Origin of the sequence: Fundidesulfovibrio magnetotacticus (assembly GCF_013019105.1) — a bacterium.
In the GTDB taxonomy this organism is placed as follows: domain Bacteria; phylum Desulfobacterota; class Desulfovibrionia; order Desulfovibrionales; family Desulfovibrionaceae; genus Fundidesulfovibrio; species Fundidesulfovibrio magnetotacticus.
On sequence record NZ_BLTE01000002.1, the window covers coordinates 170,343 to 225,959 of the forward strand.

The 55,617-nt window shown below is 70.7% G+C and carries 50 protein-coding genes (2 of these 50 running past the window's edge); 18 read left to right on the forward strand and 32 right to left on the reverse strand.

Going from position 1 to position 55,617, the window contains the following annotated elements:
* The 4 genes from NNJEOMEG_RS03775 to NNJEOMEG_RS03790 all read right to left on the reverse strand — a co-directional run.
* Positions 1-682, reverse strand: partial view of a metallophosphoesterase gene (locus tag NNJEOMEG_RS03775; RefSeq protein ID WP_173081468.1) — the beginning only. It extends 782 nt beyond the left edge of the window; only the first 682 of its 1,464 coding nucleotides appear in the window; it begins with the start codon at positions 680-682; the stop codon falls past the left edge of the window.
* 168 nt (positions 683-850) lie between these two features.
* Positions 851-1,243, reverse strand: a complete 393-nt coding sequence (locus NNJEOMEG_RS03780; protein ID WP_217270474.1) for an MbtF — start codon at positions 1,241-1,243, stop codon at positions 851-853.
* Between the two features lie 85 nt (positions 1,244-1,328).
* Positions 1,329-1,694, reverse strand: coding sequence for a hypothetical protein (locus NNJEOMEG_RS03785; RefSeq protein WP_173081470.1), 366 nt, complete (start codon positions 1,692-1,694; stop codon positions 1,329-1,331).
* A gap of 27 nt (positions 1,695-1,721) precedes the next feature.
* Entirely contained in the window at positions 1,722-2,342 is a 621-nt protein-coding gene (locus NNJEOMEG_RS03790) for an Lcl C-terminal domain-containing protein (protein WP_173081472.1), read from the reverse strand.
* A gap of 239 nt (positions 2,343-2,581) precedes the next feature.
* Here NNJEOMEG_RS03790 and NNJEOMEG_RS03795 point away from each other — a divergent pair, with 239 nt between their 5' ends.
* Positions 2,582-3,061, forward strand: coding sequence for a YbaK/EbsC family protein (locus NNJEOMEG_RS03795; protein WP_173081475.1), 480 nt, complete (start codon positions 2,582-2,584; stop codon positions 3,059-3,061).
* 57 nt (positions 3,062-3,118) lie between these two features.
* On the opposite strand, the gene cadR is transcribed toward NNJEOMEG_RS03795, so the two are convergent.
* On the reverse strand, positions 3,119-3,583 hold the full coding sequence (cadR, locus tag NNJEOMEG_RS03800) for a Cd(II)/Pb(II)-responsive transcriptional regulator (protein WP_173081477.1): 465 nt from the start codon (positions 3,581-3,583) through the stop codon (positions 3,119-3,121).
* Between the two features lie 88 nt (positions 3,584-3,671).
* Between cadR and NNJEOMEG_RS03805 the strand changes: the two genes are divergently transcribed.
* Complete coding sequence (locus tag NNJEOMEG_RS03805) at positions 3,672-5,999, forward strand: heavy metal translocating P-type ATPase (protein ID WP_235956822.1); 2,328 nt, start codon at positions 3,672-3,674, stop codon at positions 5,997-5,999.
* Between the two features lie 11 nt (positions 6,000-6,010).
* Here NNJEOMEG_RS03805 and NNJEOMEG_RS03810 read toward each other — a convergent pair whose 3' ends face one another.
* The 5 genes from NNJEOMEG_RS03810 to NNJEOMEG_RS03830 form a co-directional block, all read right to left on the reverse strand.
* Positions 6,011-6,406, reverse strand: coding sequence for a bacteriohemerythrin (locus tag NNJEOMEG_RS03810; protein ID WP_173081478.1), 396 nt, complete (start codon positions 6,404-6,406; stop codon positions 6,011-6,013).
* A gap of 16 nt (positions 6,407-6,422) precedes the next feature.
* Positions 6,423-6,812, reverse strand: coding sequence for a diacylglycerol kinase (locus tag NNJEOMEG_RS03815; RefSeq protein WP_173081479.1), 390 nt, complete (start codon positions 6,810-6,812; stop codon positions 6,423-6,425).
* Entirely contained in the window at positions 6,802-8,616 is a 1,815-nt protein-coding gene (locus NNJEOMEG_RS03820; protein ID WP_173081480.1) for a protein-disulfide reductase DsbD family protein, read from the reverse strand. Before NNJEOMEG_RS03820 ends, NNJEOMEG_RS03815 begins: the two co-directional genes overlap by 11 nt.
* A gap of 65 nt (positions 8,617-8,681) precedes the next feature.
* Positions 8,682-9,947 carry a putative Na+/H+ antiporter gene (locus NNJEOMEG_RS03825; protein ID WP_173081481.1) on the reverse strand — a complete coding sequence of 422 codons (1,266 nt, stop codon included), beginning with the start codon at positions 9,945-9,947 and terminating at the stop codon, positions 8,682-8,684.
* Positions 9,948-9,953: 6 nt separating this feature from the next.
* On the reverse strand, positions 9,954-10,421 hold the full coding sequence (locus NNJEOMEG_RS03830; protein WP_173081482.1) for a chemotaxis protein CheX: 468 nt from the start codon (positions 10,419-10,421) through the stop codon (positions 9,954-9,956).
* 297 nt (positions 10,422-10,718) lie between these two features.
* Here NNJEOMEG_RS03830 and NNJEOMEG_RS20475 point away from each other — a divergent pair, with 297 nt between their 5' ends.
* Positions 10,719-11,822: a J domain-containing protein gene (locus NNJEOMEG_RS20475; protein ID WP_173081483.1), complete on the forward strand. Its 1,104-nt coding sequence runs from the start codon at positions 10,719-10,721 to the stop codon at positions 11,820-11,822.
* 116 nt (positions 11,823-11,938) lie between these two features.
* On the opposite strand, the gene amrA is transcribed toward NNJEOMEG_RS20475, so the two are convergent.
* A complete protein-coding gene (amrA, locus tag NNJEOMEG_RS03840; protein WP_173081484.1) occupies positions 11,939-12,493 on the reverse strand; it encodes an AmmeMemoRadiSam system protein A in 555 nt (184 codons plus the stop codon).
* 79 nt (positions 12,494-12,572) lie between these two features.
* Here amrA and NNJEOMEG_RS03845 point away from each other — a divergent pair, with 79 nt between their 5' ends.
* From NNJEOMEG_RS03845 to NNJEOMEG_RS03865, 5 genes are all read left to right on the forward strand, one after another.
* On the forward strand, positions 12,573-13,592 hold the full coding sequence (locus tag NNJEOMEG_RS03845; protein ID WP_173081486.1) for a glycosyltransferase family protein: 1,020 nt from the start codon (positions 12,573-12,575) through the stop codon (positions 13,590-13,592).
* On the forward strand, positions 13,589-14,608 hold the full coding sequence (locus tag NNJEOMEG_RS03850; RefSeq protein WP_173081488.1) for a glycosyltransferase family protein: 1,020 nt from the start codon (positions 13,589-13,591) through the stop codon (positions 14,606-14,608). The genes NNJEOMEG_RS03845 and NNJEOMEG_RS03850 overlap by 4 nt, the downstream gene beginning before the upstream one ends.
* Complete coding sequence (locus tag NNJEOMEG_RS03855) at positions 14,595-16,199, forward strand: glycosyltransferase (protein ID WP_173081490.1); 1,605 nt, start codon at positions 14,595-14,597, stop codon at positions 16,197-16,199. The genes NNJEOMEG_RS03850 and NNJEOMEG_RS03855 overlap by 14 nt, the downstream gene beginning before the upstream one ends.
* An 89-nt stretch (positions 16,200-16,288) precedes the next feature.
* Positions 16,289-17,143, forward strand: coding sequence for a sensor domain-containing diguanylate cyclase (locus NNJEOMEG_RS20885; RefSeq protein ID WP_173081492.1), 855 nt, complete (start codon positions 16,289-16,291; stop codon positions 17,141-17,143).
* A 6-nt stretch (positions 17,144-17,149) separates the two neighbouring features.
* Positions 17,150-17,851 carry a protein phosphatase CheZ gene (locus NNJEOMEG_RS03865; protein WP_173081494.1) on the forward strand — a complete coding sequence of 234 codons (702 nt, stop codon included), beginning with the start codon at positions 17,150-17,152 and terminating at the stop codon, positions 17,849-17,851.
* Positions 17,852-17,961: 110 nt separating this feature from the next.
* Here NNJEOMEG_RS03865 and NNJEOMEG_RS03870 read toward each other — a convergent pair whose 3' ends face one another.
* From NNJEOMEG_RS03870 to NNJEOMEG_RS03885, 4 genes are all read right to left on the reverse strand, one after another.
* Entirely contained in the window at positions 17,962-21,801 is a 3,840-nt protein-coding gene (locus NNJEOMEG_RS03870) for an AsmA family protein (protein WP_173081496.1), read from the reverse strand.
* Positions 21,802-21,898: 97 nt separating this feature from the next.
* A complete protein-coding gene (locus tag NNJEOMEG_RS03875; protein ID WP_173081498.1) occupies positions 21,899-24,493 on the reverse strand; it encodes a cobyric acid synthase in 2,595 nt (864 codons plus the stop codon).
* Complete coding sequence (locus NNJEOMEG_RS03880) at positions 24,490-25,461, reverse strand: LysR family transcriptional regulator (protein WP_173081500.1); 972 nt, start codon at positions 25,459-25,461, stop codon at positions 24,490-24,492. Before NNJEOMEG_RS03880 ends, NNJEOMEG_RS03875 begins: the two co-directional genes overlap by 4 nt.
* Before the next feature lie 4 nt (positions 25,462-25,465).
* Positions 25,466-26,971, reverse strand: a complete 1,506-nt coding sequence (locus NNJEOMEG_RS03885; RefSeq protein ID WP_173081502.1) for an aminotransferase-like domain-containing protein — start codon at positions 26,969-26,971, stop codon at positions 25,466-25,468.
* A 91-nt stretch (positions 26,972-27,062) separates the two neighbouring features.
* On the opposite strand from NNJEOMEG_RS03885, the gene NNJEOMEG_RS03890 reads away from it, so the two are divergent.
* The 3 genes from NNJEOMEG_RS03890 (at position 27,063) to NNJEOMEG_RS03900 (ending at position 31,716) form a co-directional block, all read left to right on the forward strand.
* Positions 27,063-27,416, forward strand: coding sequence for a DUF2917 domain-containing protein (locus tag NNJEOMEG_RS03890; RefSeq protein WP_173081504.1), 354 nt, complete (start codon positions 27,063-27,065; stop codon positions 27,414-27,416).
* A 263-nt stretch (positions 27,417-27,679) separates the two neighbouring features.
* Complete coding sequence (locus tag NNJEOMEG_RS03895; protein ID WP_173081506.1) at positions 27,680-28,711, forward strand: GGDEF domain-containing protein; 1,032 nt, start codon at positions 27,680-27,682, stop codon at positions 28,709-28,711.
* A gap of 119 nt (positions 28,712-28,830) precedes the next feature.
* Positions 28,831-31,716, forward strand: a complete 2,886-nt coding sequence (locus NNJEOMEG_RS03900) for an FAD-dependent oxidoreductase (RefSeq protein WP_173081508.1) — start codon at positions 28,831-28,833, stop codon at positions 31,714-31,716.
* A gap of 86 nt (positions 31,717-31,802) precedes the next feature.
* Here the strand turns inward: NNJEOMEG_RS03900 and NNJEOMEG_RS03905 are convergent, their stop codons facing one another.
* The 16 genes from NNJEOMEG_RS03905 to NNJEOMEG_RS03980 form a co-directional block, all read right to left on the reverse strand.
* On the reverse strand, positions 31,803-32,411 hold the full coding sequence (locus NNJEOMEG_RS03905) for a class I SAM-dependent methyltransferase (RefSeq protein WP_173081510.1): 609 nt from the start codon (positions 32,409-32,411) through the stop codon (positions 31,803-31,805).
* A 10-nt stretch (positions 32,412-32,421) separates the two neighbouring features.
* Positions 32,422-33,468 carry a bifunctional glycosyltransferase family 2/GtrA family protein gene (locus tag NNJEOMEG_RS03910; RefSeq protein ID WP_173081513.1) on the reverse strand — a complete coding sequence of 349 codons (1,047 nt, stop codon included), beginning with the start codon at positions 33,466-33,468 and terminating at the stop codon, positions 32,422-32,424.
* A 28-nt stretch (positions 33,469-33,496) separates the two neighbouring features.
* Positions 33,497-35,080, reverse strand: coding sequence for a putative hexosyltransferase (locus tag NNJEOMEG_RS03915; RefSeq protein ID WP_173081515.1), 1,584 nt, complete (start codon positions 35,078-35,080; stop codon positions 33,497-33,499).
* A gap of 68 nt (positions 35,081-35,148) precedes the next feature.
* Positions 35,149-35,850 carry an ABC transporter ATP-binding protein gene (locus NNJEOMEG_RS03920; RefSeq protein ID WP_173081517.1) on the reverse strand — a complete coding sequence of 234 codons (702 nt, stop codon included), beginning with the start codon at positions 35,848-35,850 and terminating at the stop codon, positions 35,149-35,151.
* Complete coding sequence (locus NNJEOMEG_RS03925) at positions 35,843-36,616, reverse strand: ABC transporter ATP-binding protein (protein ID WP_173081519.1); 774 nt, start codon at positions 36,614-36,616, stop codon at positions 35,843-35,845. Before NNJEOMEG_RS03925 ends, NNJEOMEG_RS03920 begins: the two co-directional genes overlap by 8 nt.
* A complete protein-coding gene (locus NNJEOMEG_RS03930; protein WP_173081520.1) occupies positions 36,613-37,485 on the reverse strand; it encodes a branched-chain amino acid ABC transporter permease in 873 nt (290 codons plus the stop codon). Before NNJEOMEG_RS03930 ends, NNJEOMEG_RS03925 begins: the two co-directional genes overlap by 4 nt.
* Before the next feature lie 3 nt (positions 37,486-37,488).
* On the reverse strand, positions 37,489-38,439 hold the full coding sequence (locus NNJEOMEG_RS03935; RefSeq protein ID WP_173081521.1) for a branched-chain amino acid ABC transporter permease: 951 nt from the start codon (positions 38,437-38,439) through the stop codon (positions 37,489-37,491).
* Positions 38,440-38,527: 88 nt separating this feature from the next.
* Positions 38,528-39,700 carry an ABC transporter substrate-binding protein gene (locus tag NNJEOMEG_RS03940; RefSeq protein WP_173081522.1) on the reverse strand — a complete coding sequence of 391 codons (1,173 nt, stop codon included), beginning with the start codon at positions 39,698-39,700 and terminating at the stop codon, positions 38,528-38,530.
* 171 nt (positions 39,701-39,871) lie between these two features.
* Complete coding sequence (gene hmcD / locus NNJEOMEG_RS03945; protein ID WP_173081523.1) at positions 39,872-40,012, reverse strand: sulfate respiration complex protein HmcD; 141 nt, start codon at positions 40,010-40,012, stop codon at positions 39,872-39,874.
* 10 nt (positions 40,013-40,022) lie between these two features.
* Positions 40,023-41,189, reverse strand: a complete 1,167-nt coding sequence (gene hmcC / locus NNJEOMEG_RS03950; RefSeq protein ID WP_173081691.1) for a sulfate respiration complex protein HmcC — start codon at positions 41,187-41,189, stop codon at positions 40,023-40,025.
* 87 nt (positions 41,190-41,276) lie between these two features.
* Positions 41,277-42,242, reverse strand: a complete 966-nt coding sequence (hmcB, locus tag NNJEOMEG_RS03955; RefSeq protein ID WP_173081524.1) for a sulfate respiration complex iron-sulfur protein HmcB — start codon at positions 42,240-42,242, stop codon at positions 41,277-41,279.
* Between the two features lie 10 nt (positions 42,243-42,252).
* Positions 42,253-43,101 carry a cytochrome c3 family protein gene (locus NNJEOMEG_RS03960; RefSeq protein WP_173081525.1) on the reverse strand — a complete coding sequence of 283 codons (849 nt, stop codon included), beginning with the start codon at positions 43,099-43,101 and terminating at the stop codon, positions 42,253-42,255.
* Between the two features lie 841 nt (positions 43,102-43,942).
* Positions 43,943-44,350, reverse strand: coding sequence for a cytochrome c3 family protein (locus NNJEOMEG_RS03965; RefSeq protein ID WP_173081527.1), 408 nt, complete (start codon positions 44,348-44,350; stop codon positions 43,943-43,945).
* Positions 44,350-45,648 carry a (Fe-S)-binding protein gene (locus tag NNJEOMEG_RS03970; RefSeq protein ID WP_173081529.1) on the reverse strand — a complete coding sequence of 433 codons (1,299 nt, stop codon included), beginning with the start codon at positions 45,646-45,648 and terminating at the stop codon, positions 44,350-44,352. The genes NNJEOMEG_RS03965 and NNJEOMEG_RS03970 overlap by 1 nt, the downstream gene beginning before the upstream one ends.
* 10 nt (positions 45,649-45,658) lie before the next feature.
* A complete protein-coding gene (locus NNJEOMEG_RS03975) occupies positions 45,659-46,309 on the reverse strand; it encodes a hypothetical protein (RefSeq protein ID WP_173081531.1) in 651 nt (216 codons plus the stop codon).
* Positions 46,310-47,064: 755 nt separating this feature from the next.
* A complete protein-coding gene (locus NNJEOMEG_RS03980; RefSeq protein WP_173081533.1) occupies positions 47,065-47,499 on the reverse strand; it encodes an RrF2 family transcriptional regulator in 435 nt (144 codons plus the stop codon).
* A gap of 230 nt (positions 47,500-47,729) precedes the next feature.
* Here NNJEOMEG_RS03980 and mdcA point away from each other — a divergent pair, with 230 nt between their 5' ends.
* From mdcA to NNJEOMEG_RS04015, 7 genes are read left to right on the forward strand one after another with little or no spacing between them, the layout of a single operon-like run.
* Entirely contained in the window at positions 47,730-49,376 is a 1,647-nt protein-coding gene (mdcA, locus tag NNJEOMEG_RS03985; RefSeq protein WP_173081535.1) for a malonate decarboxylase subunit alpha, read from the forward strand.
* A gap of 11 nt (positions 49,377-49,387) precedes the next feature.
* Positions 49,388-49,696 (forward strand): malonate decarboxylase acyl carrier protein, encoded by a 309-nt coding sequence (mdcC, locus tag NNJEOMEG_RS03990; RefSeq protein ID WP_173081536.1) that lies wholly within the window; start codon positions 49,388-49,390, stop codon positions 49,694-49,696.
* Between the two features lie 12 nt (positions 49,697-49,708).
* Positions 49,709-50,605 carry a biotin-independent malonate decarboxylase subunit beta gene (locus NNJEOMEG_RS03995; RefSeq protein ID WP_173081537.1) on the forward strand — a complete coding sequence of 299 codons (897 nt, stop codon included), beginning with the start codon at positions 49,709-49,711 and terminating at the stop codon, positions 50,603-50,605.
* On the forward strand, positions 50,602-51,309 hold the full coding sequence (locus NNJEOMEG_RS04000) for a biotin-independent malonate decarboxylase subunit gamma (protein ID WP_173081538.1): 708 nt from the start codon (positions 50,602-50,604) through the stop codon (positions 51,307-51,309). The genes NNJEOMEG_RS03995 and NNJEOMEG_RS04000 overlap by 4 nt, the downstream gene beginning before the upstream one ends.
* Positions 51,310-51,312: 3 nt before the next feature.
* The gene (gene mdcG / locus NNJEOMEG_RS04005) at positions 51,313-51,975 is read left to right on the forward strand and encodes a malonate decarboxylase holo-[acyl-carrier-protein] synthase (protein WP_173081539.1); all 663 of its coding nucleotides are present in this window, start codon (positions 51,313-51,315) and stop codon (positions 51,973-51,975) included.
* The gene (locus NNJEOMEG_RS04010) at positions 51,920-52,924 is read left to right on the forward strand and encodes a triphosphoribosyl-dephospho-CoA synthase (RefSeq protein WP_173081540.1); all 1,005 of its coding nucleotides are present in this window, start codon (positions 51,920-51,922) and stop codon (positions 52,922-52,924) included. The genes mdcG and NNJEOMEG_RS04010 overlap by 56 nt, the downstream gene beginning before the upstream one ends.
* Entirely contained in the window at positions 52,870-53,808 is a 939-nt protein-coding gene (locus tag NNJEOMEG_RS04015; protein ID WP_173081541.1) for an ACP S-malonyltransferase, read from the forward strand. Before NNJEOMEG_RS04010 ends, NNJEOMEG_RS04015 begins: the two co-directional genes overlap by 55 nt.
* Before the next feature lie 63 nt (positions 53,809-53,871).
* Here the strand turns inward: NNJEOMEG_RS04015 and NNJEOMEG_RS04020 are convergent, their stop codons facing one another.
* Positions 53,872-55,617 carry the 3' portion of a DEAD/DEAH box helicase gene (locus tag NNJEOMEG_RS04020; RefSeq protein ID WP_235956824.1) on the reverse strand. 1,389 nt of this gene lie beyond the right edge of the window, so only the last 1,746 of its 3,135 coding nucleotides appear in the window; the start codon falls outside the window, past its right edge — the gene reads right to left on this strand; the stop codon is at positions 53,872-53,874.

Genomic DNA, 55,617 nt, shown 5'->3' on the forward strand with positions numbered 1-55,617 from the left:
CCCGGGAGGCGTCGTCCTTGAGGGCCAGGCGCGCGGCCAGGGGGGCCGTGGCCAAGAGGAAGGGGCTTTGCGGCGCGATGCCGTAATCGCCCTCGGCGCTGTCGTTGTTGCCCAGGGCCGGATAGAGCGACGCGCCGGGAAAGCGACGGGTCACCTCGGTCAGGAAGTATTCGGCGGTCTTGGCGATGAAGGCCAGCAGGCCCTGGGGCGAGGCGTCGCCGGAGAGGCGGGGATAGAGGGTCCAGAAATCGTGGCAGAGCATGTCGCCGGGGAAGAGCAGGAAGTCCGGGTCCGGGAGGCGGCGGGCCATGTCGTCCAGGAAGGACTGGAAGAGGGCGTCGCCGGTGTCCTTGCCGTAGGGGCCGAGGCCCTGTCCGGGCGCGGCCAGGATCTCCCGCCAGCTCCCCGCCGGGGCGGCGGCCAGGGCCTTCACGCGGGAGGGGTCGGCGAAGGGGTCGAAGTGCACATCGGAGAAGATCAGGAAGCGCCCCCGGCTCGCGGGATCGGAGGCCGTGAAGGAGGCCGGGTCGCCCTCGGTGCAGAGCACGGCCGGGTCGCCGGGTTTCGCGGCCAGGCCCAGGGGCGGGACGGCCAGGGCGGCGGCCCCGGCCCCAAGACCCGAGAGGAGCAGGCGCAGGAAGGTCCTGCGGTCCGGATGCGCGTCGTGCTTGAGGCGGATCATGTGCCCTCCGTGTGCTGGCGCGCGGGCCGGATGCCCTCCGGCCCGCGCGCGTCATCTTGTTCTAGTGTTGCGTCCTCAATATCCGCCCACAAGGACTGTCAAGACAACCAGCTAAAACCATTGGCTTTCATTTTGAAAAACATCTTCATGTTTTTCAAAATCGCGACACTAGAAGCTCTGTTTCGCCCGGCCGGTGGCCAGGACCGCGCCGCCCGCGTCCAGGGCCTGCACGGTGAACTCGTACACGTGGGAGCCCGAAGGCGGGCAGGGGCCGTTGTAGGAGGACAAAGCGCCCTCCCCGATCACGCCCGAACCGTCGTTGGGGACCTTGCCGCCGCCATGGTTCCAGGTGGGCACGTCACGGTCCTTGAGGCGGATGTCGAAGGACTTGGTTCCGGGCGGCACGTTGGCGATGCGCAACTCGGGCGAAACGCTCGCGCAACGGTGGCCCTTCTCGAACCTGAAGGACACGGAGAGCTCCGGTCCGCCGGGTTCCATGTTGGCCTGTTTGCAGGAAGCGGCCAGCAACAGCACGAATGCCACGAGCAAAACCTTTTTCAACCGCGTTACCCTCCTTTCACGTTACAACAACACGTCTACCGCGCACCAAAACGGAATTCCATGGCTGACAGTGGACACGTACGCCTCATGCTTGGCGCAAATTCCATTTCTTGGAAAAGAGAATGTATACATAATAGGGGCCTTCGCCGTAGTTTCCGCCCCCTCCACCCACTGCATTGGCTCCGTTGCAGGTGGCAGTGCAGCGAGTTCGCAGATGATCGACAAGCTGACTTTCCACCTGGCGTACGTAGCCCAGACTGGTGGTCTCATAGATCACCACCATCTTGCCCCAGGTCATGTCCGCCGCGTGCTGGCTGGCCCTTACCTCGGGATTGTTGGTGATGCCCACCTTGACGTGGTGATGCTCGTCCGCCCTCAGGTAGGCCCCGAGGCAGTGGGTCGGGTTCAGTTGGGAAGGATGTCCGGTCCAGTGATTGTATACAATCTCCATGAATCGGCTCTCCTGAAGTTTCCAGCCCTACCTCGCCCGCCGTACTGCGAAGGCCCGCGTGGTGTACTGCGTGTTGAACTTGTCGTAACGCACTTCCTTGCCCTGGTTGAAATTGACGGACCGGGCGGCGCTCCCGGACGCCTCCTCGCCGGACCAGACCCAGGAGCCCTCCCCGATGCCCGAAAACACCGGGTCCATGCGGGCGGGCCAGCGCTTGCCGTTGAGGAAAAAGCCTGTGCCGGCGGTTTTGCCGGACTCGTAAAGCGCCAGGAGCTGGCTCACGGAGGGCATGGACCACCCGCCCCCGCACGCCCCGAGCGAGCGGACCCAGGCCGCGGCCCGGTCCCAGGTCAGAGTCTCGTCGGGGCCCACGAACCATTCAAGCCCGGTGGCCGAGTCCACGATGGATCCGCAGGCGGTGAGCGCGTAGCGCCCGCCGCTCTGGGGCCGCTGCTGGGGGGCGGCCTGGGGCGCGGGAGCCGCCGCGTCGGAGCGCCCCCCCGACAGCGAAGCGCCTTGCGACATGCGCTCCCCGGGGGCATCCTGGGCCGGGGCCGATCGCGACAGGCCGATCAGGAGCGCCAGGCTCAGGAACGCCGTCCGGGCAAAGAACAGCGCCGAGGCGCGTGGAATGAGTGCTCGCTGCATGGAATGACTCCGCCGTATGAGCGTCAGCTCCCGCTCTCGGGCGCTGGCGCTGGCGCTGGCCGTGAAGGGTCGCGGACACATTTGCCAACATTTCCGGGGCGCTGACAAGGGAAATATCTCGATCGGGCATGGCTTCGGGGCGGCGCGTCACGGGATGCTTGCGCCCGGCGGCAGCTTGGTCCAATCTCCCGTGCCTGCCCGGGCGGGAGCACCCGCCGGGAACACCCGAGGAGGACATCATGGGAGTGGATGACGTGCTGGCCCAGCTTGAGGCCCACGGACTGGCCCATCGCTTCGTGCGCTGCGAGACCTCCAGCGCCACCGTGGCCCTGGCAGCCCAGGCCCTGGGCTGTGAAGAGGGGCGCATCGCCAAGACGCTGGCCTTCGCCACGGGGAGGGGGCCGGTGGTGGTGGTGGCCATGGGCCTCGCCCGTCTGAACAATGCGAAATTCAAGGCTTTTTTCGGTGAGAAGGCCCGCTTTCCCCAGGCCGGGGACCTCCCCGGGCTGGTGGGGCATCCCGCCGGCGGGGTGTGCCCCTTCGCCCTCAAGGAGGGCGTGCGCGTCTGCCTGGACGAGAGCCTCAAGGCCTACGACCCGGTCTATCCCGCCGCCGGAGCCCCGGACAACGCCGTGCGCCTCACCCTGGAGGAGCTGGAGCGCGTCACGGGCGGCGAGTGGGTGGACGTGTGCGTGGTCCCCGCGCCCGAGGCCTCCTGACGGTCCCGGTGCGCGCCGGGAAGCTCGGTGCGGCCCGCACGCCGTGCGGCCGGGCGCTCAGGGTTTGCGGCAGGCGGCGTGCGCGCCGCGCACGTGGCTGGCCGCGCCCGCCCCGGGCTCCCGCGCCTCCTGGACGGCGCTCAGCTCGCGCAGGATGGCGCAGTCGCCCAGCGGGGCCACCCGGTCGCACAGCCCGCGCAGGGCCGTGAGCTGGCCGCGCAGGGTCTCCAGACGCCCGATGCGCTCGGTCACGTGGGCGATGTGCGCATCCAGGAGCTGGTTCACCCCGCCGCAGTCCTTGCCCGGGTCGCGCCGCAGGTCCGCGAGCGCCCGGATCTCCTCCAGGCTCATCTCCAGCACCCGGCAGTTGCGCACGAAACGCAGGGACTCCAGATGGTCGCGACCGTAGAGCCGGTAGTTGTTCTCTCCGCGCTCGGGCGGGTCCAGGAGCCCCTCGCGTTCGTAGTAGCGCACGGTCTCCACCGTGCAGCCCGCCTGACGGGCCAGTTCCCCGATGCGCATGGATTCCTCCGAAACGTCTTGACCCTATAGTTACTTCAGGGTGTCTCCTCGCGCAAGCGCGAAGCCCCGGGCCGCGCGAAGGAGCCCCATGACCATCCCGACGTACCGCATCCCGGACATGGACTGCCCGGAAGAGGCAGCAAGCATAGCCCGCGCCCTGGAACCCCTCCTCGGCGGACCAGACCGCCTTTCCTTCGACACCCTGCGCCGCGAGGCGCGCGTGGACCTCACCGGACTGCCCGTCTCCCCCGACCAGGTGGCCCGGGCCATGGCAGGAACGGGCCTGCGGATCGTGCCCGTGGCGTCGGCCGGGTTCTGGGAACCGGACGCCGACACCGTGGACCTGACCGGATCTGCGCGACCGAGGCCCGCTCTCGTGAGCCTGACGACCAGCCGCCCGGAAACGGGATCCCGTGCCGACGGAGAGCAGGGAGGCCCGGCGCGGGGCCTGCCCTCCTGCGCCTGCTGCGGGGGGGCCTGCTCCACCGGCACGGGGTTCTGGGCGCGCCGGGGGCGCGAGGCGCTCTGCCTGGCCTCGGGAATCTTCTGGATCGCCGGGCTGACCCTGGCCACCCTGGCCCAGGGCGACCTCTGGGCCGTGTTCCGCGAGAGCGGGGACGCGCCCCTTTCGGCCAAGGCCCTGTGGCTCGCGGCCGTGGCCTGCGGGGTGTGGCACGTGCTGCCCCGGGCCTGGCGCTCGCTCGTGACGCTGCGCCCGGACATGAACCTGCTCATGACCGTGGCCGTGGCGGGGGCCGTGGCCGTGGGCGAACACTCCGAAGCGGCCTCGGTGGCCTTCCTCTTCGCCCTGGCCAACCAGCTTGAAGCCTGGAGCGTGGGCCGCGCCCGCGACGCCTTGCAGGCCCTCCTGGCCCTGGCCCCCGAGACTGCCCTGGTGATCGTTCCGCCCAACCCGCTGCCCGTGGAGACCCCCGTGGGTCAGGTGGCCCCGGGCAGCCGCGTGCTCGTGCGGCCGGGCGACCGCATCCCCCTGGACGGCGTGGTGCGCGCCGGGGCCTCGGCCGTGGACCAGTCGCCCGTCACGGGGGAGTCCATCCCCGTGGCCAAGGGACCCGGCGACCCCGTGTTCGCTGGCTCCGTGAACACCGAAGGCGCGCTGGAGGTGGAGACCACTCGCCCGGCCGCCCAGTCCACCCTGGCGCGCATCCTGCGCATGGTGGAGGAGGCCCGCTCCCGCCGCGCCCGCTCGGTGCAATGGGTGGAACGCTTCGCGGCGGTGTACACGCCGGTGATGATGGGCGTGGCGGCGCTCTTCGCCGTGGTCCCGCCGCTTTTCCTGGGCGGCGAATGGGGCCGCTGGTTCTACGAAGGGCTGGTGATCCTGGTGATCTCCTGCCCGTGCGCCCTGGTGATCTCCACGCCCGTGAGCATGGTGACGGCCCTGGCCTCGGCGGCGCGCAACGGGGTGCTGGTGAAGGGCGGGGCCTTCCTGGAGATTCCCGCCACACTGGACGCCGTGGCCCTGGACAAGACCGGCACGCTGACCCTGGGCCGCCCGGCCGTGACGGAAGCCCGGCCTTTCGAGGGCGTGTCGGAGCGGGAACTTCTGGCCGTGGCCGCCGGGTTGGAGGCCCGCAGCAGCCACCCGGTGGCCCGGGCCGTCCTGGAGCACGCGGCATCCCGGGGCGTAGCGCCCGTCGCGGCGCAGGACGTGCGGTCGCGTCCAGGCCTGGGGGTGCGCGGGGTCATCGACGCGACCCAATGGACCCTGGGCAACGCCCGCTTCCTGGCCGAGAGCGGCGACGCCCCGGAATCCCCTGAACTCGCCCGCGCCCTGGCCCAGGCCGAAGCCTCGGCCGGGACGGTGGTGTTCGCGTGGTCGCGGGAGAAGGTCCTGGGCTGTCTCTCGGTGGAGGACCAGGCGCGCCCCCAGGCGGCCGATGCGGTGCGCCGCCTCCTGGCGGAGGGCGTGGCCCAGGTGGTGATGCTCACGGGAGACAACCCCCGCGCGGCGGCCCGCATCGCGGCCCAGGCCGGGGTGACGGACTTCCGGGCGGAGCTTCTGCCCGAGGACAAGGCCCGCGCGGTGGCGGAGCTGGCGGCATCGGGCCGCAGGGTGGCCATGGTGGGCGACGGCGTGAACGACGCCCCGGCCCTGGCCGCCGCGCACCTGGGCGTGGCCATGGGCGCTGCCGGGAGCGACGCGGCCATCGAGACGGCGGACGTGGCCCTCATGTCCGACGACCTCTCCAAGCTGCCCTGGCTGGTGCGGCACTCGCGGCGCGCCCTGGGCACGGTGAAGGCCAACATCGCCGTGGCCCTGGGCGTGAAGGCGGTCTTCCTCGCCCTGGCGGGGCTCCAGATGGCCACGCTCTGGACGGCCATCCTGGCGGACCTGGGCACCTCGCTCTTCGTGATCTTCAACGGCCTGCGCCTGCTGCGCATCCGGCCCTGAGCGGGGCGGAGTTAGGCGCGCTGGAAGAAGGAGCGGTCCTCCACGTGGATGTGCTCCACCAGCCAACGCAGCAGGTAATCCAGCACCTCACGCGAGGCCGTGGCGCTGTCCTCCCTGACGCGGGATTCGTACCCCCCGGCGCGCCAAAGGAATTCGGCGTGGAGCCCCTCGTGGCGCGCCAGGCCTTCCCAGCCCGCGTCCTCCATGAGCACCTCCTCGTCCTCGAAGTGCGTCGCGGCGTAGGCCAGCATGCCCTGCAGGGCGTCCAGCACGGCCTGGCGGTGTTCGCCTCCGGCCATGCGGGCGTCGAGTTCGCGGATCATCTGGAAGAGCATCCGGTGTTGTTCGTCGATGTCCGGGTCGCCCATGGCCAGCCCGGGAGTCCAGTCGGGCGCGTCCTTTTCCATGCGTGTCGCTTCCTTGTTACGTCAGATGAATGCCGAAAATGTTCAGGGTCTCGAAGACCAGCACCAGGACCCAGGCCAGGATGCACACCCCGGTGGCCGCCGCGGCCATGTCCTTGATGGCCTTGATCTTGGCGTCCTCGGCGGTCTGGAGGTAGTCGCAGACGGCCTCCACGGCGCTGTTGAATATCTCCGAGGCCAGCATCACGGCCGTGGCCAGGAGCACCAGCAGCGCGTCCACCCAGGCCCGGTAGACGAAGCTCAAGACCAGCACAAGCGCCGAAAGCACCACCTTGTAGGCCACGGACCAGTCGCAGAGCACCGCGAAGCGCAGCCCAGAGACGATCACCTTGATCTTGCGCCAGGGGTTGAAGCCGGGCTCGCCGGTTCCCAGGAACTTATTGCGCATGGCCGAAGGCCTCCTTCGCCGCCTGCTCCAACTGGCCGGAGGTGAAGAGATCGCGCAGCACCACGGGGCTCTTGGCCCCCTCGCCCTTTGGGAAGAGCGCCGCCAGGGGGATGGAGGCCGAGCCCAGGGCGCGCAGGAGGGCCATGGCCTCGGGGCTCTCGCGGGTGAGGTCCACGCGCACGGCGCGCACGCCGTGGCGCTCGCGCAGCTCCTTGAGGGCCTTGGGGACCAGCACGGTCTTCTCCAGGGCCTTGCAGGTGGGGCACCAGTCGGCGGTGAAGTCCACCAGGAGGTTCTCCTTGCCGAGCATCCCGGCGAAGGCCCGGGGGGCGTAAGGCTCCCACCCGGCATCGTCCCTGGGCGTCGGGGCCAGGGCCCACAGGCACATCCACACCACCAGGGCCACGCCCGCCAGGCGCACGCCCCAGCGGGTGAGCAGGCCCTGGGAGGGGCTGGTCCAGGCCCCCCAGGCGTGGCAGGCCAGGCCCGCCGCCAGCAGCGTCGCCAGCGCGGGCAGAAGCAGCGCCTGGGGCAGGATGGAGAGGAAATAGAGGCAGGCCCCCATGAGCATGAACCCGGCCAGCTTCTCCAGCTGGACCATCCACGGGCCGGGCCGGGGCACGAAGCGGGTCAGCTCCGGGCGCAGGGCCAGGATCAGGTAGGGCAGGGCCATGCCCGCGCCGATGCCCGTGAACACGGTCACCACCACGGCCGGAGGCTGCAGCAGCGTCCAGGCCAGCACGCCGCCCAGGAACGGCCCGGAGCAGGGCGTGGCCAGGAGCGTGGCCAGCATGCCCGTGGTGAAGGCCTGGATGCGGGGGCTGCGCGCGTGGCCGTGGGCGATCTTCAAATCCACCACGGGCAGGTAAAACACCCCGAAGAGCGAAAGCCCCAGGGCGAAGAGCGCCACGGCCGCGCCCAGGATCAGGCCCGGGCTCTGGAAGAGCTGGCCCCAGGCCAGCTCGGCCGCGCCCAGAACCTGGGCCAGCACGCAGAAATAGACCAGCACACCGGCCGAGAACCAGAGGTTGTGCCGGCGGATGAGGGCGTAGCGGTCGCACCCGGGGCCGCTCGCGTGGCAGGAGGCCAGGAGCCCGGAGAGCTTCAGGCAGGCCACGGGGAGCACGCAGGGCATCAGGTTGAGCAGAAGACCGGCCAGGAGCGCCAGGGGCAGGGCCTTCAGGAGCCCGTCCACCTCCAGGTGGGGCGTCAGGGACCTGGGCGTGAAGCGAAGGTCCGAGGAGGCCTCGGGGGCCTTGTCCGGGACCGGCTTCGGGGCCGCTTCGGGGCCGCGCGCGGCCAGCTCGGCGTAGAGGCCCCACCAGGGCCTGTCCCTGGCGGCCGGGGGGGCGGGAAACTGGCGGGAGGAGAGTTCCGTCTCCAGGAGCACGGGCCAGCAGCTCACGTCGGTGCAGGCCAGGAGGCTCACGCGGACCTCGACGCCGAAGCCCTCGGGGAGCCCCGGGGGCAGCGTGATGAAGAGCGGCGTGGGTCCGTCGTAGATGCTGACGGTCTTGTCGGGCTCGTAGAGGTCCCGCGTGGATTTTCCGGGGGGATAGAGCACGTCCAGGGCCTGTCCCGTGGGCGTGAGGCGCGCCTCGGCCCGGGTGGGCATGCCGGCTTCGCCGGGGTCCGCGCCGTAGGTCTTGTAGCCCTGGGCGGGGGTGAGCCAGAGCACGGCCACGAGGCCCTTGCCGTCGGGGAGCGCGGCCAGTTCCCAGGAGGCGGCCACGGGGGATTCCTGCGCCGCCGAGGGCAGCGCCAGGGCCAAAAGCATGGCCAGGGCCTGAAGGAGTGCGCGCATGGGGGGCCTCGGTCTCTTCATGTGGTACGACGGTTCCGGCCGGATGATTACAGCAAAAAGCGCGCCTAGAAAACCAGGAACGCGACGGCGGCCATGACCGTGGGCGCGAGCGCCCCGGCAGCCAGCCCCAGGGGGGAAATGCTCTCGCCCGGGAAGCCCTGCTTGAGGATGGCGTAGCCCGCCGGATTGGGGGCGTTGGCGATGACGGTGAGCCCGCCGCCCGCCACGGCCCCGGCCAGCAGGGAGTATTTGCCCGCGTCCGAGAGGCCTTCCACGAGGGTGCCCAGGTAGGTGAGCGCGGCGTTGTCGGTGAGGGCGGTGAGCCCCATGGCCCCGAAGTAGAGGGTCAGGGAGTCCATGCGCGTGATGAGGGCCTGCACCCACCAGCGCTGGGGCGGGCCCAGGATCACCAGCCCGGCCAGGAACACGCCCACCATCAGGCTCGGGCGCAGCATGAGCTCCGTCTGGTGTTCGGGGTAGGCCGCGACGAAGCCCACGAACACCGCCAGCACGGCCAGGAAGGCGGCGGGGTGGTGCAGCAGGGCCACCATGGCCGCCAGGCAGGCTAGGTGCACGGCGTTCACCCAGGCGGGCGCGCCCTGGCGCAGGGACTCGGGCGCGCGCACCTCCAGCCGGGCCAGGGGCCGCCAGAACGCGGCCGTGAGCGCCAGGGCGTTCACCACCACGGCGATCACGGCCTTCCAGCCGAAATTGAGGAACATATGCCCCAGGCCCCAGCCCCAGGCCGGGGCGCACATGATCACGGGGGGCGCGGCGAAGTGGGTGAGCACGCCGCCGATGGAGATGTTCACGAAGAGCGTGCCCAGCATGGCGTACTTGCAGGCCCCGGACAGGGGGCGGCTGAAGAAGGCCATGTAGAGGATGAGCGCCGTGACGGTCATGGCGGCCGGTTCGGTGATGAGCGAGCCCATGAGCGGCCCCGCCACCAGGGCCGTGAGGCATGTGGCCGGCCCCATGGGCAGCGGCAGGCGCGCGGCCAGCCCCAGGATGGCCCGCGCGGCCAGGGCCACCACGGGACGCGTGGAGGCGGCCATCATGATGGCGAAGACGAAGGCCGGTTCGGTGAAGGAGATGCCCTCGAGGTAGTCCACGGCCCTGGAGGGGCCGGAGAACACGGCCAGGAGCAGCAGAAAGACGGCGGCCCAGAAGCCGAAGGCGATCTCCACCTCGCCCAGGAGGTGCCACAGGCCGTGGTGGGGGCCGCCCCTGCGGGAGCGTTCCAGGAAGCGTCCGGCCAGGAAGGTGTGGGCCACGGCCAGGGCGAAGGCCGCCGTGCCGAGGGTGGTTGCGGCGGCGTCCGGTGCGTTCATGGCCGCCTACTCGAAGCAGAACTCCACGGTGAAGTCCCCGTTGGGCGTGGTGAAGGGGATGGCCACCACGGACCCGCTGGTCACGTGGGAGATGGAGTGGTTGTCCCCGAAGATGATGGTGGGCGTTGAGGCCTGCATGGCCAGGCCCATCTGGGCCAGTCCGGCGCGGGCCTGCCCGGAGATCATGTTGGTGATCTCGCCCACGGCGTCCTTGGTGTCCTGGACGATGTCCTGGATGTCGTCGCCCAGCATGTTCTTGACGATGGCCACGGCGCATTTTTTGGTGAAGGAAATCGAAATGCTGCCGTTTTTGTCACCGGTGAGGCCCACCACGGCCGACACGTCGCCCGCCGCCGTGTTGTTCTTCTTGGCATAGGGCTTGCCCGGCGCGGGCTCGATCATGGCCATGGTGGTGAGCACGTGCTTGGTGGCCTGGACAAACGGCTTGGCGATTTCGGCGTCGGTGGCGTTCATGAAGGGTTCCTTGGGCGCATGGATCGTCTCCGGCGCGACTCGATTGCCGACGGCCAACGGGCGCGGACAGCCGAAGAGAATTAAGGTCTACCCTGTGCCGATGAGCCTTTCAAGACTTTTTCCCCTGCCGGGGGGCGCGCTCCCGGCGGCTTGCCATTTGCCGCCCCCTGATGTAGGCCCCCGTGCAGACGACGCGGGAGTCCTGCCGGAACGGCCCTCCACGGCGCGGAGGGCGCACGCCGCCACGGGCGGCGGCCCGGACCTCGGGACCGGCCAGATTCCCCCGGCGTACAACGCATGCACACCCGCCAAGCCACCGCCACCGACCATCGGAACCGGGCCACCGGCTATTCCGATTCCGACTGGGGAGCCCTGGAAAAGAGGCTCTCCGACACCCGCGACCTCCTGCGGGACATCCTCGTGCACCTGCGCCGCGTGCTGGACAACCTCAAGACCGCCGGAAACGCCTACCAGGGCGCCGGACGCGCCTGGCGCTCCTCGGGCAAACCCGCCGGCGCCCACGCCGGACAACAGGGACGCCCGCAGTACGGCTCCGCCGCCGGCGTCCACAAGGCCCAGGGAGCCGCCAACTCCCGCTTCCAGTCCGGCACGTCCAAGTCCGCATCCGGTCCCTTCCAGTCCACCGCCCAGAACGCCTCCGGCGCATCCGCCCGCGATGCGGGGACATCCTCCGCGCGCCAGGGCGCGGGCGCGCAGCAGGCGCGGCCCGGGGCCTCGGCGGGCGCGGGGCAGCAATTTTCCTGGAGCGCGCGCGGCGCTGGCGCCCAGCCCGGACAGGGCGCGTGGCGCTCGCAGGGCGCATCCCAGGCGGGCGCTTCGGGCGCGGGCGACGCCTCCGCCTCCTCCCGGGCTACCGGCGCGGGGGCTGCGGGCGCGCGGCCCGGCTCGGCCTACGGCGGCGCTACGGCGGGCGGCAGGGCTTCCTCCGGTGGGGCCTACGGCGCGGGCAAGGCGAACCCCGGCGCTTCGGGAGCGGGAGCATCCGGCACCGGAGCCTCCGGTTCGGGCGCGTGGCGCGCCAGGACCGGGACCGCCGGGGGCCAGGAACAGGCCGGGGCCTCCCAGGGACGCCAGGAGCACCGCCACCGCACCACAGGGCCAGGCGGCGGCTCCAGCTACCAGGACTACAAACAGCGCAGCCACAAATCCCCCCTGGGCCACGGCCGCATGACCCTCACCCAGGCCTGCGCCCTCCTGTGCATCACCTACCCCTGCAACGCCGACGACATCAAAACCGCCTACCGCAAGCAGGCCCGCCGCCACCACCCCGATCTGGGCGGCGACGAAGAGATGATGAAGTCCATCAACCAGGCCTACGAGCTGGCCATCTCCTGGTGCGCTCCTGGCCGGGGCAAGTCCTCCGCCACCTGGGCCGCCTAGCGCCGCGCCCTCCCGATCCGCCTCCGCGCCCTCCCGGGGCGACCAGCCACGACCGGCGCATCGCCTGTCGAACGTTTCGCCCGTTTCTTCCGCGCCAGGCCCCGCGCGCCGCGTTATCAGAACACCTCGGCCTCGAACCAGTAGACCTCCGTTCCGGGCTTGCGCCACGCCCCGGGCTCCAGGCCCGCCTTGCGGCAGGTGTGGTCCAAAAACGCCGGGGCGTCCCAGCGCCACTCCACCGCCACCTGGGGCAGCAGGAGCCCCTGGCGCGCCCCCCGGCGCACGATGAGCCCGTGGCGGCCCACCTCCACCTGCCCCGGGTCCGGGCAGGCGGTCACGGGGCCCAGCACCGAGATCTCCACGGCGAGCTTCTCGAACTCGCCCGGGCTCAGGGGCGGGAAGCGGGGGTCCTCGAAAGCGGCGGCGCGGGCCATGCGCGCCACGGTCTCCCAGAGGGGGCCGTCGCCAACGATGCGCCCGATGCAGCCGCGCAACTCGCCCCCCAGGTGCAGGGTCACGAAGGCCCCCAGGGGCTCCGTGAGCCGGGCCGCAGGCGGCGCGGGCGGGGTCCAGGCCTGGTCGCCCTGGAGCGCGGCGCGGATGCTCGCTCGCACCAGATCCTTGAGGGCGTCCTTTTCCAGTGCCGAAAGCTCGAAGCGGAAGGCGTCCATGGCGGGTCTCCTTGTCCGGGGTTTCCTGAACGCCGGTAGCACGCTTGCCACCGCCCCGCCAGCCGGAGTACGAAGGGGCATGCGCGTGCTCTGCCTGGACGGTCCCTACTTCCTTAAGGCCCTGGAGCGCCTGGGCTGCGAAACACTCTCCGTGGGCCAGTGGTCCGGGGCCGACGTGCGCCTGGAAAAGGCCCTCTCCCTGGCCGGGCTCCTGCGCCTGCTCGACGCGCGCGGCTTCGAGCCGGAAGCAGCGCTCTGGGCCGACGACGGCCGCCCCCCCTCGGTGGCCGGGCTGGAGCTCCTGCCCTGGCCCACCATCGCCTACTCCATCGACCAGTACCTCAACCCCTGGCACGTGCCTTTCTGCAACGCCTTCGACGCGGCCCTGGTGGCCCAGAAGGACTACCTGCCCCTCTTCGCCCCCGAACACAAAGGTCCCCTGCGCTGGATGCCCCTCTTCGCCGATCCCCTGCCGGGCGCGATCCCCCCCCCGGCCCGCGACATCCCGGCCAGCTTCGTGGGCACCCTGGACAGCCCCGCCAACCCGGGCCGTCGCCCCTTCCTGGAGGCCTTCCGCCGCCATGCCCCCCTGGCCGTGCTCACCGGGGACTACCGCTCCGTGTTCGCCCGCTCGCGCCTGGCGCTCAACCAGTCGGCGGCCGGGGAGCTGAACTTCCGGGTCTTCCAGGCCATGGCCGAGGGCGCGGCGCTCCTCACCGAGGACGCGGCCAACGGCCTGCGCGACCTCTTCACACCGGGCAGGCACCTGCTGGTCTACCCGCGCGGCGACCACCGCGCCGCCGCCGCCCTGGCCCAACAGGCACTAGCCGACCCCGGCCTGGAGGAGCTGGCGAGGGCCGGACAGGCCGAGGTGCTGGCCCGCCACCGCGTGGACCACCGCGCCCAGGAGATCGTGCGCCTCTTCGAGGAGCTCGCGCGCGCCCAGGTCCACCGCGCCCGGTTCTCCGACATGGGGCGCTCCCGGCGGCTCATGGCCACGGCCTACCGCATCCTGGCCACGGACCCGCAGCTCCCCCTGCCGCCGGAGCTGCGCGCCTTCTACCTGGAGCTGGCCCACGCCGGGGGGGACGCCCGGTGAGCCCCTTCGTCCTGGCCGCCTACTCCCTGGACCTGCCCCACTACGCCTGCGCGCGCCTGCGCCTGCTGGAACCGGCCCGCGCCCTGGGCGGCCGGGTGGAACTGCGCTGGGCGGCCGCCAGCGACGGCGACAACTACGCCATCGACGCCCGGGCCATGGAGGGCGCTCACGCCGTGCTCTTCCAGCGCCTCTTTCCCAACGCCCGGACGTGGCCCCTGGTGGAGCAGGCCCTGGCCTCGGGCCTTCCCGTGCTCTACGAGATGGACGATCACATCCTGGACACGCCCCGGGACCACCCCATGCGCGAGGCCCTGGAGCGCATCGCCCCCCATGTGCGCCGCCTGCTCTCCAAGGCCGACCTCACCGTGACCACCACCCCGGAGCTGCGCCGCATCCTCGCGCCCCTGGCCAGGCGCGTGGCCGTGGTCCCCAACTTCCTGCCCGAGGCCCTCTGGGACGCCCCGGCGCCGGCCCGGTCAGGCCCCGTGCGCGTGCTCTACGCCGGATCGCCCACCCACCGGGAGGACCTGGAGCTGGCGGTCCCGGCCCTGGAGCAGGCCCGCCGCCGCCACGGCGACCGCGTGGAGTTCGTGTTCATGGGCTGCGCACCCCGGGGGTTCGAGGGCCTGGCGCTGCCCTTCCAGGACGGCTACGCCCCCTACGCCCGGGCGCTGCGCGAGGCCCGGCCCGACATCGCCCTGGCCCCCCTGGCCGACAACCCCTTCAACCGCTGCAAGAGCGCCGTGAAGTGGCTCGAATACTCGGCCGCCGGGGCGGCCGGGATCTACGCCGACCTGCCCCCCTACGCCCGGGTGCGCCACGGCGTCACCGGGATCAAGGCCGGGCAGGACCCCGCGGCCTGGACCAGCGCCCTGGAGTCCCTCCTGGCCGATCCGGCCCTGCGCCGGAGCCTGGCCGAAAACGCCGCGCGCGAGGCGCGCAACGCCTGGGGGCTCGCGCGCGGGGCAGCCCTCTTCCTGGACGCCTGGCAGGGAGCGCGCCGTGAGCGCGCCTGATCCCTCCGCCTTCTGGCGCTCCATGCCCCCGGAGGTGCGGACCGGGCTCCTGGCGGCCAGCTGCGGTCAACGCCGCCTGGGCGGCCTGGCGCGCCAGGCCCTGTCCCGGCCCGAGAGCGCCCGCCTGGGCCTGGACCTGGCCCTGGCCGCCTGGGAGGAGGCCCCGCTGGACGGGGCGGCCGCCGGGTTCGTGCTGGACCTGGACGCCCGCATCCCCTTCCTGGCCCCCCACCTGCGCGCGCTGGCCGGGTCCGTGCGCCGGGCCTGGGGCCAGCCCCCGGCCGGAGACCCCCTGGCCGCCCTGGCCGGCCGGGGCCTGGTCCTGGACCTTCTGAAAGGCCTGCGCGGGCGGCTGCGTGCCGAACCGGGCAACCTGCTCTGGCGTCGCAACCTCCTGGAACTGGCCTTTTCCCTGGGCCGCCTGGACGCGGCCGAGGAGGCACTGCACGCTCCCTGGCCGCCGGGCCTGGACCAACTCAGCGCGCGCTGCGCGGCCGACCTGGCCTTCCTGCGGGGGGACCACGCCCGGGCCGCCGGGCTCTACCGGCCAGCGCTGGCCCTGCGCGCCTCGCGCGTCCGGCTGGGCCGCTGCCTGCTGGCCCAGGGCCTGCGCGAGGAGGCCCTGGCCCAGTGGCGCAAGGTCCTGGCCCAGGCCCCCTGGCGCGCCTCCCTGGCCCTGGCCCTGCACGACGTGCGGGAGGGCCTGGACCTCCCCGGCGAGCCGCCCCCCGGACGCACGGCGGTGTGCCTCTACACCTGCAACAAGGCCCCGGAGGCGGACCGCGCCCTGGCCTCGGCGGCGGACTCCCTGCCGGACGGGGCCTGCCTGCTGGCCCTGGACAACGGCGGCACGGACGAGACCCCCGGGGTCTTCCGGGCCTGGGCCGAGCGCCTGGGCGAGCGCATGGAGGCCGTCCGGCTGCCCGTGAACGTGGGCGCTCCGGCCGCGCGCAACTGGCTGGCTGCCCTTTCGGCGGCCCGGGGCTTCGAGTTCACGGCCTACCTCGACGACGACGCCCGCCTCCCCGCCGACTGGGCCGGGCACATGGGCCGCGCCGTGCGCGCCTACCCGGACGCCGGGGTCTGGGGCTGCAAGGTGTGCGACCGCGACTTCCTCCCCCGCGTCCAGAACGCCGACCACCACCTGGAGGAGTCCCCGGACCCGGAGGGCGGTTTCGCGAGCCCCTGCGCCGACGACCCGGACTTCGGCCAGTTCGACTCCCTGCGGCCCTGCGTCTCGGTGACGGGCTGCTTCCATCTCCTGCGCACGGAGCTTCTGCGGGAGCAGGGCGGCTTCGACATCCGCTTTTCGCCCACCCAGTACGACGACCTGGACCACGACCTGCGCCTGGCCGCGCGCGGCCTGCCGCCCGTGTACAACGGCCACCTGCGCGTGGCCCACGCCGGACTTTCCGGGCGTTCGCCCACCCGCGCGTACCAGGGCCTGAGCCGGGGCAACCTGCTCAAGCTCAAGGCCAAGCACCCGCCCGAGGCGCGCGAGGCCCTGCGCCGCGAGGACGCCGACCGGGCGCTCGCGGACCTGGAGGCCAAACTCGCCCGCCTGGCCCTTGGGAATCGTCTGACGGATTGAAACCATGCCGGAGCGGAATCGTCATTGCGGCGACCCCTAAAAAAAGGCATTTTCCATCTCGGGAAATGAACCAATTGGAGCAAGCGTCCATGCCCATCCGCCAGCTGCTGCATCTGAGCTTCGATCCCGCCTGCCTGGCCGACTCCAACGGCCGCGTGCTGGCCGTCAACGCCGCCTTCCAGGACGTTCTGGGCGTGGACGCCGCCGGGCTGGAGGGCCTGGGCCTGGCCGGATTTCTGGGCCAGGCGGCGTACCTGGACATCTCGCGCAACGCCTCGGTCGATGCGCCGCTGTTCCGCCGCCTCAAGGCGCTCTCGCGCGAGGGCGCGCACCAGCCCATGGAGGTCAATTGCCTGCGCCTGCCGGAGGGCGGCCTGGCCCTGGTCCTGCGCCCGGCCCTCTCCGCCCTGCCCCACGAGGGCGCGGAGCACATGGCTCTGCACGACGCCCTCACCGGGCTGCCCAACCGCGTCCTGCTGCTGGACCGCCTGCGCCAGACCCTGGCCCGGGTGCGCCGCCACCAGGACTTCGCCGCCGTGGTCTTCATCGACCTGGACGGCTTCAAGCCCATCAACGACACCTACGGCCACGAGTGCGGCGACGAGGTGCTGCGCGTGACGGCCGCCAGACTCCTTGAGGTAACCCGCGAGGGCGACACGGCCTCGCGCATCGGCGGCGACGAGTTCGTAATGGTGCTGGGGGAGTTGAAAAACGGCCTGCACGCGGGGCTCACGGGCAACCGGGTGATCAAGTCCATCACGCAGCCCATCCCCTGGCAGGGCGGGAGCGTGCGGGTGAGCGCGAGCCTGGGCATCTCCGTGGCCCCCACCGACGGGCTCGACCCCGAGACCCTGCTCAAGAAGGCCGACGAGGCCATGTACGTGGCCAAGAAGTCCGGCAAGAACGGCTATTCCTTCGCCAACGAGTCCGTCTACTTCGAGTGAGGCCCCATGAATCCGGAAGCATTGGATCAATTGGCCCGGCTCGTGGCCGAAGCGCTCAAGCCCGCCCTGCGCGAGAACATCCGCGAAATCCTGCGGGAGGAGCTGCACTCCTGCACCCCCAAGCTCTCGGCCAAGGAGTTGGCCGACGACGGCTTCTTCAGGCGTCTCAACGAGGAAATCATGGGCCGCCTGGGCGACATCTACCGGGAGATATCCTCCTTCCAGGGGCCGCCCTCGGGCCGGGGAACCCCGGAAGACGCCCTCCAGGCCGGGGAACTCATGGACGAGGCCTCCCACCGCCTGGACCAGGTGATCCAGGCCACCGAGAAGGCCACCTTCGAGATCATCGAGCTGGTGGAGCGCAGCATGTCCGTGCCAGACGAGATCTTGCACCTCTTCCGCTCGAGCGTCTGCGACGGCCACGTGCAGGAGCAGGCCCAGGCCCTCTGCCAGCGCCTCTCCCAGGACATGGTGCAGATCATGACCTGCCTCTCCTTCCAGGACCTCACGGGACAGCGCATCAAGCGCGTCATCGACATGCTGGGCAGGGTGCGCGACATGGTGGCCGAACTCTACGTGTCCACGGGCCTGCTGGTGAAGGCCCAGGAAATGGACCCGGGCCAGCCCCTGGAGGAGCTCAAGCGCGACGCCAAGGCCAAGGTCTCCCAGTCCGACGTGGACGACCTGCTGGCCCAGCTGAACACCTAGCGCCGTGGCGCTTTTAAGCCTCGCCGACCGTCCGCCCCGGCCGCCCGCATGAACGGCCCCGGGGACGCGCACCGGCCGCGCACCGGCGCTCCCGCTCCGGCGGCTTGATCCTAGAACACCCGGCGGAACTGGTTGAGCACGTCGCCGGGGATGTTGAAGAGCCCCTTGAACACGTTGACGATGGTGTCTCCGATCACCTTGGACTTGTCCACGTCCATCTTGGGGTCGTAGAGCGGCCCGGAGACGCGCACGGGCACCTCGCCCACGTCGGGCACCTGGGCTATGAGGTTCAGGTCGATGCGCTCGTCCACCAGGCTCACCCAGCCGTCGCCCTTGGCCGTGATGCCCTGGCCCGCCAGAACGAAATCCCGCGTGACCCCGAGACCCTGATGCACGGTGAACGAGGCTCCCATGCGCGTGAAGGCCAGGCCCTTGCCCGGGGGCGGGGGAGGTACGGGAGCCTCTTCCTTGGGCTTCACGCCCGGGGCCGGGGTGTTGCGCGCGGGGCGGCCGTCGGCGTCGCGGATGGCCAGCAGCCCGCCCTGCACCTCGAAGGAGGCCTGGCCCTGGGAATTTCGGCGCATCTGGCGGTCGGTAGCCCCGTGGGCGGTGAGGCTCAGGTGGAAGTTGGTGGTGCCCTGCACCAGGCCGGAGCCGTCGGCCAGGTCGCGCAGGAGCACGGGGGCCGAGAACCCGGTGAGGTGGATGTCCACGCGCGCCTGCACCGTGTCCCCGCGCGCGTCGCCCCGCAGCTCCAGGGAGTAGGGGCCGCCGTAGAACGAGGGGGCCGTCTGGCGCAGCAGGAACCGGCCGCCCTGGGCCTGGGCCTCCACCAGGGCGTTCTCCCAGACCAGGCGGTCCTTCTTGAGCCTGCCCAGGCGGATGCGGGCGTCCAGGTCCAGCTCGCGCATCTCGTTCATGGGCAGGGGCTCCTCGGGGCGCTGGCCCACGTCGAGGTGCTTGGCCTCCGGGGCCAGCAGGTCCAGGTCCAGGCCGGTCACGGCAAGGTCGAGCTTCAGGCGCGTGCCCGCCAGGGAGACCTGGCCCGTGAGCGCGGCGTCGTCCAGGCTGGCCTGCACGCGTGTGAGGGCCGGGTCCTTGAGCGTGCCGCCCAGCTCCGCCTGGAAGCGCGCCCGCCGCCAGGACTGCGGACCCGCGCCGCGCGGCAGCTCCAGGCCCAGACGCTGGGCCGCGTCCCGGGGGTTGAACTCCGCCACGTCCAGCGCGCCCGAGAGGCCCCAGCCCCCCTGGCCCTGGGCAAGCCCGGCCTGTCCGCGCAGCGAAAGACCCGCCACGTCGGCCTCCACGCCCGACAGCGAAAACGTCCCCTTCTCGCAATCGGCCTCGGCCCGCCCGGCCCAGGAGGCGCGCGCCGTGCGCCCCTGCGTCCCCGGCGCCACGAAGACGAGCGAGCCCTCCAGGCGCGGCTGGCGCACCCAGAGGAGGCGGCCCGCCTCGTCCAAGCCCGCCGTGGCCCGAACGTCCGCCTGCGCCGAGCGCACTCCCGAAGGCGACTCCAGGCGCACGGGGCCGACAAGCTCCGCCTGCACCGTCTCCCGGGGCTTCTCCCCCGCCTGCACCGCGCCCTGGCCCGGAGCGGGCTTCAGGGCGATGCGCAGCTGGGCCTGGGCGCGCGTCACGGGCCAGGGCTTCCCGGACTTGGCGTCCTGGGCCTGGAATCCGCCCTGGCCCATCTGCATGTCCAGCTGTCCGCGCCCGGACTGCCAGCCCGCCAGGCCGCCCCGCCAGGGGCCTTCCAGCGAAAGGCGGGCGTCCAGCGGCCCCGTCGCCCGCAAGCCCAGGGGCACGGCCTCGGCGAGCCTGGCCCCCTGCACGCCCTGGGCCGCGAGCGTGAGCTGGAACGAGCCCGCCTGGGCGTGCGCCCCGTGGGGAGGCTGGCCCGCCGCGTGCTGCTGGGACGCCGCCGCCGGCTGGGGGTGCGTCAGCTCCAGTGAGCCCGAGAATCTTCCGCCGAGGGCCGCCCCCGCGAACGCGGGGACCCGCACGCCCTCGGGCGTGGCGCGCAGGGTCAGGGAGAGGTCGTCCACCTCCAGGCCCTTGCCCGCGTCCAGGCGACCGGCGGCAAGTCGCAGCTCCAGCGGGAAGGACGCGGCCTTGCCCGCGTCCAGGAGGCGCTCCATGCGCCGCAGCTCCTCCAGATCCAGCCGTCCGGCGCGCAGATCCAGCAGCGCCTGCCCGTCGGTCCAGGAGGCCGAGCCGCCCAGGGACGTGGCCCCGAGGCGAGCGTCCAGGTCCGTGACCTCCCACGACGTCTGGCCCGGCGCGCCGGCCCGGAAGGACGCCTGGGCCGTCACCGCGCCCAGCTCCTCCAGGAGCCGGGGGACCAGTTCGGGAATCCAGTCCTGACGCCACGCCGCCTCCTGGGCTCTGGCTTCCAGGCTGGCCACGCCCCAGGTTCCGGCGGGGCCGGATTCGCCCTCGGCCGAGGCCTCCAGGGCCTGGGGGAGCCCCTTGCCGGGCGCGCCGCCCTCCAGGGCCGTGAGCCCCACCCGGGCCTTGAAGCGCATGGTCCCCTGCCCCGGCTCCAGGCGAACGTCCGCCCCGGCCACGGCCCGGCCCAGGTTCACCGTGAAGGGATAGAGTCGCAGCGCGCCGCCCGCGCCCGTGAGCGTGAGGTCCACCCGCTCCAGGGAAGCCTCGCCCGCGCGCAGTCCGCTGCCCTGGAAGCGCCCCGTAAGGGACTCGGGAACGCCGCCCCGGGCCTTGTGCGCCAGCACGACGAGCCCGGCCCAGGGGGTGAGGTCCAGGCCCCGGGCGGTCACGTCGAAGGCGGCGCGACCGCGCCCCCCGCTGGCCGTGCCCTCCAGGACGCCCGCGCCCTCGGAGAGCGACCCGTCCAGGAGCACCCACCCTGCCGGGGTGACAGCCAGCTTCAGGCGCGCGCGAACGGCGGCGTCGCTCCCCTCTGCGCGCAGCGAGGGCGACGGCGCGACGGCGGGCACGAGCACGGGGAAGCCCGGAGCCAGGCCGCCCCGGCGCAGGGCCTCGCGCCAGAGGCCGTCCGGGCTGGCCTGGGCCTTGAGGTCCACCAGGAGGTGGCGGTCGGCGTCCCAGAGCCCGGCCAGGTTCACCTGTCCGGTCACGCGCGCGCCCAGGCCCTCCAGCACAAGGTTGGCGGCCTCCACGGCCCCGTCGCCGTGCACCATCAGGTCGGTGGAAAAGAGCACGCGCGCCTCCGCGCCGGGCAGCGCCCCGGGGGCGGCCAGCCACCCCGCCGCCTGGGCCTTGTGCACGTGAAGCCGCGAACCTTCCTCGGAATAGCTGGCCACTCCCTTGGCGTGGAACTCGCCCGCCAGGTCCAGGTGGCCGGCTTCGGCCGAGAAGGACACGGAAAACTTGAAGGGCCGCGACGCGGTGGTGTGCAGGTTGAGCCCGCGCACCGTGAAGCTCGCGCCCGTGGAGCGGTCGGTGAAGTGGACGGCGCCTCTCTCCAGGCGCAGGCCCCGGGGCAGGCCCGGACCCCGCCTGCCCGGCGAGCGGTCCGAGGCCTCCAGACCGGGGAGCGCCCAGTTGGGGCGGCCCTCTTCGTCGCGCCCCAGGTGCAGTTGCGGGGCGTCCAGCGAGACCGACTCCACCGCCACCCGGCGCGCGAACAGGGCCGGGATGTCCAGCCCCACGGCCATCTCCCCGGCCGTGAGCAGCGGCTCGGGGCCGAAGGAGGGCTCGCCCGCCACCTCCACGGAGCCCGCGCGAAGGCCCAGCCAGGGCACCATGGTCAGGCGCACGTCTCCGCCCACGCGCACCGCGCGGCCCAGGGCCTCGGTCATGGCCTCCTCGGCGGCGCGGCGCAGGGTCTCGCGGCCCACCAGCCGCGTGGCCGCCAGGGGCAGGAGCCAGGCCAGCACGGCCAGCAGCGCCAGCGAGGCCGCGAGGGTCCGCCAGGTGAGGAGGCGCGCGACGCCTGGGCGTTTCGAGCTCGGTGCGTTCATGGCTGCCCGCCGGGGCGCGAGGCCCCGTGCATGGTGAATCTAGACCGTTCCCCGTCGCTGTTCAAGTGTCGCGCGGCCCGGGCTGGAGGAGCGGCGCTCACCGAAGGCCCATGAGGGCCGTGACGGCTTCCATGTCCAGGGCGGCCTCCACCGTGTCGGCCAGGCGATCCAGGGCGGCCTCCACGCTGCCTTCGGCCTCGTGCAGGGCCGCGCGCTCCAGGGGGGGCAGGCCCTTGCGCGCGCGCAGAGCGTCCAGCCACCAGCCCCGGAAGCCGGGCGCGTCGAAAAGCCCGTGCAGGTAGGTGCCCCACACGCGCCCGGGCTCGCCCCAGGCCACGGCCTGGCCGTCCGCTTCGCGCGCCGCCAGGAGCCCCGCGCCGCTTCCGGCCCGCGTGACGCCGTGGTGGATCTCGTAGCCCTCCATCATCTGGCCCGAGGCCGCGTGGAGCGCCCGGGCCTGGCGCAGGGTCTTGCCCGGCAGAAGCTCCGTGGCCAGGTCCAGAAGCCCCAGGCCCGGCGCGCGCCCCAGGCCCGATTCCAGGCCCGTGGGGTCGCTCAGTTCCCGGCCCAGCATCTGGAGCCCCGCGCAGACGCCCACGATCTCCGCGCCTTCGGCGGCCAGGGCGGCCAGGGCGTCGGCCAGGCCCCGGGCGCGCAGGTCCGCCAGGTCGGCCAGGGTGTTCTTGCTGCCGGGCAGGATCACGGCGTCGGGGCGTCCCAGGTCGGCCACGCGACGCACCACCCGCAGCCCCGCGTCGGGCTCCCGGGAGAGGGCGTCGAAGTCGGTGAAGTTGGAGATGTGGGGCAGGTCGATCACGGCGATGTCCAGCTCGCGGCCCACGGCCCCGAGACTCCCGGACCAGAAAATTCCGGCCTTGAAGCTCACGGAGTCCTCCTCCGGCAGCCCCAGCGCCGCGATTTCCGGGACCACGCCCAGCACGGGTTTTCCCGTGAGGTCGAGCATGTACCGGTGGGCCGGCTCCAGCAGCGAGGGGTCGCCCCGGAAGCGGTTGAGCACGTAGCCGCCCACCAGGGCGCGCTCGTCCTCGGGCAAAAGCTCCATGGTGCCCGCCAGGGCCGCGAACACGCCGCCCCGGTCGATGTCTCCGGCCAGGAGCACCCGGGAGCGGGCGTACTTGGCCATGGCCATGTTCACCATGTCGTGGGCCTTGAGGTTCACCTCGGCGGGGCTGCCCGCGCCCTCCAGGATCACGGCGTCGAAGTCCGCCGCCAGGGAGTCGTAGGCTTCCTTGGCGGCCCGGAAGGCCGTGGGCTTGTAGGCCACGTACTCGCGCACGCGCATGGTCCCCACGGGGCGGCCCAGGACGATCACCTGGGAGCCCGTGTCCGAGCAGGGCTTGAGCAGCACCGGGTTCATGCGCGCCTCGGGGGCCAGGCCGCAGGCCTGGGCCTGGAGCGCCTGGGCGCGGCCCATCTCCTCGCCCCGGGCCGTGACGAAGGAGTTGAGCGACATGTTCTGGGCCTTGAACGGGGCCACGCGCACCCCCCGGCGGCGCAGGATGCGGCACAGGGCCGCCGCCAGCACGGACTTGCCCGCGTTGGAGGTGGTGCCCTGCACCATGAGCGCCGGTGTGGGACGCCTGCGCGCCGGACGGGGACGCGCCGGGTCCAGGTGGTCCGCCAGGGCGTCCAGCAGGCGCTCGTTGTCGGCCTGGGGGCGCACGGCCACGCGGAAGAAGCGGGCGTCCAGGCCCGCGAAGTTGGAGCAGTCGCGCACGGCGATGCGCCGTTTCAGAAGCGCCGCGCGCAGGGCCGGGACCTCCGGGCGCTCCAGGCGGCAGAGCAGGTAGTTGGCCCGCCCGGGCCAGACGCTCACGCCCGGCAGCCCGGCCAGCTCCCGGGCCAGGGGCTCGCGCAGGGACGCGGCGGCCTTGCGGGAGCGCTCCTCGAAGTCCTGGTCCGCGAGGGCGCGCTCGCCCACGGCCTGGGCCAGCACGTTGACGTTCCAGGGGGCCAGCCCGGCGCGCAGTTTCCCGGCCAGGGCCTCGTCCATCACGGCCAGGCCGAGCCGCAGCCCCGGCACGGCGAACATCTTGGTGAGCGAGAGGAGCACCGCCACGTTGCCCGTAGCCTCCCCCGCCAGGGACTCGAAGCCTTCCACGAAGGAGCCGAAGGCCTCGTCCACAACGAAGAGGTGTTCCGGGAACTCCCGGGCCAGGCCGCGCACGTCCTGGGCGGGAACGTCCAGGCCCGTGGGGTTGTTGGGGCGGGCGATGAAGACGGCCCGGCGCGCGCCGGAGGCGGCCAGGCGGGCGCGCAGGGCCCCGGGGTCCAGGGCCAGGGCGTCCTCGTGGCGCAGGGGCAGGCCCTCCACGTCCATGCCCGCGGCCAGGCAGGCGCGGCGGTAGTCCACGTAGGAAGGCTCCGGGACCAGGGCGTTTGAGAGCCCGCAGGCCCGGGCCAGGGCGAAGAGCAGCTCGCTGGTGCCGTTGCCCGCCACGACGCGCGCCTCGTCCACGCCGTGGCGCTCCCGGGCGCGGGCGCGCAGCTCCCGGCAGTGGGGGTCCGGATAGTGCGCCAGGCGCGAGACGGCCCCCGAAAGGACGGGCCGCAGCCACTCGGGCGGCCCCAGGGGGTTGATGCTGGCCGAGAAGTCCAGGATGTCGCCGGGCGCGCACCCGGCCTCGCGGGCCAGGGCGTCCACGTCGCCGCCGTGGGAGGGGAGGCTCATGCGCCGCACGCCTCCCCGCCCGCCTCCGGGGCCGTGTCCGGGGCGTTCCCCCGGACCGTCCCCTCGGACGCCGCCCGGGCCGCGCGGTCCAGGCCCCAGGCCTCGGCGGCAGCGTCCAGGGCGGCCTTCACCTCGGGCTCGTGGAGCCGTTTCGTGAGCGCCACGAGGTTGATGGGAATGCCCAGCGCCCCCCCGGGCCACACGGCCAGCTCCCGCCCCGGATTGTCCGGGCGGGCCATGTCCTCGCGCAGCAGCGAGAGCCCCATGCCCGAGGCCACCAGGGAGCGGATGGTGTCCTCGTCGTTGATCACGGCCGCCGTCCTGGGCGGAGTCCCCTCCTCGGCCAGGAGGTCGCGGGCCATGAGCACGAAGGGGCAGCGCTCGTGGAACCAGACCCAGGGCATGGCGGCCAGATCGCTCACGGCGGCCTGTTCGAGCCGTTCCCTCCAGGCGGGCGGCCCCACCACCCGCACGCAGGCCATGCCCAGGGGCAGGGCAGTCAGCTGCGGCTCGTCGTCGAAGCAGCCGTAGGCGAAGCCCGCGTGGACCCTGCCCGCCTTCAGGGTCTGGGCGACGTTGTAGGAGTCGCAGCAGTCCACGTGGACCAGGGACCTGGGATGCTCGCGCCCCAGGACGGCCAGCATGCGGGGCAGGCGCAGGAACTCCGGGTCGGTGTTGCGGGAGAGCACGATGTCTCCTGCCGCCTCGCCGCGCAGGCTGCGGGCCTGGGCGAAGAGGTCCTGGGCGCGGGAGAGGGCGTCGCGGGCGGTCTCGCAGAGCCGCCTTGCCGCGCCGGTGGGTTCCATGCCCCGGGCGGAGCGGTTGAAGAGGCTCACGCCCAGCTCCTCTTCCAGGCTCTTCACGTGGGCGCTCACGGCCGGGAGCGAGAGGTTCAGACGCTCGGCCGCGCGCGAGAGGTTGCCCTCCTCGGCCACGGCGACGAAGGTGCGCAGGTGGTGGAATTCCATGGCTTCACGAATCCTTAAGCAGGGCTTCAGGCATTGCGATTGGATCGTTTTCCCAGGGTTCGCTAGCAGGGGTTTCATGTCCTGCGTCGGAAAGTTCCCAGGCGATGCGTCCCAGCGTCTTCACGGCGGCCTCCAGCTCCGGCCCCTGGCGCACGCCCGCCGAGAGGCGCACGAAGCGCCGGAAGCAGCCCTGGGAGGAGAAGAGCGCCCCGGGCGCGGCGCTGATGCCCGCGTCCATGGCCAGGCGCATGAACTCCACGCCGTCCCCGCCGCCGGGCAGTTCCACCCAGCAGACCGTGCCGCCCGAGGGCCGGGTGGCGCGCGTGCCGGGCGGGAAGTGGCGCTCGATGAGCCCCAGCATGTTGTCCATCATGGATTTGAGCGCCGGGCGCAGGCGCTTGAGGTGGCGGTGCATCAGGCCCTGTCGCAGGAACTCGGCCACGGCCATCTGGGTGGGGGTGGCGGTGGCCACGCTCACGGTGGCCTTGATCTCCAGGGCCTTGTCCAGGAACCGGCCGGGCATGAGCCAGCCCACGCGGTAGCCCGGGGAGAGGCTTTTGGAGAACGAGGAGCAGTGGAGCACCAGGCCCTCTCGGTCGTAGCTCTTGCAGCAGCGGGGGCGCTCGGGGCCGTGGTGCAGGTCGCCGTAGACGTCGTCCTCGATGAGGGGCGTGCCCGTGCGGGCGAGGATCTCCACGATCTCGGCCTTGGCCGGGTCCGGGGTGAGCGCGCCGTCGGGATTGTTGAAGTTGGGGGTGAGCACGCAGGCCGCCACGCGGAAGCGCTCCGTGATCAGGGCCAGGTCGGCCGGTCGCACGCCCTCGCCGGGGCGCGAGGGCACCTCGATGACCCGCAGGCCCAGATTCTCCAGGAGCTGGAGGAAGCAGTAGTAGGTGGGCGAGGCGATGGCCACGGTGTCGCCCGGGCGCGTCACGGAGCGCAGGGCCACGTGCAGGGCCTCCATGGCCCCGTTGGTGACCACCACCCCCGAGGGGCCGCACTCGATGCCCGCGTCCAGGCAGTGGGAGGCGATCTGCACCCGCAAGGACTCCAGGCCCGGCACGGGGCCGTAGTAGCCGGTGCGCTCGCCTTCGTCGCGCAGGGTCTGGGCCAGCATGCGGTTGAGTTGCGCCAGGGGGAGCAGGGCCTCGTCGGTGCGGGCCACGCCCAGGGGCACCAGGTCGCGCCGGGCCATGTTCTCCAGGAGCTTCCCGATGAGCCGGGCGCGGTTGAGCGTCTCGGGGAACTCGTCCGGGCAGGACTTCACCCGGGGCAAGGGCAGGCGCTTCTGCCGGGCGCGCACGAAATACCCCGACTTGGGGCGGGCCTCCAGCACGCCTTCGCTCTCCAGCTGGCCATAGGCCAGAAGCACCGTGGAGAGGCTCACGCGCATGCGCTGGGCCAGGCGACGCAGGGAGGGCGCCTTGTCGCCGGGCTTGAGCCCGCCGGACTCGATCTGCTCCAGCACGCTCTGACGCACGGTCTCGTAGCGGTAGGACTCGGGCTGCACCTGATCTGCTCCGGTCGAAATTCGTTTGATCTGTGTCTGTTCCGGTAACAGTTATTCTGGTTGACGAAAAGCGAAAACAAGGAGGCATCCCATGGCATACGAATCCACCCCCCGCAACTGGCCCTGCGAGTCCCGCGGCCTGGCCGACGACGCGCGCGACGCCCTGTTTCCCAACGCGTTCTCGGCCTTCGTCCAGCGCCTGCTCTTCGCCTTGACCCCGCGCGGGCGCGCAGTGGTGACGCTCGCGCCGGGCCAGACCGCCGTGCTGGAGGGCCAGCGCCTGGCGCGCGTGGCCTGCCTGGAAGGACAGGCTTGGGTGACCAACCCCGACATCGGGCGCGACGTGCTGCTCAAGGGCGGCGAGATCGTGGAGTCCCAGGGCGGGGCGTCCATGGCCGTCACGGCGGTGCGCGGCCCCTCGCGGGTGAGCCTGGGCTGGAAGTAGCGGCGCGTCCGGGCGGGCAAGCCCCAAGCCCGCCCGGACGGCGCGGGCGGCCGCCGCGTCGCGAGTCCGCCCGGGCGCAAGCCGCGCCTCCCGCACTGGCTGGCGCGGCCGGTCGCTGCCCCTCACGGGAGCCTCCCAGGCGCCGCCCGCAGGCGGGAGCATACACCCCGCGCCAGCCTCGCACCGCGCAGGCTGGCGGATCAATGACTCGGCGCCCCACGCGGGGGCTTGGCAAGGCCGTTGCTATGGGCTATCGGATAGGCATGAAGTCCCATGCGCCTGTCAATCCTGAAGGGAAACGCTGTTTCGACGGCATCTGCGAGACGCTGGACCGCCTGGGGGTGCCCCGCAACTCCAAGTGGCGGGCGCTCATCCTGTTCATGCGCTCCATCCGCGACTACGACATCTACACTCCCGAGCAGAAGCGCCAGATCCAGGCCCTGGTCGTCCAGGTGCTCAAGGAGGGCGACCTCACGGAAACGCGCTTCGACGACATTTCCCGCAAAACCGAGGCCATCCTCTCCGCGCCCTGGCGCACCAAGCTCCAGAACGCCCTGAACGACCTCTCCCGCGCCATCGGGGATTCCCGGGGCATCATCCTCAAGCGCAAAGGCGACATCGAATCCCTGGGCCAGGAAACCGTGGAGAACGTGCAGAGCGGCAAGGACCTGGACGCCCTCCTGGAAGACATCCGCAAGGGTTTCACCGACGTGGTCCGCTACATGGAGCAGGACGCGGAGAACCTGGCCAGGCTCTCTTTCACCGACGCCCTCACGGGTCTGGCAAACCGCCGCGCCTTCGAGGACGCCCTGGCCAAGGCCGTGGCCGGGGCCCGCGCCCGCAAGACCCCCCTGTGCGTGCTCATGGTCGACGTGGACCACTTCAAGGCCTTCAACGACCTCCACGGCCACCTCATCGGCGACCAGGCCCTCAACGCCGTGGCCTCCGTGATCCGCGACTGCCAGAAACAGGTCGAGGAACGCGGCGGCAAGGTCCTGAGCGCCCGCTACGGCGGCGAGGAGTTCACCGTCATCGCCCAGGACATGGCCCTCAAGCAGGCCGTCGCGCTGGCCGAGCACATCCGCCACCGCATCGAGACCTACAACTTCATCATCCGCGACGTGGACGGCGAAATCCTCAACTCCGGCATCACCCTCACCGTGAGCCTGGGCGTGGCCTGCCTCGACGACGCCTGGAAGGACTCCCTGGAACAACGCCTGATCAACGCCGCCGACGAGGCCATGTACCAGGCCAAACTCGCCGGTCGCAACAAAGTGTTCTCCAAAGGAGACTGACGCCCACCCGGCAAACCGCCGCCGGTTCCTCCCCCCGGCCCGGACGCCTCGCCTGCCAGGCCTTTCGCCGCCAATCCCAACCGCCCGGGAACGCCCCCCGGGCCGCCCGGAGACTCCCCATGCCTTCCCCCGACCACCCCGTTGCCGAGGACTTCGCCTCGTTGGCGCGCATGGCCGCGCACGACCCCGCCATGACCCTCCAATCAATCAAGCGGAGCGACCAGCGCGACCTCGCGCTCCCCTGCTGGCCCGTCTGGCTCGCATGGAGCGCCCAGCGCGGAAGGCAGGGCATCCTGGTTGCCGACGCCCGCGAGGCCTGCCCCACGGGACTGCTCCCCGAACTGGCCGCGCGCGAACACCCCCAACGCCTGGCCCGGGGCCTGGCACTGGCCGCACTGGCCCTGGGCCGCCAGCGCCTGCACCTGATCGTCTCCCCCGGCCGCGAGGGCCTGGCTGGCATTGTACGGCAGGCCCTGGACGCCCTGGCCGCCTCACTCGCCGACCCCGGCGCGGCCCCCGGCATCGTCCTGGAGACCCACGTGGAGCCGCCCTCCCCCGACGTGCCGCCCATGGCCCTGAACCCCGATGCCTTCTCCCTCTCGCTGGCCGCCTGGACGCGCCTGCCCCTGGCCCTGGCCGGGCAGGCGGCGGGCATTCCCCTGGAGCACGGCGGCAGGCTCGTTGAACTCCCCGAAGGCGCGGACCTGCGCCAGGCCCTGGGCCTGGAAGGCCTGGCGGTCCTGGACGAAGGCCTCTCGGGCTTCGCCGCGCCGGACACGCCCCTTATCCTGGACCCCGAGGACCTGGCCGCCCGGGGGCTCGCACCCGCGCCCCACGGCGCGCGCGCCCTGGCCAAGGGCGAATGTCCCGTGGACCTGACCCGCCAGGCCCTCTACCAGCACTGGCGGCGCTCCGCCGTGCGCGAAGGCCACCCTCACCGCGTGCTCCTGGCGCGCTGCGCCCGCCTGGCCGCCCTGCTCTCCCTGGGCCGGGGCGGACGCGAGGAGCTCGAAGAGCTCACCCAGTGCGCGAAGCTCCTGGACGACGCCGGGCTCAAGGCCGCGCACACCCTTGGCTCGGCCCTGGCGGCCTTTCCGGAACAGTGGCAGGCCCACGCCGCCGGGCGCTGCGAAACCGGGGCCTGTCAGGCCCGCCGCGTGGCCCCCTGCCAGGAGCGCTGCCCAGCGGGCATCGACATCCCCAGCTTCCTCTCGCTCACCGGGCGCGGCGAACACGCCAAGGCCGCCGCAGTCATGGTGCAGGACAACCCCCTGCCCTACTCCTGCGGGCTCATCTGCCCCGCGCCCTGCGAAAAGGTCTGCCTGCGCGGCAAGGTGGACAAGCCCATCCACATCCGGGCCATGAAGGCCGTTTCGGCACGCGCCCTCTTCGCCCAGGACAAGGACTACCCCGTGACCACCGCCCCCGCCCCCTCTGGCAGGCGCGTGGCCGTGGTGGGCGGAGGCCCCGCCGGTCTGGCCTGCGCCTCGTTCCTGGCCCGCGCGGGGCACGCCGTCACCATTCTGGAGGCCATGCCCAAGCTCGGCGGCATGATGCGCTACGGCATCCCCGAATACCGCCTGCCCAAGGCCATCCTGGACCGCGAGATCGCCACCGTGACCGGCCTGGGCGTCGAGGTGGCCACCGGCAAGGCCCTGGGGCGCGATTTCACCCTGGCCGAACTGGAGGCCCAGGGCTTCCACGCGGTGTTCCTGGCCCTGGGAGCCTGGTCCAGCCGCGCCCTGGGGCTCGACGGCGAGCGCCTGCTCACGGGCGTGGTCTCTGGCACGGAATTCCTGGTGGAGCTGGGCCTGGGCCGCAAGCCTGCCATCGGACGCAAGGTCGTGGTGGTGGGCGGCGGCAACACGGCCATGGACTGCGCCCGCACCGCCGTGCGCCTGGGCGCCGAGGAGGTGCGCGTGGTCTACCGCCGCTCCCGCACCGAGATGCCCGCCGCCGTGGAGGAGGTGGAAGAGGCCGAGCACGAGGGCGTGCACTTCACCTTCCTGGCCGCCCCCACGCGGCTCGTGGGCGAAGGCGGCAGGCTCGCGGGCATGGAGGTGGTCACCATGGCCCTGGGCGAGCCCGACGCCTCGGGCCGCCGCCGCCCCGAACCCAAGCCCGGCAGCGAGCGCGTGATCGCCTGCGACATGATCATCTCGGCCATCGGCCAGTTTTGCGACGAGTCCTTCACCAGGGGCTCCGACGGCACCCTGGGCGACGTGTGCCTCACCAAGTGGAAGACCATCCAGATCGACCCCGTCTCCCTGGCCACGGACCGCCCCGGCGTCTACGCAGGCGGCGACGCGGCCCAGGGACCGGCCACCGTGGTGGAGGCCATCCGCGACGGCAAACGCGCCGCCCTGGCCATCGACGCCCATCTGGAAGGCCGGGCCTTCGATCCCTCCCTGGCCCTGCCCAAGCCCCGGCTGGAACGCGAGATCGTCTGTTCGCCGCGCGGCTGCGGCTGGGCCGAACACGACCGCCCGGAGATCCCCATGATCCCGGTGAGCGCCCGCCAGGGCAACTTCGAGCTGGTGGAGCTGGGCCTGGACCAGGAGATGGCCGTCACCGAGTCTCGCCGCTGCCTGCGCTGCGACGTGTGCATAGGCTGCGGCCTGTGCCAGCTGGTCTGCTCCGAGGCCGGTGGCGACGCCCTGCGCTTCAAGGAGGTGGGTGGCCGCCTGGTCTTCGAGGACTTCGACCGGCCCACGGACAAGTGCGTGGGCTGCGGGGCCTGCACGCGCATCTGCCCCACCGGAGCCATGAGCCTGGTGCTTGGCAAGGGCGAGACGGCCATCGCCTTCACTGGCCACTCCATTAGCGAGCACGCCACGCCCAGCTGCCCCGAGTGCGGCGCGCCCCTGCCCGCCGGGGAATACCTGGAGCACCTGCGCCAGCGCCTGGGCGGCCAGGCCGACAGCGCCCGTCTGACCCTGGAGCTGTGCCCCGAATGCGCACACAAGAAGCGCGGCGCCAGCTTCGTGGCCTCCTTGCTGCGCTGAACGCGGCCTTCGCGCATGGACGAAACAGCCCCGGCGAGCGACGCTCGCCGGGGCTTTTGCGTGCAGCAGGCCAAGGACCGCCCCGGTCAGCGGCCCGTGGCCACCAGGGATACGAAGTTGGAGAGCGCGGCAGGCATGGGAACGCTGGAGCACTTGCCCCAAAGGGTGAACCACGTGCGGGCGTGCACGATGCGCAGGTGCTGCCCGATGATCCGCTTCCACTCTTCCAGCGGCCGGTAGAAATGGTATTTGTCGCGGCAGAAGGGCGGATCGCGGAACGGAAAGCGCAGGAAGACGATCCCGCCGGGGGAGAGGAAGGACGCCAGCCGCGCCAGCACCGGCGCCGGGTCCTCGAAGTGCTCGATGACGTTGAACATGGTCACCACGTCGAAGGTCCCCGGGTAGGGAACGTCCTGGGCCGCGAAATCCCGGACCTCGAAGCGGATGCTGCCGCCATGCTCGGCGCGGGCGCGCTCCACGGCGTCGGGGGAGACGTCCAGTCCGTAGCGCTCGTAGGCGTCGCCCGCCGCGGCCAGGAAGTGGCCGAAGGCGCAACCGATGTCCAGGAGCCGTCCGCGCGGCTTGAACCGGGCCAGGGTGGCCAGCTCATCGCGCCAGAAGAACGGATGGCGCAGGATGTCGTAGCTCAGCACATAGCCCGAATTTTTGCCCCGATAGTAGTCTTTGTCGTACATGATTGCCCCGTCAGGCGTTGTCCCTGTCCTCGCCGAACACCAGCAGGCGTTGCACGGCGAAGCTTGTGAAGAAGCCGAACAGCTCGGCCAGGGGTTTCACCAGGGCCGGGCTCAGGCCGTAATAGCCGGTGAAGAGCACCATGAGGCTCGTGGTGACCAGCAGCACGACGCCCGCCGTCACGAGGTACGCAACGTATTCGCGCATGAAAGGCCGGTCGCTCTTGAATACGTAGTACTTGTTCAGCACGAAGTTGCCCAGCGACGTGAAGGCGCGCAGCACCACGTGGAGCACCACCGGATCGGGTCGGAACACGGCAAGAAGGATCACGTAGAGCAGATAGTCTCCAAGGAAGGACACCAGCGAAACGGAGAGAAAGCGCGTGAAGACGAAGTAGACCTTGAACGAGTCCAACAGCGGATTGAAATGGGATGACGCGTTGCCTTCAAGGTAGACGGTGCTGATGGGGGTCTCCACCAATTCGATCTTGCCTTCCACGGCGCGCACAAGCATCTCCAGCTCGAAATCGTAGCGTGTGGCGGCGATGCGCAGAAGCGGCGCCAGCAACGCGCGCGGTATGCCGCGCAGGCCCGTCTGGGTGTCCGAGACGCTCCGGCCCGTGAGGAAGGCGAAGATGCGCCGTGTGCACTCGTTGCCGAAGCGGCTGCGCAGGGGAACGTCGCCCGAGAACGCGCGGACCCCCAGCACAAGGGCGTCGGGGTGCTCAAGGAGCGAGCGCCCCACGGCCAGTGCGTCCGCCGTCAGGTGCTGGCCGTCGGCGTCCAGGGTGACCACACCCGCGCAATGGGGGTGGTTGCAGAGCACGTGGTTGAAGCCCGTCTTGAGGGCCGCGCCCTTCCCAAGGTTCACCGCGTGGCGCAGGAGCGTAACGCCGGGCAGGGCCGCCAGGGCGTCAAAGATGGCGGAGCTCTCCGGCCCGCTGCCGTCGTCCACCGCCACCACCTCGCCGAAGAGTCCGGAAGCCGCCAGCTCGGAAGCGATGCGCACCACCTCGGGGCTGGGCTTGTAGGCGGGTATCAGAGCGATCAGTTGAGGCATGGAGTTCTCCGTGCGTCCGGCGTGGCGGTCACGGCGCGGCGAGGCGTGCGGGGACGCTTTCCCGACGGTAGACCCCGAAGGGCGTGTGCAGCCCGAAGAGGTGGTAGTCGCAGACGCGTGTAAAGGTGTTCCCCGCGTTGTCGCGCAGCTCCTGGGCCTTGGCGGCCTCGGCCCATCCCTGGTGCTGCGGGAAATAGGCGGTGCTCTCCGGAACGAGCAGGAAATCGAGCGCCGCGTTGCGCGTGCCCTGCCGGAATGCTTCGTAGGAGGCGGGCAGCAACACGGCCCGCGCGCCCAGGATGGCGGAAGCGCGAAACGCCTCCTGGAGCGACGGACACCCCACCACGGCCCCGGCCGGCACGGCCAGCGGTCCGGCGGAGCAGGCCATGTCGGACTGGCGGAACTTGCGGGCCACGTCGGCAGGGGGATAGGGCAGCACAGCCAGGGCCAGCAGCCCCGCCACAGCCAGCCAGGCGCCCCCCGCCAACCAGGGCGCGGCGGCGCGGCCGGGCGACCCCTGCGGGCCGAAGGCCATGTCGCGCGCGGCCAGGAGCGCGGCCAGCAGTGCGAAGGGCATGCCGTAGATGAAATAGCGCGGCGCCTGCCCGTCCGTCATGCTGAGCGACATGACGAACCACCCGAAGAAGGCCATGCCCGCCACGCAGAGCGCGAAGCGGGACAGCCTGCGCGTGGCGTCCAGGAGCCTGCGCGAGAAGAGCGCCGCGCCCAGGAAGGCCGCCACCACGGCCAGCCCGTGGAGCATGGGCTCGTTCCAGACCATGGCGATGGTGCGCGGCAGGGCGGTCTTGGCCAGAGCCACGTCGATGGACGCGAAAAACGTCCGTGCATAGAATCCTGTGCTGGAACCCTTGGGTTCCAGCTGGAAAAACAGTCCGAAGAGGGCGTTCTCCAGGAGCATGACGGCCGCGAACACGCCAAGATAGAGCGCCACGGAGCGTTTGGACGCCCGCGCGTCCAGCAGCGGCACGAAGGGCAGCACCTGGATGGCCTGGGCGCGGAAGAGAAACCCGACGCCCATGGCCGGACCGGCCCACGCCACCCCCCTGCGCACGGCCAGAAAGGCAGCCGCGCAGACCATGGCCATGAGGTATGGGTCCGAGAGGGGGCGCACCATGGTGAGCCCGTAAAGCCGGAAAGGCCAGGCCAGGTTAAGCGTGGCCAGCACCAGCGCCGAGGCCGTCGGCCCGCAGTGCAGGCGCGCCAGCAACCAGAAGAGGCCGTTGGCCGCCAGGAGCACGGCGCAGGACAGCAGGGCCATGGACGAGGGCTGCCGGTCCGGGGCCAGGGTGACGGAATAGAGCCCCAGCGTGAGCTGAAAGAGCTTGTTGGGGTAGCCCGTGAACCTGCCCGCGCTGCCCGGCCGGTCCAGATCCTCCACGGCCACGGGCATGTCGGGCTCCGCGCCCTGGAGCACGAAGGCCATGCCCCCGGCCATGTAGGAGCTGAAGTCCTGGTAGTCGTGCACGCCGTGGATGCCCAGGGCCATCCAGGCCCCCGCCGCGCTAAGGGCCAGGACCAGGAGCGCCTCGGACAGGAGGCCCAGGGTCCGGCGTCCCAGTGAACGTGCGTCGTGGTGGAGCATTGCGGTCATCCCGTCATCCTCCTCCGAGGGAGAGCGCGTGGTCGCGGCGCAAGGGGGGCGAGAGCTTCACGGCCGGATCAGCCCAGGTAGGCCTTGCGCACTCGCTGGTCGCCCGCGAGTTCCTTGGCGTCGCCGTGGGCCACGATGGAACCTGCCTCCAGCACGTAGGCGCGGTGCGCGGTCTTCATGGCCAGGTGGGCGTTCTGCTCCACCAGGAGGATGGTCACGCCCTGGGCGTTGAGGCCCTGGATGATCTCGAAGATCTCGCGCACGATGATGGGCGCGAGCCCCAGGCTGGGCTCGTCCATGAGCAGGAGCTTCGGCCGCGACATCATGGCCCTGGCGATGGCCAGCATCTGCTGCTCGCCGCCCGAGAGGGTCCCCGCAAGCTGGGAGGCGCGTTCGCGCAGGCGCGGGAAAAGCTGGAAGGCCTTTTCCAGGTCCTCCTGAACGGCGTCCTTGTCCGTGCGCACGTAGGCCCCGAGGATCAGGTTGTCGCGCACGCTCTGGCGGGCCAGCACCTGCCTGCCCTCCGGGCAGTGGCTCATGCCCAGGCGCACCAGGCGGTCGGGCGTGAGCCCGGCGAGGTCGCGCCCCTCGAAGCGCACAACGCCCGAGCGGGGTGAGATCATGCGCGAGACCGCGCGCAGGATGGTGGTCTTGCCCGCCCCGTTGGCTCCGATGAGCGTGACGATCTCGCCCTGCTCCACGCGCAGGGAGGCCCCGCGCACGGCCTGCACCGCGCCGTAGCAGAGGGTGACGTCGTCGAGTTCAAGCATCGTCGGACTCCCCCAGGTAGGCCTCGATCACGGCCGGGTCGGCCTGCACGGCGTCGGGCGCGCCCACCGCGATGAGCTCCCCGAAGTTGAGCACCGCCACCGACCGGCACAGCCCCATCACCATGGGCACGTTGTGCTCGATGAAGAGCACCGTGAGCCCGAAGCGGTCGCGGATGTCCAGGATGAAGCGGGAGAGGTCCTGCTTTTCGGAAGGGTTCAGCCCGGCGGCGGGCTCGTCCAGGAGCAAAAGCTTGGGCGAGAGGGCCAGGGCGCGGGCGATCTCCAGGCGGCGGCGCTCCCCGTAGGAGAGGCTGCCCGCCTGGGCGTCCATGCGCCCGGCGAGGCCCGCGTACGCCACCAGCTCGCGGGCGCGCTCAAGGGCCCTGGCCTCGTGGGCGCGTGAGCCGCGCGAGCCGAAGAGGCCGCCCCAGAAGGAGGCGTCGGACGTGGCGTGCAGGGGCACGCGCACGTTGTCGAGCACCGAAAGCCCCGCGAAGAGCCGGATGTTCTGGAAGGTGCGCGCCATGCCCAGGCGCGCCACCTGGGCCGGGTCGGCCCCGGTGATGTCCCGGCCCTGGAAGCGCACGGTCCCGGCGCTGGGCCTGGTGAGCCCGGTGAGCATGTTGAAGAGGGTGGTCTTGCCCGCCCCGTTGGGGCCGATCAGCCCGAAAATCTCACCCTCCTGCACGGTGAAGCCCACGCCCATCACGGCCATGAGTCCGCCGAAGCTCTTGGAGAGCCCCTGCACTTCCAACACGGCGCTCATTTGTCCCTCCCGGACAGAAGGCCCGCGATGCCCCGGGGCATGTAGACGCAGGCCAGCACGAGCACCACGCCGTTCAGGATCATGCGCGAATCCTTCAGGGGCCGCAGGATCTCCGGCAGGCTCACCAGCAGGGCCGCCCCCAGGAGCGCCCCCCACTTGGAGCGCGAGCCGCCGATGAGCACATAGGCCAGGCAGGCCACGGCGGCGTCGAAGGTGCCCTGGCGCACGTTCCAGGTGTTCAGGAAGGGCGCGCTCATGGCTCCGGTGACGCCCGCCAAGGCGCACCCGGTGACGAAGGCCTGCACCTTGCGGAAGGTCACGTCCACGCCCATGGCCCGGGCGGCCAGCTCGTCCTCGCGGATGGAGAAGAAGAGCCTGCCCGCGCCGGAGCGCTCCAGGCGGTGGATGAGCGCCAGCGTGAGCAGAAGCAGCGGCCCGAAGAACCAGATGTAGGCCAGGCGCGACTCGAACGGCTGCGGGATGCCGAAGATGCCCACGGCCCCGCCCGTGACGGGCATGTTCAGGGCCGCCACGCCCACCACCTGCACGAAGGCGATGGTGGCCAGGGCCAGGTAGATGCCGCGCAGGCGCAGGGCCGGATAGCCCAGGGCCACGCCCAGCGCCACCGAGAGCGCCAGGGCCGCCAGCCACTGCACGGGGTAGATCATGAAGCCCAGGGCGTCGCGCAGGGGGGCCAGCGCCGGGTGCGTGCCCATGACGGCGGCCACGTAGCCGCCCAGGGCGTAGAAGCCGATGCTGGCCAGGGAGAGCTGCCCGGCCATGAGCGGGAAATAGAGCGAAAGCCCCAGGAGGGCCTGCTGCACCACCGCGACGAAGAGAAAGCCGTAACGCGCGACGAATTCTTCCATGGCCTAGACCTTCTGCTCCACATGCGCGCCCAGGAGGCCCTGGGGCCGCACGAGCAACACGGCGAAGAGGAGCACGTAGGCCACGGCCTCCTTGTAGGAGGACATGTCCGGGGGCAGGAAGGCCTCGGCCAGGCCGATCACCAGTCCGCCCACCACCGCGCCGGGGATGGAGCCCAGGCCGCCCAGCACGATCACCGCCAGGGCCTTGAGCCCGTAGGCCACGCCGAAATACGGCCCCGCCAGCCCGAAGCTCACGCCGATGAGCGTGCCCGAGAGCCCGCCCAGCACCCCGGAGATGAAGAAGGTGCCCAGGATGAAGGTGTCCACGCCGATGCCCAGGAGCGCGGCGGTGTCCGGGTTCTCGGCCGTGGCGCGCAGGGCCTTGCCTTTCACGGTGTAGTGGATGAACCACACCAGGGCCAGGAGCATGACGAGGCTCACGCCGAAGAGAATCACCTGCACGGTGCGCACTGCCACCATCTTGCCGCCCACCTTGAAGATCATGGCCGGGGGCAGCGAGCCGAACACGTCGGGCGGGAAGGAGTAGATCTCCGCCCCGAAGAGGTACTGGATCAGGTTCACCAGGATGAGCGCCACGCCCAGGCTGGAGACCAGGGCCAGCAGGGCGTCGGCCCCTCTGCGGCGCAGGGGGCGGAAGGCCAGGCGCTCCACGGCCATGCCCGCCAGGCCCGAGAGCGCCGCGCCCAGCAGGAGCGCGGGCACGAAGGGCAGCTTGAAGGGCAGGGCCACGCCCGCCAGGAGGCCGTTCAGGCCGAACTGGCCCACGGCCAGCACGTAGGTGAGGTAGGCCCCCAGGGTGAACACCGCGCCGTGGGCGAAGTTGATGATGCCCAGGATGGAGAACACCAGGGTGTAGCCCAGGGCGAACACGGCGTAGACGCTGCCGATGGAGAGCCCGTTGAGGAGATTCTGGAGGAACCAGGCTAAGGACATGATTGTGGGCCGGATGTGCTAGGAGGTTTCGCCTCTCCCGCCGGAGCGGGAAGGGGCCGGGCGAAGCGTCGCCCGGCCCCGGAGCGGACTATTTGTTCACGATCACGTAGGCCCCGGTTTTGCCGTCGGGGTTCATCTTGATCTGGGAGACGAAGAAGGTCTTCTGGTGCACCTCGCCGTCGGCGTCCAGGGCGATTTCGCCCATGGGGGTGAGGAAGGTGGCGTTCTGGAGGTTCTTGTTGAGCAGTTCGCGGACCTCGGCGAGCTCCATGGCGGTGATCTTCTTGCCGGAGTCCTTCTCGACCTTGGCCAGGGCCTCCACCACCACCTGCACCGCGGCGTAGGCCTGGGCGGCGAACTGGGGGGGCATCTTCTTGTAGGCTTCCTGGTACTTTTCCACGAAGAGCTTGTTCACGGCGTTGTCGGCCTGGGCGCTGTAGGCCTGGGCCACCAGGATGCCCTCGCAGAGCGGGCCGCACACGGGGAGCATGTTGGTGGAGTTGAAGCCGTTCCCGCCCACGATGGGGCCCTGGTAGCCCAGCTGGCGGAGCTGCTTCACCAGGTTGCCGCCGTCGGCCGCCAGGCCGGAGATCACCACCATGTCCGCGCCCGCGCCCAGCACGGCCGTGACCTGGGTGGTGAAGTCGGTGTCGGTGGTCTGGAACTTCTGGATGGTGACGGTCTCAAGGCCCAGGTTCTTGATGGCTTCCTGGAAGATGCCGGTCTCCGAGGTGCAGAAGGCGTCGTTCTGGGCGAACATGACGGCCACCTTCTTGATCTTGGGGTCCACGGAGAGCACGTACTTGAGCGAGTTGGGGGCCACGTCGGTCATGGGGGCGGAGACGCGTCCCACGTAAGGCCCGATCTGGGCGATGCCCTTGGCGGTGTTGGAGGGGCCGATGACGGGCACCTTGGCGCGGTCGGCGATGGGGTCGGCGGCGAAGGCCTGCTGGGTCAGGGTGGGGCCGACGATGCCCACCACCTTGGCGGTGATCAGGCTCTGGAAGGCGTTGATGGCCCCGGCTTCGTCGCCGGCGGTGTCCTGGTAGAGGATCTTGAAGGGCGTGCCGTTGACGCCGCCCTTGGCGTTGAGGACGGCCTCGGCGATTTTCGCGCCGTTGACCTGCTCCTCGCCGAACAGGGCCACGTTGCTGGTGGTGGCCACGGCCACGCCGATGGGGATGGGGCTCGCCACGGGCTCGGCCAGCGCGTTGACGGCCAGAGCCAGCAGCAGGGCCAGGAGCGGAAGCACTCTGGTCATGCGGTCCTCCAAACGGTTGATGTTCTCGGAAACACCGGAGAATCCACCCGTTTGACGCATTTTGTCAAGCCGAATCCCGTTGGTCCGCCGCGCGGAACGTTCTGCCCGCGAAACGAAAGGGCCGCGCGGCGTTCGCCGCGCGGCCCAAGGTTGCAGCCCGGGGGCCGGGTTCTAGTGGTGGTTCTTTTCCTTGGGCTCCTTGCCCGTGAGGAACTTCCACCAGCCCACGGCGCAGGCCAGGGCGACGGCCATCAGGATGTAGGCGGCCGCTTTGGCGAAGACCATCTGGTCGTGATAGACGTGGAATTCCATGGAGATGCTCCTAGTGGTGGTCCTTGTAGGCCGGGTGGTCCGAGAAGATGGCCATGTACTTCGAGATGAAGCGGAAGCACAGGATGATCAGGGTGACCACGAACACCGACACGATGATCTCCTGCACCGAGGGGAAGTACCGCTGGTCGGGAGTCAGGTTGATGTTGAAGGCGAACCAGGACACGTTGAAGCGGTTGAACACGATGCCCAGCACCGAGATGGTGGCGGCAGCCTTGATGGTGCCGGTGTTCTTCGAGCGGTAGCCCACGGCGTAGAGGAAGCAGGGCAGCGCGACGAAGCCCAGCATCTCGGCCCACCACATGAGGGCGAACTTGCCGTCGAGCAGGTAGGCCCACTTGTGTTCCCCGGCAATGGGGACCCACTTCATGAAGAAGTAGCCGAAGAGCACGATGGAGCACGCCTTGGCGAACATGAACATGACGCCGTCATGGTCGTTGTTGTACTCGGAGCTCATGCGGCTGTGCATGTAGTGGTGCGAGATGGTGCCCTCGAAGATGACCATGGACATGCCCGCGACCATCGAAGAGATGAAGAACTGCAGGGGCAGGTGCGGGGTGTACCACAGGGGGTGCATCTTGGTGGGCGCGATCAGATAGAGCATGCCCAGCGAGGACTGGTGCATGGTGGAGAGCACGATGCCCATGATGGTCAGGGCGATGGTGGCCTTGTGGATGATGTGGCTGATTTTCTGCCAGCCCACCCAGTCGGTGAAGTTGGGCAGCCACTCGATGGCCAGCACCGTGACGTAGAGCATGACGCACAGGCCCACTTCGAAGAGGACCGAGCTGGTGCCCTGGGAGACGAACACGGGATAGGGCAGCTTCCAGGGCTGGCCCACGTCGTAGAGCAGCGCGTAGACGACGAAGGCATAGCCGAGAAACGCCGTGAGGATGGCGGGTTTCACCGCCGTGCGGAAGCCCTTGATGTTGAAGATCAGGGCGGCGCAGGTGGTGGTGTAGCCGCCGGCGGCCAGCGCGACGCCGCAGAGCAGGTCGAAGCTGATCCAGATGCCCCAGGGGTTGTTGTTGTCGAGGTTGGTCGTCTTGGCCAGGCCGCCGATGAAGAAGCGGTTGATGGTGACGAACACGCCCACCACGAAGATGGCCGAAAGGATGGGGTGCTCCTTGGCGAACTTCAGGTAGGTGACGGGGTTCATGAGACTCTTGATGACGTCCCAGGCCCCGCTCGGCGGCAGAATGACCGGCTCAGCGCCGTGACCGTGATGGCTCATGGTCGGTCTCCTTTACTTTTTGGCCCGTTCGGCGGCGAGGGCCTCGGCCACGGCTTGTTGTTTCTCGTCCTCGGCGCGCTTGTCCTTCCACTTGGTGATCTGCCAGATGCCGCCCAGCAGGACGGGCCAGAGGCAGGCCACCAGGGGCACGAGGCCCAGGGCGCCGGAGGTCAGCTCGGGAGCGGGGGTGTTGCCCACGTTCTCGGGCAGGCCGATCTGGGTGAAGGGCACGCTGGAGATGTAGAGCCAGTTGGTGCCGCCCATCTCGCGTTCGCCGTAGACGTGGGGGATGTAGCGCCCGGGCACCTGGCCGATGCGGGCCCAGGCTTCCTTGATGAGGTCTTCGCGCTTGCCCCACACCAGGGCTTCCATGGGGCAGGAGCTCACGCAGGCCGGGAGCTTGGCCTTGCCCGCCTTGATGTGCGGATGGCACATGTGGCACTTCTGCACGTAGGGGATGAGCTTGTCGTACTCGTAGGCGGGCACGTTCCACGGGCAGGCCACCATGCAGTAGCGGCAGCCCACGCACACGGAGCCGTCGTAGACCACCGCGCCTTCGGGGGTCTTGGTGAAGGCCTTGACGAAGCAGGCCGAGGCGCAGGCCGGCTCCTTGCAGTGGAAGCACTGGGCTTTCTTGTAGACCGGGGTTTTGCCGCCCGCGGCAGCCGGCATGTACTTGTTCACCAGGGTGTACATGGTGGCGTCGGTGCGGGCCTTGTCGTTCATGCCCTTGGTGTCCTCGAAGGACTTGGGGTCCTTCTTGGGCAGGGTGGTCCAGGGCTTGGTGACGTTTTCGGAGTTGATCTGGTTGCAGCCCAGTTCGCACTGGCGGCAGCCGATGCAGCGGCTCGCGTCGAAGAGCACGCCGTAGGAGTTGGGATAGCCGTTGAAGGAGTGCCCGCCTGCCGCGTTGGCCTGTCCGGTCAGGGCAGTGGCCGTGGCCGCGCCGGCGAGTCCCAGGAAGTGTCTGCGATTCATGGGTACCTCGTTATTTCTTGGGCGCGTGACATCCCTTGCAGTCCGTGGCGGCGACGGGCTCCACGCCCATGGCCTTGTGACACTGGATGCACTGGATGTGGTAGGCGGCCATCAGGCCGGGACGTTTGGGCTCGTCGGCCGAATTGGCCTTGCCGTGACAGGTGCCGCACTTGGGGGGAACCATGTCGGCCGGGGTGTTGTGGTGGCAGCCCTGGCAGAGGGTTCCGGCCTCGGAGTGGAAGGCCTTGGCCAGGTCGCCCTTGGCGGCGGCCTTCAGGTAGTCCACATGGGCGGAGTGGTTGAAGGACACGGGCATGTACTTCTTGGAGATGGAGCCGATGTCCACGGTGTCGGGCTGGGCCAGCTTGGCGGGCTGGGCGGCCGGGGCCTTGGGGTCCTTGTGGCAGGTCGCGCAGGAGGCGTCCTTGGGGCCGGGCGCGATGCCCTGGTGGCATCCGGCGCAGTTGGCCTTCTTGGTGGCCTGGAAGTGGCAGCCCACGCAGGAGAACTTGGAGGTGGCGGAGTGCATGGCCTGGGAAAGCTGGACGTTGCCGCCGTCCGGGGAGCCCTGGCTGGTGTGGCACGTGGAGCAGGCTTCCTGCGAGCCCGTGTGGTGGCAGGAATCGCAGTTGGAAACCGCGGCCTCGTGCTTTTGATGGTTGAACACCGCCTTGGACAGGGGACCCTGTCCGGGCTTCCCGCCGATGGCGGTTCCGCTCATGACGATCTGGGGCGATTGCGCCTTGGCCTGCCTGCCCTCGCCCACTTCCAGCCCGGCCAAAAGGGCCGCTGCCAGCGTAAGCGTCAGGGCCAGGAGACAGACTCTGCCCCAGCGTGACCTGGAAACACGTTTCACCATACGCACCCGTCCTTGCCTCTAGGGTTGAACGCCTGAACCCGCGCCATCCGGGACCCCACCCCCCAGGCAACGCGGCGCTGCTGTAAACAGCTGGCCAGAAAACGATTTCCCAGTGGAACTAGAACACATGCAAGAGCTTCGTCAAGAAGTTCGTGAAAGTTGGGACAATGCCGCCAGCCCGCTCCCTCCCTGGCTTCCCGGCCCCTGCCCCTGCGGAGGGCCCGCAAAACCGGACACTTTTGGAGCAGATAATACGTTCGACCACAACATATTCATACCATATTGGTAGTATTGAGCCATGCTCCACAGCGCCCCACCATCAAGGCAAACATGCATTCTTCCAGAGGGTTGCATGCTCGGACGATTGTCCTTGGCTCTCCAAGAGCCCCACGGGATCTGCCCGCAAGCGTTTCAGCCTTCGCCTTCACGACGTCACGGCCAATGCGTCAACCCCATGGCCAGGAAGACACTTTCTCGATCCGGCCCCGCGCAAAGGCCAGCTTCAGCGGAATGGGCGCGCCCATTCGCCGCACGCAGCACCCGGGGTTGAAGCACTCCAAGGCATCCCTGGCGGGTGATCGCCAAGACGCCGCCATGCCTTGCAACCTTTGGTATTCTGCCGTCTGACAGGCTTGCCACCCGACCAGACTCCGCCCAAGAGGTCGGGCCTGCCTGCTGCGGATGCACGTCCGGCTTCACCGCGCAACCGTCCCTCCGAATACGGACGTGCGCTTGTTCCACTCTGGAACAAGCGCACGAAAAGGCCCCGGCTTCCGGTGTCTCAAGTTTCTCCGGAAGCCGGGGCGGCGGGGATGGGGACTTCCCGGCCAAATGCGTCGGTCTACTTCACTTCATGGCACCCGGCGCAGGAGCGCGGTCCGTAACTGAGCTTCTTGTCGGCGGGCATCTTCTCGTGACAGCCCCAGCACTGCTTGTGGTAGGCCTGCTGGAGGCCGATGGAGCTGGTGGGCTTGGCTCCCGCGTGGCAGGAGGCGCAGGCCGTCTCGTCGCCCTCGGTCCAGAGGTTCTTTCCGGGCTGCTTGGGGTCGTACTTGTGGTGGCAGTCGGTGCACTTGAGGCCGTAGCCGGTGTGCTTGTCGTGGTTGTAGACCACCACGCCGCGTTCCTTGGCCTTGTAGGCCTTGGCGTTGTTGATCTTCATGCCGTCGCTCTGGGCCAGGGCGGCCAGGGAGAAGGCGCAGGTCAGGAGAGCCGCGAAGAGCGCGGTGAGCAGTTGGGAGCGGCGCATTATTCAGCTTCCTCCTCGTCTCCGGGTTGCATGTGCGGCGGCAGATCCATGAGTTCGCAGATGAGTTCCTTGAAGCTCATGACCTTGATGCCCAGATCGTATTCCTTGTTGAGGTCGTTGATCTGGTCGGTGCAGTTGTGGCAGGGCACCAGCACGTACTTGCAGCCGGTCTTCTTGATCTGTTCGGCCTTCACCTTGCCCGCCACCATGCGGATCTTCTTGTAGTCGGCGCCCATGGGGATGAAGCCGCCGCCGCCGCAGCAGCAGTGGCTCCACTCGGCGTCGGGCTGCATGGGCACGTAGTTGTCGCAGAGCATCTCCATGAGGCCGTCGCCGTACGCGCCCAGGTCGCCGGAGCGCGAGAGGTTGCACGGGTGCTGGTAGGTCATGGGTTCTTTGAACTTGTGCTTGAGCTTGATGCGGCCTTCTTTCAGGTAGTCGTGGAAGAGCTTCACGGCGTGGGTGACTTCCACGGGGGCCTGTCCATTGGGCTGCTTGGTCCAGTAGGGGCCTTCGTACTTGGCGGCGCGGTAGGCGTGGCCGCACTCGGTGATGCAGATCTTCTTGGCGCGCAGCTTCTGGGCGGCGTCGTAGAGGGTCTGGGTCACCTGCCCGGCCACCTTGAGGTTGCCCGAGAACATGGAGAGGTTGGTGGCTTCCCAGCCGTGGGAGGGCATGGTCCAGTTCTCGCCGGCGGCGTGCATGACCATGGCCGCTTCCTGGATGTCCTGGGGGTAGTACTTGGGCTCGCGGGAGTTCACCACGAACATGATGTTCGCGTCTTCCTTGTCGATGGGGATTTCCAGGTCCTTGAGGCGGTCCTGTCCTTCCTCGGCCATCCACTCGCAGGTCTCGACGAATTCCTCGTCGGGGATCGACATCTGGTTGCCGAACTCCACGTAGGACTGGTCGATGGTCATGAGCCTGTCGGGGCACACGTTCTGGGTGCGCATGCACTGGCGGGCGATGTTGATCATCAGGGCGATCTCGATGCCGAAGGGGCAGTACTGGGAGCAGCGGCGGCACATGGTGCAGCGGCCCCAGGCCACTTCCTTCATCTCCTGGAGCTGCTCGCGGGAGACGTTGCCCTTCTTCTTGATCAGCTCGCCCAGGGTGACCCTGGCCTTGTACTGGGGCATGAACTCGGGCTTGTTGTCGTTGGCCAGGTAGAAGAAGCAGGACTCGGAGCACAGGCCGCAGGACATGCAGGTCTTGAGCCAGGCGCGCAGGCGAGCGGTGTCGTTGCGCTCGATGACCGCCATGATCTCTTCGGCGTTGACGGGCTTTTGATCGGACATATGGCGTCTCCTACCAGGTCTTGGTGCCGCGGCGGGCGAATTCGCTGCCGATGAAGGCGCGCGTCAGGAAGAACAGGAACGCGTGGGCCAGCTTGGTGAAGGGCAGCAGGATGAGCATCATGCAGCCGAAGAGCACATGCAGGAAGAGCATCTGGTCCGGGGGCAGCAGCATCTTGTGGTAGGCAAGAAAGCCCGTCAGGAACGGCAGGAAGGTGACGCACCAGACGAAGTAGTCCTTGGGCTCGGTGACGATCTTCACGTGGGGCAGCACGAAGCGGCGGCCCAGCATGAACAGGGCCGAGGCCAGGAAGAGCAGGGTGAGCACGTCGGTGAGGCCGTCGGGCAGGCTCGGCCAGTGGATGCCCCGGTTGAACTCGAAGGTGACGGCGTGGCCCAGCGCGAAGAGCGGGGTGAGGATAAGGCAGACGTGGAACACGAAGAAGCCCAGGGCCGTGGCCGGGCTTTCGCGCAGGGGGCGCGACCCCAGGGGCATGAGCCAAGCCCACACGGAGGCGCGGGCCGCTCCGGGGTTGTAGTGGTCGTAGAAGACCTTGTCCGTGCGCTTGGACATTTTGTAGAGGCTCATGACCTGCCACAAGCTGCCCACGACGAACACGGCGAAGGCAATCCATACCAATGGACCGTTCACGAATGCGTACATGGCGTCTCCTTTCAAAAGTGATGGGCCTACGTCGCCTTGCCGGACGCCAGGGCGACCGGCCGCCAACTGCTTTCCGCCCCTGCCCGGGACGGATTGTGCACGAATTCACATGGAGTGGATGATGGGGCGCGCGCTGACGTGCCCGCCCGGCCGCCCTGGAGCCTCCCGGCTCCGCGCGTCCGGCGGGTCGTACGCCGCGTTGCGGCAAGCGGACCGCTACGAAAGCGGACCGGTGTCCCCCCACCCCCTCCCGTCTGTCGCGTGCAGGCCCTCACTGCCCTGTGCGTCGCCAGCCGGGGACCCCGGCCCCGAAGCTTCCTGCCCTGGCGCATTGGCTGCGCCGTTGAGGGAGGGCAAGATACTTTGGAACTCAGGTATATGCCGCCTACGCTTCCGGGAACACTCTGTCAAGCCGCCGTTTTCCTACCTTCCGAGGAGGTGTATTGCAGAGTGCACCAATTCCTTTCTGACCAATTTGGTATGGTAATGCGGTCAGGCCGCCCCGCTACCTACGCTCAAACGACAGGAACAGGAGGGTGCGGCGGATGGTTTGCACGGACCGTGAAACGCTGGGGACCAAACAGGCCGGAGGGCCTTTCAGGCGGGATGGCCCGCGGCCCTGCCGAATACGGTCGGTGGGGAAACGACGCGGGCCGGACGCGGCTACGCCCCGGGAGAGGGCGAACCCGCCGACCCGGCGGCCCACCGCACTGGAGGGGTGGGCCGCCGGAAGAGATGCTGTAGGTGAGGGGCGATCACTCGCAACAGGGCGTTGCGTCCTCGGGGGTGCTGGCCTTGAGCAGTTCTTCGAGGGTCATGGAATCGAGGCGTTCCAGCAGGGCCTTGCTCACCTCCTGCCAGAGGCGGCTGGTGACGCAGGTCTTCAGGCGCGGGCAGCTGGTGCGCTCGGTCCAGCAGGTGACGAGGTTCAGGTCGCCCTCCAGGGCGCGCACGATCTCGCCCATGGAGATGGACGAGGGCGGCTTGGCCAGCAGATGCCCGCCCTTGGAGCCGCGCATGCTGCGGATAAGGCCGGCCTTCTTGAGAATGCGCGACAGTTTTTCCAAATATTTCACGGAAATTCCCTGGCGATGAGCGATTTCGCTCACGCGCACGGGGCCGTTGCCTCCGTTCTGGGCCAGATCGAGCAGCATGCGCGTTCCGTAACGGCTGCGGGTGGTCAGCTTCATGCGGGGGAGTCCTTGTTCGGTTGCCTGGAGCATCTGCTTGATGCTTTTGAAGAAGATTACGCTTTGTTCATCCTTCTGACAAGCCGTCGCGGCCCGGATGATCTTCGCGGTTCCCATTCGCCGCGCCGTGGGCTAGCATCGGCCGGGCAAACAGACGCGGCGCTGGCCCGCCCGACGCCCGCAAGGCCCGTCGCGCGGCGCGCGACCAACTTCCAAGCCCGGGGGCACGCATGGTCACCGACGCCCGGTTCAGCACTCGCATGCGGGCGCGCGCCCGCAAACTGGAGGCCGCGTCCGGCGTCGCCCGGGGACAGTTCGTCCCCCCAGGCGACGTGGTGCGCCTTCTGGAGGCGGTGATCGCCCCGGGAGACCGGGTCTGCATCGAGGGCGACAACCAGAAGCAGGCCGACTTCCTGGCCCAGTGCCTGGCCCGGGTGAACCCCGACCGGGTGAACGGCCTGCGCATGACCCAATCCTCGGTGATCCTCCCGGAGCACCTGGACGTCTTCGAGCGCGGCATCGCCGCCACCCTCGACTTCGCCTACGCCGGGCCCCAGGGGGAACGCCTCTTCCGCATGGTGGACGAGAAACGCCTGACCATCGGCGCCATCCACACCTATGTGGAGCTCTACGCCCGTTCCTACACCGACCTCTGCCCCGACGTGTGCCTGCTCGCCGCCGCCCAGGCCGACAGGGCCGGGAACGTCTACACCGGCTTCAGCACCGAGGAGACCCCGGCCCTCATCGAGGCCACGGCGTTCAAGGACGGGGTGTCCGTGGTGCAGGTCAACGAGGTGGTGGACAAGCTCCCCCGGGTGGACATCCCTTCGGACTGGGTGGACTTCATCGTGGAGAGCCCCAGGCCCTTCTACATCGAGCCGCTCTTCACCAAGGACCCCGCGCGCATCAGCGACGTGCAGGTGCTCATGGGCATGATGGCCATGAAGGCCATCTACGCCCGGTATCTGCCCCGGACCATCAACCACGGCGTGGGGTTCAACACGGCCGCCATCGAACTGCTCCTGCCCACCTACGGCCAGGAGCTGGGGCTCAAGGGCAGGGCCTGCCGCTTCTGGGCGCTCAACCCGCACCCCACCATGATCCCGGCCATCGAGGAGGGCTTCGCGGAGATCGTCTACCCCGTGGGCGGCGAGGTGGGCATGGAGGCCTACGTCAACAACAAGCCCGACATCTTCCCCGTCGGCCCCGGCGGAACCATGCGCTCAAACCGCTTCTTCAGCCAGATGAGCGGCCACTTCGCGGACATCTTCGTGGGCGCCACCCTTCAGATAGACACCCAGGCCAACAGCTCCACGGTAACGTCGGGGCGTCTGGTGGGCTACGGCGGCGCGCCCAACTTCGGCTGCGAGTCGCGCGGGCGCAGGCATGCCAGCCCCGCCTGGCTCGCGGCAGGCGCCGAGGGCTACGCAGGGGCCGCCATGCCCCGGGGCAGGAAGCTCGTGGTTCAGATCGTGGAAACCTTCCGCGGCAGGATGCTGCCCACCTTCGTGGAGCGGCTCGACGCCTGGGACTTCCAGGAAAAGGGCTTCTTTGAGACCCCTCCGGTGATGATCTACGGCGACGACATCACCCACATCGTCACCGAGGAGGGGGTGGCCAACCTGCTGCTGTGCCGCACGCCCCAGGAGCGCGAGCAGGCCGTGCGCGGCGTGGCCGGATTCACGCCCGTGGGCCTGGCCCGCGACAAGGCCATGGTGGACCGCCTGCGCGAGCGCAAGGCCGTGCAGTGGGCCTGCGACCTGGACATCAAGGAGAGCCGCGCCACCCGCGACATGCTGGCGGCCAGGAGCATCAAGGATCTGGTGGACTGGTCCGGCGGCCTCTACGATCCGCCCAGCCGCTTCAGGAACTGGTAGCAGGAGGCCCCATGGAACATCTGGAATTCACCCTCCCCGGCAGGACCGGCGGCCCGCGCGCCAACGAATGGGCCATCGCGGGGGTGGTCACCTCGGGCAATCTGGAGGTCCTGGCCGAGGCCATGGACCTTGGCGGAGCGTGCCGCTTCGTCATCGACACCTCCGCCAAGGGCTACCGGGACACATGGCGGGCCGTGGTGGAGGACTTCATGGCCAAGCACGCCCCGGGCGACGTGCTGTTTTCCATCAACGACTCGGCGGCCAGCCCCGCCGTGGTCGGCCTCCGGCTGGCCCAGGCGCTGGAAGCCCTCAACGGCTGAACGGAGCGGTCCATGCGCGCCACCAGACGCAGCTATTTCGAGGCCACGGCCAGGCAGCGGGTCTCGGGCATCGCGGACCCCGGGAGCTTCAAGGAAATCTGCGGCCCAACGGAGCGCCGCACAAGCCCCAGCCTGCCCTTCTTCGGGCTTCCGGCGGCCTTCGACGACGGCGTGGTGGTGGGCGACGCCCTGATCGGCGGCCGGCCCGTGTCCCTGGCCGCCCAGGAGGGCCGCTTCATGGGCGGGGCCTTTGGGGAGGTCCACGCCGCCAAGGTGGCGGGCCTGCTCCGGCGCGCCCTGCGCACCCGTCCCGAGGCCTTCGTCTTCCTGCTCGATTCGGGCGGAGTGCGCCTGCAGGAGGCCAACGCAGGGGAGATCGGCGTCACGGAGATCATGCGCGCCATCTTCGACCTGCGCCATGCGGGCGTTCCGGTGATCGGCGTGGTGGGGGGCTCCTGCGGCTCTTTCGGCGGCGCGGGGATCGTCAGCGGCTGCTGCGACACGCTCATCGCCTCGCAAGAGGGGCGCATGGGCGTCTCCGGCCCGGAGGTCATCGAAACCACCATGGGCGTGGAGGCCTTCGACTCCCGCGACAGGGCGCTGGTCTGGCGCACCACGGGCGGCAAGAACCGCCGTCTGTTCGGCGCGGTGAGCGCCCTGGTGGAGGACCACATCCCGGCCTTCCGGGAGGCCCTCCTCAAGGCCCTGGACCGCCCCGCCTCCTTCACCCTGGAAGCCCTGGCCGCCAGGCGCGCGGCGCTCAAGGCCCGGTTCGAGACGTACGGATCGGCCGGGGACGCCCTGGACATCTGGCGCGCCATGGGGTTCGACCGGCCGGAGGACGTGCCCGCCATGGACGTCCGCGATCTTGAGGCGCGGCTTGAGCCCGCGCGGGAGGAAACGCCGTGAAGCTCGACGAGGCGCTCAAAAGCCTGTTCCCGGCAGGATGCTCCGTGCGGACCGAGGGGAACGTGGTCCTGGGCGAGGCCCGCGTCGGGACGCGCGGCGAGGCCGTGGCCGCGGTTCTGGGCACCACGGACAACGCCTTCATCGGCCTGGAGGAGATCCTGGCCCTGGGCGAGGGCCTGCTGGACGTGCTGCGCGACCATCCGGGCCGCCCCGTGGTCCTGCTGGTGGACAACGCCGGGCAGCGCATGGCCCTGCGCGAGGAGCTGCTGGGACTCTTCGAATACATCGCCAACCTTGCCGCCCTGCAGGACCTGGCCCGCCGCAGGGGCCACAAGATCCTGGCTGTGGTCTACGGCAACTCCGTCGCGGGGGGCTTCATCGCCTGCGGGATGCTGGCGGACCGGATCTGCGCCCTGGCCGACGCCCGCACCTCGGTCATGAACCTGGCGTCCATCGCCCGGGTGACCCGCCTCTCCCAGGACTTCCTGGAGGAACTGAGCAAAACCCTGCCCGTGTTCGCGCCCGGGCTCCAACCTTTCTTCAAGATGGGCGGCATCCACGAAATCTGGGACGCGGACCACGCCCAGCGCCTGGAGGCCGCCCTGGCCGCCTGCTCGCCCCAGGACGAGCGGGCCGCCCTGGGCCGGGAGCGCGCCGGACGCACCCTGGCCCGGGACATCATGGACCGCGTGGCCTCGGCCTGACCCATGCGGCTCGTCGCGGCGCATCGCCATTGGTTCGCGCGGCTTGCCCCCGAAGCCTGGGCCGAAGGGCTCGTGCGCCCCGACGGATGCGCGCCCCGGAACCCGGAGCGCATCGGCCGGTGGATCGGGGCCGGGCTGCCGCTGGTGGTGCGCCGCCCCTGCCGGACGCCCGATGGGCTGCTCTGCTGCGGCCTGGCCCTGCCTCCCGGGGAGGGCGGCCTGCGGCTGCCGTACGCGGTCCATGCCCGGGCCGTCCTGGCGCTCGACCCGCCCCCCCTGCTGCGCCAGTGCCTGGAGGCCGCGCCCGCCCCCTGGCGCTCGGGCCTCGCCCGGCTCCTCCAGGTCCTGGAGGATGCGGGCCTTGCCCCGCGCGTGTTCGGCAGCCTGGCCTGGGCCGGTCTGACCGGCCTGGATTTCCTCCATGCTGGGTCCGACGTGGACCTGCTGGTGGCCGTGGACCGGCGTGAAGCGCTGGACGCCCTCGGGCGCGCGCTGGCCGACCCGGGCGGGGACGCCCCCCCGGTGGAGGCGGAGGTGCTCCTGCCGGACGGTGGAAGCTTCCAGTGGGCCGAATACGCCAGAAACACTCCCAAGGTGCTCGTCAAATCCGATGCAGTCGTCCATCTTGCCAGCCGGAACTCCCTCCTGGACTCCCTGGGGGCCTGAGGCCCCTCCCGCGCGCGTGCTGCCCGAGGCCCCGACCGGGTGCGGCCTCGCGAACGCGCGCGCGGTCGCGCCCGCAATCTGCCCCGAGGCCATCGCCCGCGCCGCCTGCGCGGCGCTCCTGCGGGAGCTTGCGACCTATCCCAAGCCCGGGCTCGTCAGCTTCCGCGACTCCGGCAGCCACCGGGACATGGACGCGGGCACGTTCCTGGCCAGCATCAAGGCCCTGCGCTCCCCGCTGCGGGAGCTGGCCCGGGCGGGTGGCCAGGGCGCGGAGCTGGCCGCGCTGCGCGCCATCGGGCTGGCGGCCGAGGCGCGCATGCTGGAGGCCACGGGAGGCGTGAACACCCACAAGGGGGCCATCTTCTGCCTGGGCCTGCTGGCGGCGGCCGCCGGAGCCCTGGCCGCCGGGGGCCGCGCCCTGGACTTCCAGGGGCTTTCGGGGCACGTCCGGACGCGGTTCGGGGAGGAGCTCGCGGCGTCGTTCCCCCTGGCGGCCCGCAGCGCCGGGGAGCGCGCCCGCAGCCTCCACGGCCTGGGCGGCGCGCGCCTGGAGGCGGCCCGGGGCTTTCCCAGCGTCGCGCGGGCCGGACTTCCGGCCCTGGACGAAGCGCTGGAGGCGGGCCTGCCCCTGGCCAGCGGGCGCGTGCACTGCTTCTTCGCGCTGCTGGAAACCGCCGAGGACACCACCCTGGTCCATCGGGGGGGCCTGCGCGGCCTGGACTACGCCAGACGCCGCGCCCGGCGTTTCAACCGGCAGGGCGGGGCCTTGGCGCGGGGCTGGGAGCAACACGCCCTGGAAATCCACCGGGCGTTCACGGCCCGCAACCTGAGCGCCGGGGGCGTGGCCGACCTGCTGGCCGCCACGCTCTTCTGCCGCTCCATGGAGACTCTCCGATGGCCGCATTCGCCGTGCTCTGCTCCGGGCAGGGCCGCCAAACCCCGAACCTGATCGCCAGGGCGTCCGGCAGCCCCGGGGCCGCGCGCCTGCTGGACGCGGTGCGCCCGCACCTGCCCGCCGGACTGCGCGAAGCCCCCGGGGACGTGGATCCGGACCTGCTGTTTCTGGACGCCATCGCCCAGCCGCTCATCTGCCTTTACCAGTTGATGGCCTGGGAGACGCTCGCGCCGTCCATGCCCCGGCCGGACCTGCTGGCGGGGTACAGCCTCGGGGAGTTCAACGCCTGCGCCCTGGCGGGGTGTTTCGCGCCAGGCCAGGCCCTGGACCTGGCGGCCCGCAGGGCGCGGGAGATGGACCAGGCGGCGGCCGGGACGCCTTCCGGGCTGATGGCCGTGCTGGGCCTGTCCCCGGAGACGGCGGCGCGCGTGGCGGGGCAATGCCGGGGGAGCCTGGCCATCGTCGTGGGGCCGGACCATGTGGTGGCCGGCGTCGGGAGGGAACGTTTCGAGGAGCTTTCCCGGGCGTTCGCCGCCGCGGGCGCGACGCGGGTGGAGCCCCTGCCCGTGCCCCTGGCCTCCCACACCCCCTTCCTGGCCCAGGCCTCGGCGCGCTTCGGGGAGGCGCTGCGCCAGACGATGCCGACCCCACCCGCCGTGCCGGTGCTCTCCGGGGTGAGCGCCGAGGCGCAGTGGGACCCAGCCCCTATCGCGCGGGCCCTGGCAGCGCAGATCAGCACCACCATCCGCTGGGACCTGTGCATGGAGACCATGCTCTCGCGCGGATGCCGGGTGTTCCTGGAACTCGGCCCCGGCAGGGACCTGTCCCACATGATACTGGCGCGCGACCCCGGCGCGGCCGCCCGCTCCCTGGATGAATTCCACGACATTTCGGCCGCCTCCGCGTGGGTGGCGAAGGAGCTCTCCAGGCAGGAATGAGCGCGCCCCCGCCGGGCGGCGGCGGGAAGCCCTTCCTCAGGACCGGCGGCGGGGCGGCCTTCCTCAGGACCGGCGCGCCGGGCCGGGAGCGGCCAGGTCCGGGAACGGGTCCGGTACGGCCTCGCTCCACGTGGCGGGGCAGCGCACCACGTTCCCGGCCTTGTTGGCGTAGAGCACGTAGCCGTGGTCGCGCCCGAAGCGCCAGAGGTCGCGCGTGACGGCCACGTCCGCCTTGCAATAGTGGATGATCTCCTCCACGCGCCCCTCCTTCCACCACTGCAGGGCCTTGAGGCCGTCGGCGGTCTTGGAGGCCCCCAGGGTGGCCCGGGCCAGGGTGTCCAGGGAGACGCGCACGCCCAGGCGCGCCTTGATGCGCTCCAGGAGGTCCAGGGTGGGCAGGCGGGAGAAGTCCAGGGAGGTGTAGCGGCGGAGCACCTCGTAGTCGAAGCGCAGGCAGTTGAAGCCCACCACGAGATCGGCCCGGGTCAGGGTCTCTACGAGCTCCTGCGCGCGCTCCTCGGTGAACGTCAGGAAATCGTCCGCCTGGGAGTCCCAGACCACGCCCACGGAGAGGCGCATGTCGCGCGCCTTGTGCCAGCCGCCCACCTCGGCGGCGGAGAGCTGGGTCTCCACGTCGAAGACCATCACCCGTCCGGGGTCGCGGGGCGGCTCGACGCGGGGAGCGCCGGGGACCTGCGCGGACCCGGCGAAGGGCGGCGCGGCGCGCGGCGCGTCCCTGCCAGAGCCGGGGCCGGATGCCCCCCCGGGCTGCGTGTCGCGGCGCGGTATCACGCCGGACGCGTCCGGCCCCACGGCGGCATCGCCCTCCTCCCGCGCGGGCGCCGCCGGTCCGACCGCCGCGAAAACCTCGCCCCTGGGGAGCGCGCCCTGCTCGGCCGCCTCGTCCTCCCGGGCGATCTCCAGGGCCGGGCGCTCCTCGGGCGCGCCGCGCAGGATGCGCTCCAACAGGAACCGGGCGGCGATCTTGTCGATGGGCCGGTTGCCGGAGCCGCACTTGGGCGAGTGCACGCAGGAGGGGCAGCCCGACTCGCACGGGCAGCCCGCGATGGCCGCCAGGGTGCGCTCCAGGAGTTCCGCGCGCCGGGCGTAGGCCTGGCGCGTGAGCCCCACGCCGCCGGGCACGCCGTCGTAGACGAACACCGCCGCGCGGCCCAGCTGGGGGTGCAGGGGCGTGGAGATGCCGCCCAGATCGTTGCGGTCGGTCATCACCAGCAGCGGCAGGATGCCGATGGCCGCGTGCTCCACGGCGTGGATGCCGCCCATGAAGTGGAAGAGCCTGCGCTCGGCCTCGTCCTGGTCCTGGCGGCCGATCTCGAACCAGAGGCCTTCGGTCTCGAAGGTGAGGGGCGGCAGGTCCAGGGGCACGATGTTCAGGAGCCGCCCCCCGCGCACCGAACGGCGCTCGTAGCCCGTGACCGTCTCCGTCACCCGGAGCCGCCCCAGGCCGACGCGCGCGCCGAAAGCGACCCCCTGCTCGCGCACCTCCAGGATCTCCGTGGACTTCTGGCCGCGCGTGCGCGTGTAGTAGTCCACCTTGCGCTCCGAGGCCACGGCCAGGCGCTCGGCCAGGGAAAGCGACTCCACCACGAAGCTCGTGCCCCGGTGGATGTACACGGCTCCGGGGTGGGTCTCGCGGAAGGCGCGGTGCTCGTCCACGTGGCCGATGGAGTGCCCCCGCGCGTCCTGGATGTGGTAGAGCCCGCCGGAGCCGCGCAGGTCCACGTCGCGGTGGGGAGCCTTGCGCGCGGCGTGGATGCGGCTGCCTTCGGCGTCCAGGAGGAGCCTGCC

Coding starts and splice junctions, on each gene's coding strand:
- NNJEOMEG_RS03785 (WP_173081470.1), bottom strand. CDS start 1,694: ATGGAGATTGTATACAATCACTGGACCGGACATCCTTCCCAACTGAAC.
- NNJEOMEG_RS03790 (WP_173081472.1), bottom strand. CDS start 2,342: ATGCAGCGAGCACTCATTCCACGCGCCTCGGCGCTGTTCTTTGCCCGG.
- NNJEOMEG_RS03795 (WP_173081475.1), top strand. CDS start 2,582: ATGGGAGTGGATGACGTGCTGGCCCAGCTTGAGGCCCACGGACTGGCC.
- cadR (WP_173081477.1), bottom strand. CDS start 3,583: ATGCGCATCGGGGAACTGGCCCGTCAGGCGGGCTGCACGGTGGAGACC.
- NNJEOMEG_RS03805 (WP_235956822.1), top strand. CDS start 3,672: ATGACCATCCCGACGTACCGCATCCCGGACATGGACTGCCCGGAAGAG.
- NNJEOMEG_RS03810 (WP_173081478.1), bottom strand. CDS start 6,406: ATGGAAAAGGACGCGCCCGACTGGACTCCCGGGCTGGCCATGGGCGAC.
- NNJEOMEG_RS03815 (WP_173081479.1), bottom strand. CDS start 6,812: ATGCGCAATAAGTTCCTGGGAACCGGCGAGCCCGGCTTCAACCCCTGG.
- NNJEOMEG_RS03820 (WP_173081480.1), bottom strand. CDS start 8,616: ATGCGCGCACTCCTTCAGGCCCTGGCCATGCTTTTGGCCCTGGCGCTG.
- NNJEOMEG_RS03825 (WP_173081481.1), bottom strand. CDS start 9,947: ATGAACGCACCGGACGCCGCCGCAACCACCCTCGGCACGGCGGCCTTC.
- NNJEOMEG_RS03830 (WP_173081482.1), bottom strand. CDS start 10,421: ATGAACGCCACCGACGCCGAAATCGCCAAGCCGTTTGTCCAGGCCACC.
- NNJEOMEG_RS20475 (WP_173081483.1), top strand. CDS start 10,719: ATGCACACCCGCCAAGCCACCGCCACCGACCATCGGAACCGGGCCACC.
- amrA (WP_173081484.1), bottom strand. CDS start 12,493: ATGGACGCCTTCCGCTTCGAGCTTTCGGCACTGGAAAAGGACGCCCTC.
- NNJEOMEG_RS03845 (WP_173081486.1), top strand. CDS start 12,573: ATGCGCGTGCTCTGCCTGGACGGTCCCTACTTCCTTAAGGCCCTGGAG.
- NNJEOMEG_RS20885 (WP_173081492.1), top strand. CDS start 16,289: ATGCCCATCCGCCAGCTGCTGCATCTGAGCTTCGATCCCGCCTGCCTG.
- NNJEOMEG_RS03865 (WP_173081494.1), top strand. CDS start 17,150: ATGAATCCGGAAGCATTGGATCAATTGGCCCGGCTCGTGGCCGAAGCG.
- NNJEOMEG_RS03870 (WP_173081496.1), bottom strand. CDS start 21,801: ATGAACGCACCGAGCTCGAAACGCCCAGGCGTCGCGCGCCTCCTCACC.
- NNJEOMEG_RS03875 (WP_173081498.1), bottom strand. CDS start 24,493: ATGAGCCTCCCCTCCCACGGCGGCGACGTGGACGCCCTGGCCCGCGAG.
- NNJEOMEG_RS03880 (WP_173081500.1), bottom strand. CDS start 25,461: ATGGAATTCCACCACCTGCGCACCTTCGTCGCCGTGGCCGAGGAGGGC.
- NNJEOMEG_RS03890 (WP_173081504.1), top strand. CDS start 27,063: ATGGCATACGAATCCACCCCCCGCAACTGGCCCTGCGAGTCCCGCGGC.
- NNJEOMEG_RS03895 (WP_173081506.1), top strand. CDS start 27,680: ATGAAGTCCCATGCGCCTGTCAATCCTGAAGGGAAACGCTGTTTCGAC.
- NNJEOMEG_RS03900 (WP_173081508.1), top strand. CDS start 28,831: ATGCCTTCCCCCGACCACCCCGTTGCCGAGGACTTCGCCTCGTTGGCG.
- NNJEOMEG_RS03905 (WP_173081510.1), bottom strand. CDS start 32,411: ATGTACGACAAAGACTACTATCGGGGCAAAAATTCGGGCTATGTGCTG.
- NNJEOMEG_RS03910 (WP_173081513.1), bottom strand. CDS start 33,468: ATGCCTCAACTGATCGCTCTGATACCCGCCTACAAGCCCAGCCCCGAG.
- NNJEOMEG_RS03915 (WP_173081515.1), bottom strand. CDS start 35,080: ATGACCGCAATGCTCCACCACGACGCACGTTCACTGGGACGCCGGACC.
- NNJEOMEG_RS03920 (WP_173081517.1), bottom strand. CDS start 35,850: ATGCTTGAACTCGACGACGTCACCCTCTGCTACGGCGCGGTGCAGGCC.
- NNJEOMEG_RS03925 (WP_173081519.1), bottom strand. CDS start 36,616: ATGAGCGCCGTGTTGGAAGTGCAGGGGCTCTCCAAGAGCTTCGGCGGA.
- NNJEOMEG_RS03930 (WP_173081520.1), bottom strand. CDS start 37,485: ATGGAAGAATTCGTCGCGCGTTACGGCTTTCTCTTCGTCGCGGTGGTG.
- NNJEOMEG_RS03935 (WP_173081521.1), bottom strand. CDS start 38,439: ATGTCCTTAGCCTGGTTCCTCCAGAATCTCCTCAACGGGCTCTCCATC.
- NNJEOMEG_RS03940 (WP_173081522.1), bottom strand. CDS start 39,700: ATGACCAGAGTGCTTCCGCTCCTGGCCCTGCTGCTGGCTCTGGCCGTC.
- hmcD (WP_173081523.1), bottom strand. CDS start 40,012: ATGGAATTCCACGTCTATCACGACCAGATGGTCTTCGCCAAAGCGGCC.
- hmcC (WP_173081691.1), bottom strand. CDS start 41,189: ATGAACCCCGTCACCTACCTGAAGTTCGCCAAGGAGCACCCCATCCTT.
- hmcB (WP_173081524.1), bottom strand. CDS start 42,242: ATGAATCGCAGACACTTCCTGGGACTCGCCGGCGCGGCCACGGCCACT.
- NNJEOMEG_RS03960 (WP_173081525.1), bottom strand. CDS start 43,101: ATGGTGAAACGTGTTTCCAGGTCACGCTGGGGCAGAGTCTGTCTCCTG.
- NNJEOMEG_RS03965 (WP_173081527.1), bottom strand. CDS start 44,350: ATGCGCCGCTCCCAACTGCTCACCGCGCTCTTCGCGGCTCTCCTGACC.
- NNJEOMEG_RS03970 (WP_173081529.1), bottom strand. CDS start 45,648: ATGTCCGATCAAAAGCCCGTCAACGCCGAAGAGATCATGGCGGTCATC.
- NNJEOMEG_RS03975 (WP_173081531.1), bottom strand. CDS start 46,309: ATGTACGCATTCGTGAACGGTCCATTGGTATGGATTGCCTTCGCCGTG.
- NNJEOMEG_RS03980 (WP_173081533.1), bottom strand. CDS start 47,499: ATGAAGCTGACCACCCGCAGCCGTTACGGAACGCGCATGCTGCTCGAT.
- mdcA (WP_173081535.1), top strand. CDS start 47,730: ATGGTCACCGACGCCCGGTTCAGCACTCGCATGCGGGCGCGCGCCCGC.
- mdcC (WP_173081536.1), top strand. CDS start 49,388: ATGGAACATCTGGAATTCACCCTCCCCGGCAGGACCGGCGGCCCGCGC.
- NNJEOMEG_RS03995 (WP_173081537.1), top strand. CDS start 49,709: ATGCGCGCCACCAGACGCAGCTATTTCGAGGCCACGGCCAGGCAGCGG.
- mdcG (WP_173081539.1), top strand. CDS start 51,313: ATGCGGCTCGTCGCGGCGCATCGCCATTGGTTCGCGCGGCTTGCCCCC.
- NNJEOMEG_RS04010 (WP_173081540.1), top strand. CDS start 51,920: ATGCAGTCGTCCATCTTGCCAGCCGGAACTCCCTCCTGGACTCCCTGG.
- NNJEOMEG_RS04015 (WP_173081541.1), top strand. CDS start 52,870: ATGGCCGCATTCGCCGTGCTCTGCTCCGGGCAGGGCCGCCAAACCCCG.